Below are 51,140 nucleotides of genomic sequence, written 5' to 3'. Positions count from 1 at the left end.
GTTTCCCCGCCTCTCCAGAGTGGTTGAGCCTCAACGCACCCTTATCAATGGCCCGCTTTTCGCGGGCCATTGCCTTTAGCCCATAAACGCAGGCTGTTTTTTCTCGTACGCTGAGATGGCGTCTTCGTGCTGGAGCGTCAGACCAATACTGTCCAGACCGTTCAGCATGCAGTGACGGCGGAATGCATCAATGCTGAAGCTGTAGGTCTTCTCACCCGCTTTAACCACTTCCGCTTCCAGATCCACTTCAAACGCCATGCCCGGATTCGCCTTAACCAGCGCAAACAGCTCATCAACCTGTTCGTCACTCAGCGTCACCGGCAGCAACTGGTTGTTGAAGCTGTTACCGTAGAAGATATCCGCGAAGCTCGGGGCGATAACCACCTTAAAGCCGTAATCGGTGAGCGCCCAGGGAGCATGTTCACGCGAAGAACCGCAGCCAAAGTTTTCCCGCGCCAGCAGAATGGACGCGCCTGTGTATTCCGGGAAGTTCAGAACAAATTCTGGATTAGGCACTTCGCCTTTGTCATCCAGGAAACGCCAGTCGTTGAACAGGTGTGCACCAAAACCGGTGCGGGTCACTTTCTGCAAAAACTGCTTAGGAATGATGGCGTCAGTATCGACGTTAGCGGCATCCAGGGGGACAACCCGGCCTGTGTGTTGGGTAAATTTCTCTGCCATGATTGTCTCCTTATTTCAGGCTGCGAATGTCGGCGAAATGGCCGGTAACGGCTGCAGCGGCGGCCATTGCCGGGCTGACCAGATGGGTACGCCCACCGCGGCCCTGACGGCCTTCAAAGTTACGGTTGCTGGTGGAAGCACAACGTTCGCCTGGATTCAGACGGTCGTTGTTCATGGCCAGACACATGGAGCATCCCGGCAAACGCCACTCAAAACCTGCTTCGATAAAGATCTTATCCAGCCCTTCCGCTTCTGCCTGAGCCTTCACCGGACCGGAACCGGGAACCACCAGCGCCTGCACGCCCGGCGCAACTTTGCGGCCTTTAGCAATCTCTGCAGCAGCACGTAAATCTTCGATACGGGAGTTGGTACAGGATCCAATGAAGACTTTATCAATGGTCACGTCGGTCAACGGCACACCGGGCTTCAGTCCCATATAGGCCAGCGCTTTCTCCGCACTGGCACGCTCGACCGGATCGGCAAAGGAGGCCGGGTCAGGAATGCTGTCGTTAACGGAAATCACCTGACCCGGGTTGGTGCCCCAGGTCACCTGAGGCGCAATCTCTTCTGCCTGCAGCGTGACAACGGTGTCAAAGGTTGCCCCGTCGTCGGTTTTCAGGGTTTTCCAGTACGCGACCGCATCGTCAAAATCCTGGCCTTTTGGCGCGTGCAGACGACCTTTCACATAGTTGAAGGTCGTTTCGTCTGGTGCCACCAGGCCTGCTTTGGCGCCCATCTCAATGGCCATATTGCACAGGGTCATCCGACCTTCCATGCTCAGCGCCTGAATAGCGTCGCCGCAAAATTCCACTACGTGACCGGTACCGCCTGCGCTGCCGGTTTTGCCGATGATAGCCAGCACGATGTCTTTCGCCGTGATCCCCGGTGCGGCTTTACCTTTCACTTCAATCTTCATGGTTTTGGCGCGGCCCTGTTTCAGGGTCTGCGTCGCCAGAACGTGTTCCACTTCAGACGTACCGATACCAAACGCCAGCGCGCCAAACGCGCCGTGCGTTGCGGTATGAGAGTCACCGCAGACGATGGTCATGCCCGGCAGGGTAATCCCTTGCTCCGGCCCCATCACGTGGACGATGCCCTGATAAGGGTGGTTCAGATCGTACAACTCCACGCCAAATTCGTTGCAGTTCTTAATCAGTTCCTGCATCTGGATACGAGCCATCTCACCCGACGCATTGATGTCTTTGGTCTGAGTGGAAACGTTATGATCCATCGTCGCGAAGGTTTTTCCCGGCTGACGCACGGGACGCTTGTGCGCACGCAGGCCGTCAAATGCCTGCGGGGAGGTCACTTCGTGTACCAGATGACGGTCGATATACAGCAGTGGGGTTTCGTTTGGTGCTTCGTAGACAACGTGTGCATCAAACAACTTTTCATATAAGGTTTTGGCCATGATTACACCCCTTCAGCGACATAGCGGGCAATGATGTCGCCCATTTCATCAGTACTGACTGCTGCCGTGCCGCGTGCTAAATCACCGGTACGGACGCCTTCTTCTAACGCCCGGTTAATGGCGTTTTCAATTGCGGTTGCTGCATCACCTGCATCAAGGCTGTAGCGCAGCAGCAGAGCCAGGGAGAGGATCTGTGCAATCGGGTTGGCGATGTTTTTGCCTGCGATATCCGGTGCGGAGCCCCCGGCAGGTTCGTACAGCCCGAAGCCTTCTTCATTCAGGCTGGCGGATGGCAACATCCCCATGGAGCCGGTGATCATCGCGCACTCGTCAGACAGGATATCGCCGAACAGGTTAGAGCAGAGCAGCACGTCAAACTGGGAGGGATCCTTAATCAGCTGCATGGTCGCGTTATCAATGTACATATGCGACAGCTCAACGTCCGGATACTGCTTCGCGACTTCGCTGACGATCTCACGCCACAAAATGGACGACTGCAGCACGTTCGCTTTATCAATGGAGGTCACTTTATGACGGCGTTTACGCGCCGACTCAAAGGCGATATGGGCAATACGTTCAATTTCGAAACGGTGATATACCTCGGTATCGAATGCTTTTTCATGCTGGCCGCTGCCTTCGCGGCCCTTTGGCTGACCGAAGTAAATTCCGCCGGTCAGCTCGCGCACGCAGAGAATGTCGAAACCGTTGGCCGCGATATCCGCGCGCAGCGGGCAGAATTCTTCCAGCCCCTGATAGAGCTTCGCCGGACGCAGGTTGCTGAACAGCTTAAAGTGTTTACGCAGCGGCAGCAGCGCGCCGCGCTCTGGCTGCTCAGCCGGCGGCAGGTGTTCCCATTTTGGGCCACCGACGGAGCCAAACAGCACGGCGTCGGCATTTTCGCAGCCTTCAACGGTGGCTTTTGGCAGCGGCGTACCGTGGTTATCAATGGCAATACCGCCCACGTCGTAATGGCTGGTGGTGATTTTCATCGCAAAACGCGAGCGAACGGCTTCCAGTACTTTCAGCGCCTGTGCCATCACTTCCGGGCCAATACCATCACCCGGCAACACAGCAATATGGTAATTCTTCGACATTACACGGTTTCCTTGTTGTTCTCTTTATTCTGAGCCTTGCGTTGCAACTCTTTTTCGACTTCAGCGGCGCGCCAGATGTTGTTCAGGACATGCACCATTGCTTTCGCGGAGGATTCGACAATATCCGTCGCCAGACCCACTCCGTGGAAACGGCGACCGTTGTAATTGACGACGATATCCACCTGGCCTAAAGCGTCTTTACCATGCCCTTTCGCCGTAAGGTCATATTTCACCAGCTCAACGTCGTACTCGGTGACGCGGTTGATTGCCTGATAGATGGCGTCGACAGGGCCGTTACCGTTTGCCGCTTCGGCTTTAATCTCGTCACCACAGGCCAGTTTGACCGAGGCGGTGGCGATGTCGCTGGAGCCGGACTGCACGTTGAAGTAATCCAGACGGAAGTGCTCTGGCTCTTCCTGCTGTTTGTTAATAAAGGCCAGCGCTTCCAGGTCATAGTCGAACACCTGACCTTTTTTGTCGGCCAGCTTCAGGAATGCGTCGTACAGCTGATCCATGTTGTAATCGCTGTCCTGATAACCCATCTCTTCCATACGGTGTTTCACCGCGGCGCGGCCGGAACGGGAGGTCAGGTTCAACTGCACCTGGTTCAGACCGATAGATTCCGGGGTCATGATTTCGTAGTTTTCGCGGTTTTTCAGTACGCCGTCCTGGTGGATACCAGAGGAATGCGCGAACGCGCCCGTGCCGACAATCGCTTTGTTGGCCGGGATTGGCATGTTGCAAATCTGGCTGACGGTCTGGCTGGTGCGCCAGATTTCGTTGTGATTGATGCGGGTGTGCACGTTCATGATGTCTTTGCGCACTTTGATCGCCATGATCACTTCTTCCAGCGAACAGTTGCCCGCGCGTTCACCGATACCGTTCATCGCGCCTTCTACCTGGCGCGCACCAGCGTGGACAGCGGCGATGGCATTGCCCACCGCCAGCCCTAAATCATCGTGGGTGTGGACGGAGATAATTGCTTTATCAATATTCGGTACGCGGTCATACAGGCCGGTGATGATGTTTGAGAACTCAAACGGCATGGTGTAGCCGACGGTGTCCGGGATATTGATGGTTTTCGCGCCCGCGTTGATGGCGGCTTCCACAACGCGCGCCAGGTCTTCGATTGGCGTACGGCCCGCGTCTTCGCAAGAGAATTCAACGTCATCGGTATAGTTACGTGCGCGCTTAACCATATACACCGCGCGTTCAATCACCTCATCCAGCGTGCTGCGCAATTTGGTTGCTATATGCATTGGCGAGGTAGCAATGAAGGTGTGAATACGGAAGGCTTCGGCCACTTTCAGCGACTCGGCCGCAACGTCGATGTCTTTCTCTACACAGCGTGCCAGGCCACAGACGCGGCTATTTTTAATGGTGCGCGCAATGGTCTGTACGGATTCGAAATCACCCGGAGAAGAGACCGGGAACCCCACCTCCATGACGTCGACGCCCATTCGCTCGAGAGCCAGCGCAATCTGCAGTTTCTCTTTTACACTCAGGCTTGCCTGTAATGCCTGTTCACCGTCACGTAAAGTAGTATCGAAAATAATGACTTGCTGGCTCATGGGTTAGGTCCTTGTCAGTCTTAGGGCGCCTTGCTACGAGCATAAAAAAACCCGCGCAGTGGCGCGGGTTTTTAGTCTTACTGGTGACGATTCAACGCTGAATTTCGCCCGCCAGTCTACCGCGCACAGAAGATGCGTTTAGTAGTAGTAGACCGGTGAAACGATGGGTGCGTGTCATGAATCGTGCTCCGTTAAATTCAATATACTTTTAGTGGTACTGGATACGGCTGTTGATGTCAACCCCTGGCGGTAAAAACGGTTCCGACAGACTGAACAGACAGGTTATAGGCTTTAGCTTATTGTGCTGGATTTTGCTTTTCAGGCTATATGAATTGTCTAAAATTGGACTCAAAAAGCATTTGCAGAAATAAGTACATTTAGCAGATGTTTTGAAATATGTATTTTCCGTCGTGGATGTTTTCTTTTTAAAGTATTTAATATCATTGATTTACCATTCACATAGGCATTCTTTCTCTCTGGCCGTGAATGAATGGGAATAACAGATTATTAACGTAAGTATACGCAAAGTCGATAACAGTTTAATTATACTTAAGTCATCCTTAACCAGATGACCATTGTGTATTGACTTGGTTTATGGTTTCATTCTAACTATAAAGTCAAATATATCTGTTATGCCGGTTTTTATTTGTGTGTTATCGCGTGATCTTTATATATTCCGATTTTTAAACAATTCTCTTTTGTTGGACGTATTGGCATGGTAAATCATATTTTTCGGGATTATTACAATGCGTCGGCGAAGGACGTGCTGTGTAGCGTGACAGTGGAGTCAGAAGTGTCAGAAAATAATATTAAACAACCTCAAGTTACAGATGGGATTAAACCCCAGCTACGCACGGTGGATCTTAATCTACTGACGGTGTTTGATGCTGTCATGCAGGAGCAGAATATCACCCGGGCGGCGCAAGCGTTGGGGATGTCACAACCTGCCGTGAGTAATGCCGTTGCCAGGCTTAAGGTGATGTTCAACGACGAATTATTCGTTCGCTACGGACGAGGGATTCAGCCTACTGCGCGGGCATTCCAGCTCTTCGGCTCTATTCGCCAGGCTCTGCAACTGGTGCAAAATGAGCTGCCGGGCTCGGGTTTTGAACCGCTAAGCAGTGAACGCGTATTCCATCTCTGCGTCTGCAGTCCGTTAGATAATTATCTGACATCTATTATTTATAATAAGGTTGAAGAGATTGCGCCAAATATTAATCTGGTGTTCAAATCATCCTTAAATCAAAACACAGAACACCAGTTACGTTACCAGGAAACCGAATTTGTTCTGGGATACGAAGAGTTCCGTCGCCCTGAATTTTCGTGCGTGCCGTTGTTTAAAGATGAAATGGTATTGGTTGCCAGTAAAAAACATCCACGATTGAATGCTCCGCTACGTGAAAGTGATGTTTATAGCGAACAACATGCCGTGGTTGCGCTCGACAGATATGCCTCATTTAGTCTGCCGTGGTACGACACAGCAGATAAACAGGCGAGCGTGGCATATCAAGGAATGGCTATGGTCAGCGTATTAAACGTCGTTTCACAGACGCAGCTGGTGGCTATTGCCCCGCGCTGGCTGGCGGAAGAGTTCTCTGACGCGTTAAATCTGCAAATTTTGCCTCTGCCGCTTAAGCTTAATAGCCGTACCTGTTATCTCTCCTGGCATGAAGCTGCAGGGCGGGACAAAGGGCATCAGTGGATGGAAGAATTACTTATCAGCATCTGCCGCCGTTAATCAGGTCAGGATAAATTACATCTTTGCATGTGGTTTATCCTGGTTTTGTTTTGTTAACTGCTATTTTATTCTGTTCTGAATCTTTTCTGACGGTTGCCAGACCTGTAAAAATAGATGATTTCCTGAATCATCGCGCTTTTCAGCGATGATTTATCATCTCCTCCTCTAATTACAGATGAATTAACCATATCCTCTGGCAATGTCTGTTTTTTCTGCTTTCACTGCCTCTTCGCTCTCCGGGTTTGCTAATTGCCTGCCTCATAACGAGCGGTTAAGGTAAGTATCACTCAGCTAATAGAAGACGGGTTCATCCCGATCGCAAGACGGTGCAGAAATGAATTCGGCGGTCCGTCTATAACAAAATGCCTGGAGGCAAAGCATGGAGATGTTGTCTGGCGCGGAAATGGTCGTCCGATCGCTTATCGATCAGGGCGTGAAACAAGTGTTCGGCTATCCTGGCGGCGCGGTCCTTGATATTTATGATGCACTGCATACGGTAGGCGGCATTGACCATATCCTTGTACGTCATGAACAGGCGGCGGTGCATATGGCTGATGGCCTGGCGCGTGCGACGGGGGAAGTGGGCGTGGTGTTAGTCACGTCGGGACCCGGTGCGACAAACGCTATTACCGGCATTGCGACCGCGTACATGGACTCTATTCCGCTGGTGATCCTCTCCGGGCAGGTAGCAACCTCACTGATTGGCTACGACGCATTTCAGGAGTGCGACATGGTCGGGATATCGCGTCCCGTTGTGAAGCACAGCTTCCTGGTCAAGCAAACCGAAGACATTCCTGGCGTGCTGAAAAAAGCATTCTGGCTGGCGGCAAGCGGACGTCCGGGACCGGTGGTGGTCGATCTGCCTAAAGATATCCTGAATCCGGCAAACAAGCTGCCTTATGTCTGGCCGGAATCGGTAAGTATGCGTTCTTACAACCCCACCACGCAGGGCCACAAAGGCCAAATCAAACGTGCGCTGCAGACGCTGCTGGCCGCTAAAAAACCGGTGGTCTATGTCGGCGGTGGGGCAATTAATTCTGCGTGTGAGCCACAGCTTCGTGAACTGATCGAAAAGCTCAATCTTCCTGTTGCGTCGTCGCTGATGGGACTCGGGGCGTTTCCCGCCACCCACCGTCAGGCGCTGGGCATGCTGGGTATGCACGGTACCTATGAAGCCAACATGACGATGCATCATTCCGATGTGATCTTTGCCGTCGGCGTGCGCTTTGACGATCGTACGACCAACAATCTGGCGAAGTATTGCCCGAATGCCACGGTGCTGCACATTGATATCGACCCCACGTCGATTTCAAAAACGGTGTCAGCTGATGTGCCTATCGTCGGCGATGCCCGGCAGGTACTGGAGCAAATGCTGGATCTGCTGACCCAGGAGAGCACGACTCAACCGCTGGATGAGATCCGCGACTGGTGGCTGCAAATTGAGCATTGGCGCGCGCGCCAGTGTCTGAAATATGACACTCAAAGTGAGCATATTAAGCCTCAGGCCGTGATTGAAGCGGTCTGGCGACTGACGAAAGGCGACGCCTATGTCACTTCAGACGTGGGTCAGCATCAAATGTTCGCCGCCCTCTATTATCCCTTTGATAAACCGCGTCACTGGATCAATTCGGGGGGATTAGGAACGATGGGCTTTGGTTTGCCTGCCGCGCTGGGCGTGAAGCTGGCACTGCCAAATGAAACCGTCGTCTGCGTGACCGGGGACGGCAGTATCCAGATGAACATTCAGGAACTTTCTACCGCGCTGCAATATGAGTTGCCGGTACTGGTGCTTAACCTCAACAACGGCTATCTCGGTATGGTGAAGCAGTGGCAGGATATGATCTACTCTGGCCGTCACTCTCAGTCATACATGCAGTCGCTGCCGGATTTTGTTCGTCTTGCTGAAGCTTATGGCCACGTGGGGATGCGGGTGACCGATCCCGCTTTGCTGGAATCGTCGCTCGCACAAGCGCTTGAGCAGGTTAAAAACAACCGCCTCGTCTTTATGGATGTCATCGTTGATGGGACCGAGCACGTTTATCCGATGCATATTCGCGGCGGTGGTATGGATGAAATGTGGTTAAGCAAAACGGAGAGAACCTGATATGCGCCGGATATTATCTGTATTGCTGGAAAACGAGTCTGGCGCACTGTCGCGCGTCATTGGGCTTTTCGCGCAGCGCGGCTATAACATAGAAAGCCTGACCGTTGCCCCCACGGACGACCCGACGCTGTCGCGTATGACGATTCAGACCGTTGGTGATGCCAAAGTGCTTGAGCAGATTGAGAAGCAACTGCATAAACTGGTTGATGTCCTGCGCGTGAGCGAGCTGGGGCAGGGGGCTTATGTTGAGCGTGAGGTCATGCTGGTAAAAATTCAGGCCAGCGGCTACGGGCGTGAAGAGGTCAAACGCAATGCGGATATTTTCCGCGGGCAGATCATTGACGTCACGCCTTCTCTTTATACGGTTCAACTGGTCGGGACCAGTGACAAGCTGGACGCTTTTCTGGCGTCCGTGCGGGATGTAGCAAAAATTGTTGAAGTGGCCAGATCGGGCGTTGTGGGTCTGTCACGCGGCGAGAAAATCATGCGTTAGTTGTTAAAAAGGTTCGCCTCTTTCTGCCCGGTCACCAAAGCCGGGCTTTTTTTTGCGTAATCAGCCAATAACGCAGATAAAAGCGGTTGCCGCGAAGGCTTTTCTGCGTTTAGATGTTAAAAGATTTAACCATAACCTTGACAGGGCCATGGACTCTTTTCTTTTTTTAAGGGGCAATTGTGAAACTGGATGAAATCGCCCGGCTAGCCGGCGTGTCACGAACAACGGCCAGCTATGTGATTAACGGTAAAGCAAAGCAGTACCGTGTCAGCGATAAAACCGTTGAAAAAGTTATGGCGGTGGTTCGTGAGCATAACTACCATCCGAATGCTGTCGCTGCCGGCCTGCGCGCCGGGCGCACCCGATCGATTGGTCTGGTGATCCCCGATCTGGAAAATACCAGCTATACCCGTATCGCCAACTATCTTGAGCGTCAGGCTCGCCAGCGCGGCTACCAGTTGCTGATTGCCTGTTCTGAAGATCAGCCGGACAACGAGATGCGCTGCATTGAACATCTGCTCCAGCGCCAGGTGGATGCCATCATTGTATCGACCTCCTTACCGCCAGAGCATCCATTCTACCAGCGCTGGGCGAACGATCCTTTCCCTATCGTTGCGCTGGATCGTGCGCTCGATCGCGAGCATTTCACCAGCGTAGTGGGTGCCGACCAGGATGATGCGGAAATGCTTGCCGCGGAGCTGAGAACCTTCCCTGCTGAAACGGTACTCTATCTTGGCGCATTGCCTGAACTTTCAGTGAGCTTCCTGCGTGAACAGGGGTTCCGAACCGCCTGGAAAGACGATCCGCGTGAAGTCCACTATCTCTACGCCAATAGCTATGAACGTGAAGCCGCTGCGCAGCTCTTTGAGAAATGGCTGGAAACGCACCCGATGCCCCAGGCGCTGTTCACGACATCCTTTGCACTCTTGCAGGGGGTGATGGATGTGACCCTGCGCCGTGAAGGTAAGCTTCCCTCCGACCTGGCTATTGCCACTTTCGGGGATAACGAGCTGCTCGACTTCCTGCAGTGTCCGGTGCTGGCCGTGGCACAGCGTCACCGTGATGTGGCTGAACGCGTACTGGAGATTGTTCTGGCGAGCCTGGATGAGCCGAGAAAACCGAAGCCGGGTCTGACACGTATCAAACGTAATCTCTATCATCGCGGAATTCTTAGCCGCCATAAATGAAATGACGGGGCGGTGAAAACGGCCCCTTATTGCGGGAATAATTCGCTGAGTTAATTCCCGCAATGAAATTAGGATAATTCCTGCAGGATCATAATCTCCTCATTTTCTTAATTCATTTTGGCTTTTAAACTGCCCTTTAAGGAGCTTGAAAGCGATTTTAAACCGCTATCTTTGTATTATTTTGTTACAAACCGGCTTCGGTCGATGAATATTCAGACGTTTTTCCTGGACCCTGACCAGCCAGCGTGGCAACGGCCGCCTTAACCACGCGTCTGAATGAATCTGGCGCTGTTATCCCCTGAGAATCTGTCATAAAATGCTGCCCGCGTCGCAAACTGACACTTTATATTTATCTGCGATGATATTGAGTGAGCTTTAACGCTAGTGTGCATATTCGGTTTTTTTCTTACAAATATTCATAACGTTAATTTTGCCTCGCCAGTTGTTCAGTTATTAGTCAGGTCTGTTTATCTCTGTAAATAGAGGGCTTTCGGGTCCTTATAGGGAGAGTCCTGGCTTGACAAGCTTTTCCCTCGCTCCGTAAACTCCTTTAGGTGGGAATTTGTGGGTTAAAGTGGTGAGGAGGGGTGAGACTGGCATGTTCCGTGGAGCTACGTTAGTCAATCTCGACAGCAAAGGGCGTTTATCGGTGCCAACCCGATACCGCGACCAGCTGATTGAGAACGCTTCGGGTCAAATGGTTTGCACCATTGACATCAACTCCCCCTGCCTGCTGCTTTACCCCTTACCCGAATGGGAAATTATTGAGCAAAAGCTGTCGCGACTGTCGAGCATGAACCCGCAAGAGCGCCGCGTACAGCGGCTGTTATTGGGACATGCCAGTGAGTGTCAGATGGATAGCGCAGGGCGATTACTGATTGCGCCTGTGCTGCGGCAACATGCCGGTCTGACTAAAGAAGTGATGCTGGTCGGGCAGTTCAACAAGTTTGAACTGTGGGATGAAACGACCTGGTATCAACAGGTCAAGGAAGATATCGACGCTGAGCAGTCCGATTCCGCAACTTTATCGGAACGGCTGCAGGACTTGTCTCTATAAATATGATGGAAAATTATAAACACAAAACGGTGTTACTGGATGAGGCCGTGAACGGCCTGAATATTCGTCCGGATGGCATCTACATTGATGGTACGTTTGGTCGCGGTGGTCACTCGCGTTTGATTCTCTCCCAGCTTGGAGAGGAAGGACGTCTGCTGGCAATTGATCGCGATCCGCAGGCGATTGCCGTTGCACAGACCATCAATGACCCTCGCTTTTCCATCGTGCATGGACCTTTCTCTGCGCTCGCCGATTACGTTGCCGAGCGCGGCCTGACGGGCAAGATCGACGGGATTCTTCTCGATCTTGGCGTCTCTTCACCACAGCTTGATGATGCTGAACGCGGTTTCTCCTTTATGCGTGATGGTCCGCTGGATATGCGTATGGACCCGACGCGCGGCCAGTCTGCTGCCGAATGGCTGCAGACCGCTGACGAAGCGGATATTGCATGGGTGATCAAAACCTTTGGCGAAGAACGTTTTGGCAAGCGCATTGCGCGCGCCATCGTTGAGCGCAACCGCGTTGAGCCCATGACCCGTACCAAAGAGCTGGCCGAAGTGATCGCGGCGGCGACGCCGGTGAAGGATAAGCACAAACATCCCGCGACCCGTACCTTCCAGGCGGTGCGCATCTGGGTAAACAGTGAACTGGAGGAAATAGAGCTGGCGCTAAAAAGCTCGCTCGACGTACTGGCCCCGGGTGGGCGGTTATCCATCATCAGCTTCCATTCGCTGGAAGACCGCATTGTGAAGCGCTTTATGCGTGAGCAAAGCCGCGGTCCTCAGGTTCCTGCGGGGTTGCCGATGACGGAAGAACAACTCAGGAAGCTGGGTGGTCGTCAGTTGCGAGCATTAGGCAAGTTGATGCCGGGCGAAGAAGAGGTGGCAGAGAATCCACGCGCCCGTAGTTCAGTGCTGCGAGTTGCAGAGAGGACGAACGCATGATCAGCAGAGTGACAGAAACCCTAAGCAAAGTTAAGGGATCGTTAGGAAGCAACGAGCGCCATGCCTTGCCTGGCGTGATCGGCGACGATCTTTTGCGGTTCGGGAAACTGCCACTCTGCCTGTTCATTTGCATCATTGTTACGGCAGTCACGGTGGTCACCACAGCCCACCATACACGTTTATTGACTGCGCAACGCGAGCAGATGGTACTGGAACGCGATGCGCTGGATATTGAATGGCGAAATCTGATCCTTGAAGAAAACGCGCTCGGCGATCACAGCCGGGTTGAACGGATCGCAACGGAAAAGCTGCAACTGCAGCATGTTGATCCTTCCCAGGAAAATATCGTAGTACAAAAATAAGGGAAAACGCGACGCATGAAAGCAGCGGCAAAAACGCTAAAACCAAAACGTCAGGAAGAACAGGCCAACTTTGTCAGTTGGCGTTTTGCGTTGCTTTGCGGCTGCATTTTACTGGCGCTGGGTTTCCTGCTGGGACGTGTGGCGTGGTTGCAAATCATCGCCCCTGACATGCTGGTACGTCAGGGGGATATGCGCTCTCTGCGTGTGCAGGAAGTGTCGACATCACGTGGGATGATCACTGACCGTTCTGGTCGCCCGCTGGCCGTGAGTGTGCCGGTAAAAGCGATTTGGGCCGACCCGAAAGAGCTGCACGACGCTGGTGGCATTACGCTGGACAACCGCTGGAAAGCGCTGTCAGATGCCCTGAAAATGCCGCTGGATCAGCTGGCTTCCCGCGTTAACGCCAACCCGAAAGGGCGTTTTATCTATCTGGCGCGTCAGGTTAACCCTGACATGGCGGACTACATTCGTAAACTGAAGCTGCCGGGCATTCATCTGCGTGAGGAATCCCGTCGTTATTATCCGTCCGGCGAAGTAACCGCTCACCTCATCGGCTTCACTAACGTCGATAGTCAGGGGATTGAGGGCGTTGAAAAAAGCTTCGATAAGTGGCTCACCGGCCAGCCGGGCGAGCGCATTGTGCGTAAAGACCGCTATGGGCGCGTCATCGAAGATATTTCCTCTACGGACAGCCAGGCGGCACACAACCTGGCACTGAGTATCGACGAGCGCTTGCAGGCGCTGGTTTATCGCGAGCTGAACAACGCCGTAGCGTTCAACAAAGCGGAGTCTGGCAGTGCCGTGCTGGTTGATGTCAGCACCGGCGAAGTGCTGGCGATGGCTAACAGTCCGTCCTACAACCCGAATAACTTTACCGGTACCGCAAAAGATGCGATGCGTAACCGGGCAATTACCGACGTGTTCGAACCTGGCTCCACGGTGAAACCGATGGTGGTGATGACGGCGCTTCAGCGCGGCATCGTCAATGAAAACACGGTTCTGAACACGATCCCTTACCGTATCAACGGCCACGAGATTAAAGACGTGGCGCGCTACAGCGAATTGACCCTGACCGGGGTGTTACAGAAGTCGAGTAACGTCGGTGTTTCAAAGCTGGCGTTAGCGATGCCGTCCTCAGCGTTAGTAGAGACTTACTCACGTTTTGGACTGGGAAAGGCGACCAATTTGGGGTTGGTCGGAGAACGCAGTGGCTTATATCCTCAAAAACAACGGTGGTCTGACATAGAGAGGGCCACCTTCTCTTTCGGCTATGGGCTAATGGTAACTCCGTTACAGTTAGCGCGAGTCTACGCAACGATTGGCAGCTATGGCGTCTATCGCCCGCTGTCGATTACCAAAGTTGATCCCCCGGTTCCGGGCGAGCGTATCTTCCCGGAATCCATCGTTCGTACCGTTGTGCACATGATGGAAAGCGTGGCGCTGCCCGGCGGCGGCGGCGTGAAGGCGGCGATCAAAGGCTATCGCATTGCCATTAAAACCGGTACAGCGAAAAAGGTGGGGCCAGACGGCCGCTACATCAACAAATACATTGCCTATACCGCAGGCGTAGCGCCTGCAAGCAATCCGCGTTTTGCGCTGGTGGTCGTCATAAACGATCCACAGGCGGGTAAATACTACGGCGGCGCCGTCTCCGCGCCTGTGTTCGGGGCTATCATGGGCGGCGTGTTACGTACCATGAACATTGAACCGGATGCGCTGGCGACGGGCGAAAAAAGTGAATTTGTAATTAATCAAGGCGAGGGTACAGGTGGCAGATCGTAATTTGCGCGACCTTCTCGCTCCGTGGGTGCCAAATGCACCGGAGCGAGCACTGCGAGAGATGGTACTGGACAGCCGCGTTGCGGCTTCTGGCGATCTTTTTGTGGCGGTGGTCGGTCATCAGGCGGACGGGCGTCGTTATATCCCGCAGGCGATTGCGCAAGGTGTTGCTGCCATTATTGCTGAGGCCAAAGATGAGGCAACCGACGGTGAGATCCGTGAAATGCACGGTGTGCCGGTTATCTATCTCAGCCAGTTGAATGAACGTCTTTCTGCTCTGGCAGGACGTTTTTATCACGAACCTTCCGACCAGCTGCGTCTGGTTGGCGTGACGGGCACGAACGGAAAAACCACCACCACGCAGCTGATGGCGCAATGGGCCCAGTTGCTGGGTGAAACCGGCGCGGTAATGGGCACCGTGGGTAACGGCCTGCTGGGCAAAGTCAGCCCAACGGAAAACACCACCGGCTCGGCAGTTGACGTACAGCATGTTCTTGCCGGTCTGGCAGGGCAGGGGGCAACCTTTGCTGCGATGGAAGTTTCTTCGCACGGTCTGGTACAGCATCGTGTTGCGGCGCTGAAGTTTGCCGCCTCTGTGTTTACCAACCTGAGCCGCGATCATCTTGATTATCATGGTGATATGGAGCATTACGAAGCCGCGAAATGGCTGCTTTTCTCGACTCACCATTACGGACAAGCCATCATCAACGCCGACGACGAAGTGGGCCGCCGCTGGCTGGCGAAGCTGCCGGATGCGGTTGCGGTGTCGATGGAAGACCATATCAATCCGAACTGCCACGGCCGCTGGCTGAAGGCGGTTGAGGTGAATTATCACGACAGCGGGGCGACAATCCGCTTTGCCTCTTCCTGGGGTGAAGGTGAAATTGAAAGCCGCCTGATGGGCGCCTTTAACGTCAGCAACCTGCTGCTGGCCCTGGCAACGCTGCTGGCGCTGGGCTACCCGATGGCTGAACTGCTGAAAACCTCAGCGCGTCTGCAGCCTGTATGCGGCCGTATGGAAGTGTTCAGCGCGCCGGGCAAGCCGACCGTGGTTGTCGATTATGCCCACACGCCGGATGCGCTGGAAAAAGCACTGGAAGCGGCGCGCCTGCACTGCACAGGGAAGCTCTGGTGCGTGTTTGGCTGCGGCGGCGATCGCGATAAAGGCAAACGCCCGCTGATGGGCGCGATTGCGGAACAGTTCGCGGATATTCCGGTAGTAACCGATGACAACCCGCGCACGGAAGAGCCGCGCGCCATCATCAACGACATTCTGGCGGGCATGCTGGACGCCGGTCGCGCCCGCGTAGTGGAGGGCCGTGCGGAAGCCGTGACCAACACCATCATGCAGGCCAAAGAAAATGATGTGGTTCTGCTGGCAGGTAAAGGCCACGAAGATTATCAGATTGTTGGCAATCGTCGTCTGGACTACTCCGACCGCGTAACGGCAGCGCGTCTGCTGGGAGTCGTCGCATGATTAGCATCACCTTAAGCCGGGCGGCTGCGGTACTGCACGGCGAACTGTTGGGTCCAGATCTGACCATTGACGCGGTAACCACCGACACCCGCAAAGTGACCGCGGGTTGTCTGTTTGTGGCGCTGAAAGGCGAGCGTTTTGACGCGCATGATTTTGCCGGGCAGGCTAAAGAAAACGGCGCTGGCGCGCTGCTGGTCAGCCGTAAACTCGATATCGAACTGCCGCAAATTGTAGTGAAAGATACGCGTCTCGCCTTCGGTGAACTGGCCGCCTGGGTTCGTCAGCAGGTGCCAGCTCGCGTTGTCGCGCTAACCGGATCATCAGGCAAAACGTCAGTGAAAGAGATGACGGCGGCGATCCTCAGCCAGTGCGGCAATACACTTTATACCGCGGGCAACCTCAATAATGACATCGGCGTGCCGATGACATTACTTCGCCTGACCAACGAACATGAATTTGCGGTGATCGAGTTAGGAGCAAACCACCAGGGGGAAATCGCCTGGACCGTGAGCCTGACGCGCCCGGAAGCGGCGCTGGTGAATAACCTGGCGGCGGCACATCTGGAAGGCTTTGGCTCGCTGGAAGGCGTGGCGAAAGCGAAAGGCGAGATCTACACCGGTCTGCCCGCTGACGGTATTGCCATTCTCAATGCCGACAACAACGACTGGCTGAACTGGCAGAACATCATTGGCTCGCGTAAAACCTGGCGCTTCTCGCCGAATGCGGCCAACAGTGATTTTACCGCGACCAATATTCATGTGACGTCGCACGGTACAGAGTTCACGCTCACGACCCCAACGGGTGACGTAGACGTGCTGTTACCGCTGCCGGGTCGCCATAACATCGCCAATGCGCTTGCGGCTGCGGCGTTGTCGACGGCCGTGGGCGCGTCGCATGAGGCGATTAAAACCGGGCTGGCAACGTTAAAAGCCGTGCCGGGACGCCTGTTCCCGATCCCGCTTGCGGAAAACAAGCTGCTGCTGGATGACTCTTATAACGCGAACGTTGGCTCAATGACGGCGGCGGTGCAGGTGTTATCTGAAATGCCGGGCTACCGCGTCATGGTGGTCGGCGATATGGCCGAGCTGGGCGACGAAAGCGAAGCCTGTCATATCCAGGTCGGGGAAGCGGCGAAAGCGTCAGGGCTGGACTGTGTGCTGAGCGCAGGAAAACTGAGCGAGGCGATTAGCCGTGCCAGCGGCGTTGGCGAACATTTTGCCGATAAAGCTGCGTTGATTGAGCGCCTGAAGGCGTTGATTACAGAAAAACAAATTGTGACTGTGTTAGTGAAAGGTTCACGTAGTGCCGCCATGGAAGAGGTTGTGCACGCATTACAGGAGAACGGGACATGTTAGTTTGGCTGGCCGAACACTTGGTCAAATATTATTCAGGCTTTAACGTCTTTTCCTATCTGACGTTTCGTGCCATCGTCAGCCTGCTGACTGCGCTGTTCATCTCATTGTGGATGGGCCCGCGCATGATTGCCCGTCTGCAAAAACTCTCTTTCGGCCAGGTGGTGCGTAACGACGGTCCTGAGTCGCACTTCAGTAAACGCGGTACGCCGACCATGGGCGGGATTATGATCCTGACTGCGATCGTTGTCTCCGTGCTGCTGTGGGCGTATCCGTCTAACCCATACGTCTGGTGCGTGCTTACCGTGCTGGTGGGCTATGGGATCATTGGTTTTGTGGATGATTACCGCAAAGTCGTTCGCAAAGACACTAAAGGCCTGATTGCCCGCTGGAAGTACTTCTGGATGTCGGTGATCGCGCTTGGTGTGGCCTTCGCGCTCTATCTGGCAGGAAAAGACACGCCCGCGACCGAGCTGGTGGTGCCGTTCTTTAAAGACGTCATGCCGCAGCTGGGGCTGTTCTATATCCTGCTGGCCTACTTTGTGATCGTCGGAACCGGCAACGCCGTCAACCTGACCGATGGCCTGGATGGTCTGGCCATTATGCCAACCGTCTTTGTGGCGGCCGGTTTTGCACTGGTGGCGTGGGCGACCGGTAACATGAACTTTGCTAACTACCTGCACATCCCTTATCTGCGACACGCGGGTGAGCTGGTGATCGTCTGTACGGCGATTGTCGGCGCGGGGCTGGGCTTCCTGTGGTTCAACACCTATCCGGCGCAGGTCTTTATGGGCGACGTCGGTTCTCTGGCGCTGGGCGGCGCACTGGGCATCATCGCCGTGCTGCTGCGTCAGGAGTTCCTGCTGGTGATCATGGGCGGTGTGTTTGTGGTCGAGACCCTGTCGGTGATTTTGCAGGTCGGCTCCTTCAAGCTGCGCGGTCAGCGCATCTTCCGTATGGCGCCGATTCACCACCACTATGAACTGAAAGGCTGGCCGGAGCCGCGCGTGATTGTGCGCTTCTGGATTATTTCGCTGATGCTGGTGCTGATTGGCCTGGCAACGCTGAAGGTACGTTAATCATGGCAGATTACCAGGGTAAAAAAGTCGTTATCATCGGGTTGGGCCTTACCGGCCTTTCCTGCGTGGACTTTTTCCTTGCGCGTGGCGTGACGCCGCGCGTGATGGATACGCGTGTCTCTCCGCCGGGTCTGGACAAGCTGCCGGAACAGGTTGAACGCCACCTTGGTGGTCTGAATGATGACTGGCTGCTGGCCGCCGATCTGATTGTCGCCAGCCCGGGGATGGCGCTGGCGCACCCTTCACTCAGCGCTGCGGCTGATGCGGGGGTGGAGATTGTCGGTGATATCGAGCTGTTCTGCCGTGAAGTGCAGGCGCCCGTTATTGCGATTACCGGTTCTAATGGTAAAAGCACCGTCACCACTCTGGTGGGCGAAATGGCGAAAGCCGCAGGCATGAACGTCGGCGTGGGCGGTAATATCGGTCTGCCCGCACTGATGCTGCTGGACAAAGGCTGCGAGCTGTATGTCCTTGAGCTTTCCAGCTTCCAGCTGGAAACCACCTCCAGCCTGCGCGCAGCTGCCGCGACGATCCTTAACGTGACCGAAGATCATATGGACAGGTACCCATTTGGTCTTCAGCAGTACCGCGCCGCCAAGCTGCGCGTGTATGAAAATGCCAAAGTCTGCGTGGTTAACGCCGATGATGCGCTGACCATGCCGGTGCGCGGCGCGGACGATCGCTGCATTAGCTTCGGTATCACCATGGGGGATTATCATCTGAACCGTCAGTTGGGTGAAACCTGGCTGCGCGTGAAAGGTGAGAAAGTGCTGAACGTGAAAGAGATGAAGCTCTCCGGCCAGCATAACTACACAAATGCTCTGGCAGCACTGGCGCTGGCGGATGCTGTTGGCCTGCCGCGCTCTTCCAGCCTGAAAGCGTTAACCACGTTTTCCGGTCTGGCGCACCGTTTCCAGCTGGCGCTGGAGCACAACGGCGTGCGCTGGATTAACGACTCCAAAGCCACCAACGTGGGAAGTACGGAGGCCGCGCTGAACGGTCTGCATGTTGACGGTACCCTGCATCTGCTGTTGGGCGGTGACGGCAAATCCGCTGATTTCTCCACCCTGAAGCCGTATCTTTCAGGCGATAACATCCGCCTGTACTGTTTCGGTCGTGACGGCAGCGAGCTGGCTGAATTACGCCCGGAGATTGCCGAGCAAACTGAAACGATGGAACAGGCGATGCGGCTGATCGCCCCGCGCGTGAAGCCGGGGGATATGGTGCTGCTCTCTCCAGCGTGCGCGAGTCTCGATCAGTTTAAGAATTTCGAACAGCGTGGCGATATCTTTACTCGCCTGGCGAAGGAGTTAGGCTGATGCGTTTATCTCTCCCTCGCCTGAAAATGCCGCGCCTGCCAGGATTTGGAATTCTGGTGTGGCTGTTTGCGGCACTGAAAGGCTGGGTGATGGCTTCGCGGGAAAAAGACTCCGATAGCCTGATTATGTACGACCGCACCCTGTTCTGGCTTACGCTGGGGCTGGCGGCGATCGGCTTTATCATGGTGACCTCGGCCTCGATGCCCGTCGGACAGCGTCTGGCTAACGATCCTTTCCTGTTCGCCAAGCGTGACGGGCTGTACATCATTCTGGCGTTCTGTCTGGCGCTGGTGACGCTTCGTCTGCCGATGGCATTCTGGCAGCGGCACAGTACGGCGATGCTGATTGCGTCAATTATCATGCTGCTGATCGTACTGGTTGTCGGGAGCTCCGTTAACGGGGCATCGCGCTGGATTGCGTTTGGCCCGCTGCGTATTCAGCCGGCCGAATTCACCAAGCTTTCGCTGTTCTGCTACCTGGCGAACTACCTGGTGCGTAAGGTCGACGAAGTGCGTAATAACCTTCGCGGCTTCTTAAAACCGATGGGCGTAATTCTGGTGCTCGCGATCCTGCTGCTGGCGCAGCCTGACCTCGGTACCGTGGTGGTGCTGTTTGTCACGACGCTGGCGATGCTTTTCCTGGCAGGGGCCAAGCTGTGGCAGTTCATCGCCATCATCGGAATGGGGATTTCAGCGGTAGTGCTGCTGATCCTCGCCGAGCCTTACCGTATCCGCCGTGTGACCTCGTTCTGGAACCCATGGGAAGATCCGTTCGGCAGTGGTTATCAGCTGACGCAGTCGCTGATGGCGTTTGGTCGCGGTGAGGTTTGGGGGCAAGGGCTGGGTAACTCGGTACAGAAACTGGAGTATTTACCGGAAGCGCACACTGACTTCATCTTCTCCATTATTGGGGAAGAACTGGGTTATATCGGTGTGGTATTGGCGCTATTAATGGTATTCTTCGTCGCTTTCCGCGCCATGTCGATTGGCCGAAAAGCGCTGGAGATCGATCACCGCTTCTCAGGTTTCTTAGCCTGTTCAATTGGGATCTGGTTTAGCTTCCAGGCACTGGTTAACGTCGGCGCCGCAGCGGGTATGCTGCCGACCAAAGGTCTGACGTTGCCGTTGATCAGTTATGGTGGTTCGAGCCTGTTGATCATGTCGACGGCCATTATGTTTTTGTTACGCATAGATTATGAGACGCGTCTGGAGAAAGCCCAGGCGTTTACACGAGGTTCACGATGAATCAACCGAAGCGGTTAATGGTGATGGCAGGCGGTACCGGCGGACATGTGTTCCCGGGGCTGGCGGTTGCGCACCATTTAATGGAGCAGGGCTGGCAGGTACGCTGGCTGGGAACCGCAGACCGCATGGAAGCCGACCTGGTACCGAAGCACGGTATTGAGATCGACTTTATTCGTATTTCCGGCCTTCGTGGCAAAGGTCTTAAGGCGCTGCTGCTGGCTCCGGTGCGAATTTTTAACGCCTGGCGTCAGGCACGCACCATCATGAAGCGTTTTAAGCCTGATGTGGTTCTGGGCATGGGGGGCTACGTCTCTGGCCCAGGCGGGTTGGCTGCGTGGTCGCTAGGTATTCCCGTCGTACTGCATGAGCAGAACGGTATTGCCGGTCTGACCAACAAGTGGCTGGCGAAAATCGCCACCAAAGTTATGCAGGCGTTTCCAGGTGCGTTCCCGAAAGCGGACGTGGTGGGTAACCCGGTGCGTGTGGATGTACTGGCGCTGCCGCTGCCGGACACCCGCCTGACGGGGCGTGAAGGACCGGTACGCGTTCTGGTTGTGGGCGGCTCTCAAGGGGCACGCATTTTAAACCAGACGATGCCGCAGGTGGCTGCAAAGCTGGGTGATGCCGTGACCATTTGGCATCAAAGCGGGAAAGGCGCGCAACAGACCGTTGAGCAGGCTTACGCCGCTGAAGGCCAGCCGCAGCACAAAGTGACCGAATTTATTGACGATATGGCTGCAGCCTATGCCTGGGCCGATGTCGTGGTTTGCCGCTCTGGCGCACTGACGGTAAGCGAAATCGCTGCCGCCGGTTTGCCCGCGGTGTTTGTCCCGTTCCAGCATAAAGACCGACAGCAGTACTGGAACGCGCTGCCGCTTGAGAAAGCCGGTGCGGCGAAGATATTTGAACAGCCACAATTTACCGCCGACGCGGTCGCCACTACCCTGGCGGGCTGGAACAGAGATGCATTGCTGGAGATGGCACAACGCGCGCGCGCGGTGGCAATCCCGGATGCGACTGAACGGGTGGCAAAAGAAGTGAGCCTGGCAGCCCAGGCTTAACCCTCGCAGCGCGTGTTGCGCTGCACGAATTTTAAGTAGTCGATGGCGTTTAGAGAATGAATACACAACAACTGGCAAAACTGCGTTCAATCGTGCCCGAGATGCGTCGCGTCCGGCACATTCACTTTGTTGGCATCGGTGGTGCTGGCATGGGCGGTATTGCCGAAGTGTTAGCTAACGAAGGTTATCAGATCAGCGGGTCTGACCTGGCGCCAAACCCTGTTACGCAGCAACTGGCGTCGCTTGGGGCGACTATCTATTTCAACCATCGCCCTGAAAACGTGCGCGATGCAAGCGTGGTGGTGGTATCGAGCGCTATCTCCTCTGACAACCCGGAAATCGTTGCCGCGCATGAAGCGCGCATTCCGGTGATCCGCCGTGCTGAAATGTTGGCGGAACTGATGCGTTTTCGTCACGGCATCGCGATTGCCGGGACCCACGGTAAAACCACGACGACTGCGATGGTTTCCAGTATTTATGCCGAAGCGGGTCTCGACCCGACGTTCGTCAATGGCGGTCTGGTCAAAGCCGCAGGCGTGCACGCGCGTCTGGGTCACAGCCGTTACCTGATTGCGGAAGCAGATGAGAGCGATGCGTCGTTCCTGCATCTGCAGCCGATGGTGGCGATTGTCACCAATATCGAAGCCGACCATATGGATACCTACCAGGGCGACTTTGAGAATTTAAAGCAGACCTTTATCAACTTCCTGCACAACCTGCCGTTTTATGGCCGCGCGGTGATGTGTGTGGATGACCCGGTCATCCGCGAACTGCTGCCGCGAGTGGGGCGTCAAATCACCACTTACGGCTTCAGTGAGGATGCTGACGTTCGCGTGGAAGAGTACAAACAGGTTGGTGCGCAGGGGCACTTCACGCTGGCGCGTCAGGACAAAGAGCTGCTGCACGTTACGCTGAATGCGCCAGGGCGTCATAACGCCCTCAACGCCGCAGCGGCGGTGGCGGTGGCGACAGAAGAAGGCATCGATGATGAAGCGATCCTGCGCGCGCTGGAAAGCTTCCAGGGCACTGGACGTCGTTTCGATTTCCTCGGTGAATTCCCGCTGGAGGCAGTAAACGGTAAAGCCGGCACCGCTATGCTGGTGGATGACTACGGCCACCATCCAACCGAAGTGGACGCGACCATCAAAGCTGCACGCGCTGGCTGGCCTGAAAAAAATCTGGTCATGATCTTCCAGCCGCACCGCTATACGCGCACCCGCGATCTGTATGACGATTTCGCCAGCGTACTGTCGCAGGTGGATACGCTGCTGATGCTGGATGTTTATGCAGCGGGCGAAACTCCGATTCCGGGGGCTGACAGTCGTTCTTTGTGTCGCACGATTCGCGGACGCGGTAAAGTTGACCCTATTTTGGTTTCTGACCCGGTACAGGTGGCGGAAATTCTGGCACCGGTGCTGACCGGTAACGATCTGATTCTGATCCAGGGTGCGGGAAATATCGGCAAAATCGCCCGTACCTTAGCTGAAATCAAACTGAAGCCGCAAACTCAGGAGGATGAGCATCATGGCTGATAAGATTGCTGTCCTGTCTGGCGGCACGTCCGCCGAGCGCGAGGTTTCTCTGAATTCCGGCGCTGCCGTACTGGCGGGTCTGCGTGAAGGGGGCGTCAATGCGCACCTGGTCGATCCAAAAGAGGTCGACGTGACGCAGTTAAAAGCAATGGGCTTCGATAAAGTCTTTATCGCATTACATGGCCGTGGCGGAGAAGATGGAACCCTGCAGGGGCTTCTGGAGTTGATCGGCATGCCGTACACCGGCAGCGGCGTGATGGCGTCTGCCATCTCTATGGATAAACTGCGCAGTAAGTTACTGTGGCAGGGCGCGGGGCTACCGGTTGCACCGTGGGTGGCGCTGACGCGTCGCGAATTTGAATTGGGCCCGTCTGACAGCGTTAATACACGCATTGCGGCACTGGGCTTACCGGTTATTGTAAAGCCGAGCCGGGAAGGGTCGAGCGTAGGAATGTCAAAAGTCGATAAAGCTGAAGATTTAGCGTCGGCTTTAGCATTGGCATTTCAACACGATGAAGAAGTTCTGATTGAAAAATGGCTCAGCGGGCCGGAATTTACCGTCGCGATGCTTGGCGAAGAAATTTTACCGTCAATTCGCATCCAACCCGCCGGAGTCTTCTATGATTATGAGGCGAAGTATCTCTCTGATGAGACGCAATATTTCTGCCCTTGTGGTCTGGAAGCTGAGCGTGAAGCAGATTTACAGTCCCTGGTGCTTAAAGCCTGGAATATTCTTGGGTGTCGCGGCTGGGGACGCATTGATGTGATGCAGGACAGTGACGGGCAATTTTACCTGCTGGAAGCCAATACCTCTCCGGGAATGACCAGCCATAGCCTTGTGCCGATGGCTGCGCGTCAGGCAGGAATGAGCTTCTCTCAGTTAGTCGTACGTATTCTGGACCAGGCGGGCTGATATGTCTCAGGCTGCATTGAACACGCGCAACCGCGATGACGAAGAAGAATATGCTTCTTCACGCCGGAGTAATGGAACGCGTCTTGCAGGGATTATTTTCCTGCTCGGGGTGCTGTGCACCGTGTTTATCAGCGGCTGGATGGTGCTGGGCTGGATGGAAGATGCGCAGCGGTTGCCTCTGTCAAAGCTGGTGGTGACCGGCGAGCGTCACTACACGCGTAACGATGATATTCGCCAGTCAATTCTGGCGCTGGGATCGCCCGGCACCTTTATGACTCAGGACGTCAATATTATTCAGAGTCAGATTGAACGTCTGCCCTGGATAAAACAGGCGAGTGTCAGAAAGCAATGGCCTGATGAATTGAAGATTCATCTGGTTGAATATGTGCCCATTGCGCGTTGGAATGATCAGCACATGGTTGACGTAGACGGAAATTCCTTCAGCGTCCCATCCGATCGTGTCAACAAGCAAAATTTACCGATGTTGTATGGCCCTGAAGGTAGCGAAAACGAAGTCTTGCAGGGTTTTCGTGAAATGGGTCAGGTGCTGGCGAAGGACAGGTTTACGTTAAAAGATGCTGCAATGACGGCGCGCCGCTCCTGGCAGCTTACGTTGACGAACGGCATTAAGCTCAACCTGGGGCGCGGCGACACAATGAAACGTCTGGCGCGTTTTGTAGAACTTTACCCGGTTTTACAGCAGCAGGCGCAGACGGACGGCAAACGGATAAGCTACGTTGATTTGCGCTATGACTCAGGCGCAGCAGTCGGTTGGGAGCCGGCTCCGGTCGAGGAACCTAATCAGCAACAGAATCAGGCACAGGTACAGGCAGAACAACAATGATCAAGGCGACGGACAGAAAACTGGTAGTTGGACTGGAGATTGGCACCGCTAAGGTTGCCGCTTTAGTAGGGGAAGTTCTGCCCGACGGTATGGTCAATATCATTGGCGTGGGCAGTTGCCCGTCCCGTGGTATGGATAAAGGTGGGGTAAATGACCTTGAGTCGGTGGTGAAATGCGTGCAGCGCGCCATCGATCAGGCTGAATTAATGGCGGATTGCCAGATTTCTTCTGTCTATCTGGCCCTTTCTGGCAAGCACATCAGCTGCCAGAACGAAATCGGTATGGTGCCGATTTCCGAAGAAGAAGTGACGCAGGAAGACGTTGAAAACGTGGTGCATACGGCGAAGTCCGTGCGCGTGCGCGATGAACATCGTGTACTGCACGTGATCCCGCAGGAATATGCGATCGACTATCAGGAAGGGATCAAAAACCCGGTCGGTCTGTCTGGCGTGCGTATGCAGGCAAAAGTGCACCTGATCACATGTCACAACGATATGGCGAAGAACATTGTAAAAGCCGTTGAACGTTGTGGCCTGAAAGTTGACCAACTTATTTTCGCCGGTCTGGCGGCAAGTTATTCCGTGCTGACCGAAGACGAACGTGAACTCGGTGTCTGTGTGGTCGATATTGGTGGTGGTACAATGGACATGGCTGTCTATACAGGCGGTGCGCTGCGCCACACCAAAGTGATCCCTTATGCCGGGAACGTTGTGACCAGCGATATCGCATACGCTTTTGGTACGCCACCGAGCGATGCAGAAGCGATTAAAGTGCGCCACGGCTGTGCGCTGGGTTCAATTGTTGGCAAAGATGAGAGCGTTGAAGTGCCGAGCGTGGGCGGTCGTCCGCCGCGCAGCCTGCAACGTCAGACGCTGGCAGAGGTGATTGAGCCGCGTTATACCGAGCTGCTCAACCTGGTCAACGAAGAGATTTTACAGTTACAGGAACAGCTTCGTCAGCAAGGTGTGAAACATCATCTCGCGGCGGGGATTGTATTAACCGGCGGGGCAGCGCAAATTGAAGGTCTTGCGGCCTGCGCTCAGCGCGTGTTCCATACGCAGGTGCGTATTGGTGCGCCGCTGAATATTACCGGTTTAACGGATTATGCTCAGGAGCCGTACTATTCGACGGCTGTGGGCCTGCTCCACTACGGGAAGGAATCTCATCTCAGTGGTGAAGCAGAAGTGGAAAAACGCGTTTCAGTGGGGTCGTGGGTCAAACGACTGAACAACTGGCTGCGAAAAGAGTTTTAATTTTTTTAAGAGACCGGAGAGAATTAGCGGTCTCGGGCGACAGGCACAACGGAGAGAGAAATTATGTTTGAACCTATGGAACTGACCAACGACGCGGTGATTAAAGTCATCGGCGTCGGTGGCGGCGGCGGTAACGCCGTAGAGCATATGGTGCGTGAACGCATTGAAGGTGTTGAATTCTTTGCGGTTAACACCGATGCGCAGGCACTGCGTAAAACAGCAGTTGGCCAGACTATCCAGATCGGCGGTGGCATCACCAAAGGGCTGGGCGCTGGGGCAAACCCGGAAGTCGGTCGCAACGCGGCTGAAGAAGATCGTGAAGCCCTGCGTGCTGCACTGGAAGGTGCGGACATGGTCTTCATCGCAGCAGGTATGGGCGGCGGTACGGGTACCGGTGCAGCACCTGTTGTCGCAGAAGTCGCTAAAGATTTAGGTATCCTGACCGTTGCTGTCGTGACCAAGCCTTTCAACTTTGAAGGCAAGAAGCGTATGGCTTTCGCGGAGCAGGGTATTACCGAACTGTCCAAGCATGTGGACTCACTGATCACCATCCCGAACGACAAACTGTTGAAAGTTCTGGGTCGCGGTATCTCCCTGCTGGACGCCTTCGGCGCGGCAAACGACGTGCTGAAAGGCGCGGTTCAGGGTATCGCCGAACTGATTACCCGTCCTGGCCTGATGAACGTTGACTTTGCAGACGTTCGTACCGTGATGTCCGAAATGGGCTACGCGATGATGGGCTCTGGCGTGGCAAGCGGTGAAGACCGTGCAGAAGAAGCGGCTGAAATGGCTATCTCTTCTCCACTGCTGGAAGATATCGACCTGTCTGGTGCGCGCGGCGTGCTGGTCAACATTACCGCTGGCTTTGACCTGCGTCTGGATGAGTTCGAAACCGTGGGTAACACTATCCGTGCGTTCGCCTCTGACAATGCCACCGTGGTAATTGGTACGTCTCTCGACCCGGAAATGAACGACGAGCTGCGTGTAACTGTTGTTGCCACCGGTATCGGTATGGACAAGCGTCCTGAGATCACCCTGGTGACCAACAAACAGACTCAGCAACCGGTAATGGATCGTTACCAGCAGCACGGTATGTCTCCTCTGACTCAAGAGCAGAAACCGGCCGCGAAAGTGGTCAACGACCCAACGCCGCAAACGGCGAAAGAGCCAGATTATCTGGATATCCCGGCGTTCCTGCGTAAGCAAGCTGACTAAGAATTGGCTGGAATTTGGGGATTTGCGCTCTTTGTGCTAAACTGGCCCACCGTTAGTGATATACACTTTCGGTTGGATAGTTAATTTGGCGAGATTATACGATGATCAAACAAAGGACACTTAAACGTATCGTTCAGGCGACGGGTGTCGGTTTACATACCGGCAAGAAAGTCACACTGACGTTACGCCCTGCGCCGGCCAATACCGGGGTCATCTATCGTCGCACCGACTTGAATCCACCGGTAGATTTTCCGGCCGATGCCAAATCTGTGCGTGATACTATGCTCTGTACTTGTCTGGTGAACGAGCATGACGTGCGGATTTCTACCGTAGAGCACTTGAACGCCGCCCTGGCGGGTCTGGGTATCGACAACATTATGGTTGAAGTCGATGCGCCAGAAATCCCGATTATGGATGGCAGTGCTGCTCCGTTCGTTTATCTGTTGCTGGATGCCGGCATCGAAGAACTGAACTGCGCGAAGAAATTTGTTCGCATCAAAGAGACCGTTCGTGTCGAAGATGGCGACAAGTGGGCTGAATTCAAACCGTACAATGGTTTCTCGTTGGACTTTACCATCGACTTTAACCATCCGGCGATTGATGCAAGCACCCAACGCTATGCGATGAACTTCTCTGCTGATGCGTTTATGCGCCAGATTAGCCGCGCACGTACGTTTGGCTTCATGCGTGATATCGAATATCTGCAGTCCCGCGGCTTGTGCCTGGGCGGCAGCTTCGATTGTGCCATCGTTGTTGACGATTATCGCGTACTGAACGAAGACGGCCTGCGTTTTGAAGACGAATTCGTGCGTCACAAAATGCTGGATGCGATCGGCGACCTGTTTATGTGTGGTCATAACATCATTGGTGCATTCACCGCGTTTAAATCCGGTCATGCACTGAACAACAAACTGTTGCAGGCAGTCCTGGCAAAACAGGAAGCCTGGGAATATGTGACCTTTGAAGACGAAGCGGAACTGCCGCTGGCCTTCAAAGCACCAAGCACGGTTCTGGCTTAACGGTTCACACCGTTTCGTAAAAAATCGACTGGTTAACCTGGTACTCTCTCCGACCAGGAAGACCAGTCGTTTTTATTTTTACCCGTCTTCGTTTGCCTCAGCATTCTCTCTTGTTTGTCTTGCGCAGAAAATGTGTGCGTTAGCTGCATTCTTGACCGTTTTTCCCTGCAACGATGCCTCATTCCTGCTGTTGTGTAGCGGCATTAGTGGTAATATCTGGGCGCTTAAAAAAAATAACTGAATTTAGCCTGTAACTGGCAGGCTTATGTGGTGGAGCAAGTGAGCGGAATACTGACGCGCTGGCGACAATTTGGCAGACGATACTTCTGGCCGCATCTCTTATTGGGGATGGTCGCGGCAAGTCTCGGCTTGCCTGCGCTCAGCAACAGTGCCGAAGCGGCGACGCCAGCGAAAACCTCCACAACCAAACACGATCTCAACACGCGGGTTAACTTTACTAACCTCGCGTGGCTTGAAGCCAGTCGTCGCCCGAATTTCTCCGTTGATTACTGGCACCAGCACGCTATCCGCACGGTCATTCGTCATCTGTCATTTGCGATGGCGCCGCAGACAATGCCTGTTGCCGAAGAGACGTTGCCGGTACAGGCACAGCACCTTGCCCTGCTGGATACGCTCAACGCGTTGCTCACGCAGGACGGCCAGCCGCCGGTCATGGTTCGCCAGACGGCGCAAACTGTGCTCACTCCGTCAGTCTCATTCTCTGTATCAACCTGGATTAGCCAGGCCCACGGCATCCGCGCCGGGCCGCAACGCCTCAGCTAAATTAACTTTTTCAATACCTTAATTTATCTGCCCACGATGGGGCGTTTGAGAATTTATTATGCTAATCAAATTATTAACTAAAGTTTTTGGTAGTCGTAACGATCGTACACTGCGCCGTATGCGCAAAGCTGTCGCTGTCATCAACGGTATGGAACCGGCGATGGAGAAGCTCTCCGATGACGAGCTGAAAGCAAAAACCGTGGAATTCCGCGCGCGTCTGGAAAAAGGGGAAACCTTAGAAAGCCTGATCCCGGAAGCCTTCGCCGTAGTGCGTGAAGCGAGTAAACGTGTGTTTGGCATGCGTCACTTCGACGTTCAGCTGCTGGGTGGTATGGTGCTTAACGAGCGCTGCATCGCGGAAATGCGTACTGGTGAAGGTAAAACACTGACCGCAACGCTGCCGGCTTACCTGAACGCGCTGACTGGTAAAGGCGTTCACGTGGTTACCGTCAACGACTATCTGGCCCAGCGTGACGCCGAAAACAACCGTCCACTGTTCGAATTCCTCGGCATGACGGTCGGCATCAACATGTCCGGCCTGCCTGCGCCAGCCAAGCGTGAAGCGTATAACGCGGACATCACCTACGGCACCAACAACGAATACGGCTTCGACTACCTGCGTGACAACATGGCCTTCAGCCCTGAAGAGCGCGTCCAGCGTAAACTGCACTACGCGCTGGTGGATGAGGTGGACTCCATCCTGATCGATGAAGCGCGTACCCCGCTGATCATCTCCGGCCCTGCCGAAGACAGCTCTGAGATGTACCGCAAAGTCGACAAAATCATTCCGCACCTGCTGCGTCAGGAGAAAGAAGACTCCGACACCTTCCAGGGTGAAGGTCACTTCTCCGTTGATGAAAAAGCGCGCCAGGTGAACCTGACCGAGCGCGGTCTGGTGAAAATTGAAGAGCTGCTGGTCGCTGAAGGCATTATGGAAGAGGGCGAGTCCCTGTACTCTCCGAGCAACATCATGCTGATGCACCACGTAACGGCTGCACTGCGCGCCCACGCGCTGTTCACCCGTGACGTCGACTACATTGTGAAAGACGGCGAAGTCATCATCGTCGATGAACACACCGGCCGTACCATGCAGGGACGTCGCTGGTCTGACGGTCTGCACCAGGCTGTGGAAGCCAAAGAAGGTGTGGATATTCAGAATGAAAACCAGACCCTGGCGTCCATCACCTTCCAGAACTACTTCCGTCTGTACGAGAAGCTGGCGGGCATGACCGGTACTGCTGATACCGAAGCGTTTGAATTCAGCTCCATCTACAAGCTGGATACCGTTGTCGTTCCAACCAACCGTCCAATGATCCGTAAGGATATGCCGGACCTGGTGTACATGACCGAAGCGGAAAAAATTCAGGCAATCATCGAAGATATTCGCGACCGTACTGCCAATGGGCAGCCGGTTCTGGTGGGGACTATCTCCATCGAGAAATCCGAAGTGGTTTCCAATGAGCTGACGAAAGCAGGCATTAAACACAACGTTCTGAACGCCAAGTTCCACGCTAAAGAAGCGGATATCGTTGCTCAGGCGGGTTATCCGGCTGCCGTGACCATCGCTACCAACATGGCGGGTCGTGGTACCGATATTATGCTGGGCGGTAGCTGGCAGGCTGAGGTTGCTGAGCTGGAAAACCCAACGCCAGAACAGATTGCACAAATCAAAGCCGACTGGCAGGTACGTCACGACGCGGTTCTGGCTTCCGGTGGTTTGCACATTATTGGTACCGAGCGTCACGAATCTCGTCGTATCGACAACCAGCTGCGTGGCCGTGCGGGCCGTCAGGGGGATGCCGGTTCTTCTCGCTTCTACCTGTCTATGGAAGATGCGCTGATGCGTATTTTCGCCTCCGACCGCGTGTCCGGCATGATGCGTAAACTGGGCATGAAACCAGGCGAAGCCATCGAGCACCCGTGGGTCACTAAAGCGATTGCCAACGCGCAGCGTAAAGTGGAAAGCCGCAACTTTGATATTCGTAAGCAGCTGCTGGAGTATGATGACGTCGCGAACGATCAGCGTCGTGCGATCTACACCCAGCGTAACGAACTGCTGGACGTGTCCGACGTGAGCGAAACCATCAACAGCATTCGCGAAGATGTGTTCAAAGCGACCATTGACGGGCATATTCCACCGCAGTCTCTGGAAGAGATGTGGGATATAGAAGGCCTGCAGGAACGTCTGAAGAACGACTTTGACCTCGATCTGCCTATCAAAGAGTGGCTGGACAAAGAGCCTGAACTGCACGAAGAGACGCTGCGCGAACGTATCTTTGAAACCGCGCTGGACGTTTATAAGCGTAAGGAAGAAGTGGTTGGCGCTGAGATGATGCGTCACTTCGAAAAAGGTGTGATGCTGCAGACGCTGGACTCCCTGTGGAAAGAGCACCTGGCGGCAATGGACTACCTGCGTCAGGGTATTCACCTGCGTGGCTATGCGCAGAAAGATCCGAAGCAGGAGTACAAGCGTGAATCCTTCTCCATGTTTGCGTCTATGCTGGAGTCGCTGAAGTATGAAGTGATCAGCACCCTGAGCAAAGTTCAGGTACGTATGCCGGAAGAAGTGGAAGCGATGGAACAACAGCGTCGTGAAGAAGCTGAGCGTCTGGCGCAGATGCAACAGCTGAGCCACCAGACTGACGAGAGCGAAGCTGCAGCGGCGATCGCCGCGCAGACTGGCGATCGTAAAGTGGGTCGTAACGATCCGTGCCCGTGTGGTTCCGGTAAAAAATATAAGGCCTGCCACGGCCGTCTGAGCTAAGTTCATAAGACAATGAAAAGGCGCAGATATCTGCGCCTTTTTTATGGAAGTGATAATATGAAAATACTGCAAATTGCCGTCGGGATTATTCGCAACCCGCAAAACCAAATCTTCATTACTCAGCGCGCTGCCGATGCCCATATGGCGAACAAATGGGAGTTTCCCGGTGGGAAAATCGAATCAGGGGAGACGCCGGAAGAGGCGCTGGTACGTGAGCTTCAGGAAGAGGTAGGGATTACGCCAGTTGGCGCAACGCTGTTCGATAAGCTCGAATATCAGTTTCCGGACAGGCACATCACGCTTTGGTTCTGGCTGGTCGAAAACTGGGAAGGCGACCCCTGGGGAAAAGAGGGGCAACCCGGTAACTGGGTGGAGCTTCAGGCCAGTGATGCCGATAAATTCCCACCGGCAAATGCGCCCGTCATATCCCGACTGACGGACGACCTGTAGGCCTGCTAAGCGAAGCGCCAGCAGGCTTTAAAGCTATTGCTGCTCTTCGCTCCAGTCATCGCTGTCCGAGAGATCGCCTTTGCTCGGAATACGTTTCTCTTCCGCCGCCCATTCTCCAAGGTCAATTAACTGACAGCGCTTGCAGCAGAATGGACGGAACGGACTCATTTCGCCCCATACAACGGTTTTACCGCAGGTGGGGCAGTTTACGGTGGTCACTTCAGACATCGGCACTCCTTAACAACAGGCCAGTTCAAAATCGAGGCGTTCCGGCACGGTGCCATTCTCGCTGTCCAGAGGCATAAAGCGGATCGCAAAACGACTCTTATGCCCGGAAATCTGTGGATAAAGCTGCTCGCCGAGCGATAAATTCAGACGCAGAAGATCGGCATCATCGCCGTTATCCTGATAGAAACCGTTCAGGCTGGTTTGCTTGCGGAACGGCGCCGAGTTACGGATGAGGTCGAGAATGAGCGACAGCGTCTGGTGCATGGGGGCGAGACTTTCCAGCCAGCTGTTCACCTGCGCATCACGCTGTGCTTGCGGCATATGCAGCCACATATGCAGCGTTGGCAGGTCGAAACTACAGCAGCCACCAGGAATACTCAGGCGCTGGCGCACCAGGCCGATCAGGCGATCTTCTCGCAAAAATTGCCCGACACGAGGTGCGGCCATCAGCGTACTGCTGCTGTTTTTAAGCTGCTGACGAAGTGAATCAATGCGGCTCTGATCCACGCCCGGCACTTCGGCCCAGGCCTGTAATTTACGCTGCTGGCGCTCCAGTTCTTTCAGAAGCTCTGTGCGGACGTCGCCCCGCTCAATGACATCCAGCAGATCCCCCACGTTGCGGAAGAAGTGCAACGCAGTGGCATGATCGCTGACGGGCAAATGTTGTGAAAGTTGTTGAATCAGAAATTCGATACGCAGCCAGGTACGCATTTTTTCGTTGAGCGGATGCTCAAAAAGGATGTGGGTCGACATTATGGTTTTTCCTGTGCAACGGCCTGCGCGGCGAACGTCAAATACTGCGCATGCAGGCGGGCAACATCCGATGCAATGGCATCTGGTGCGCCGTTATTATCAATAACATCATCCGCAACGGCAAGGCGCTGAGCGCGCGTGGCCTGAGCGGCAAGAATTTGTTCAGCCTGTTCGCGCGAGACACGATCGCGCGTCACGGTGCGCTGGATTTGCGTTTCAGGCGAGACATCAATGACCAGCACCCGATCGGCTTTATTGTGCAGCTGATTCTCTACCAGAAGCGGAACCACCCACAGAACATACGGCGAGCGGGCTGCGGCAATTTGACGCTGAGTTTCCTGGTGGATAATGGGGTGGAGCAGGGCATTAAGCCAGAGTTTTTCCGCAGAATCGGAAAAAATGCATTCGCGTAGCTTGCGGCGATTTAGCGTGCCATCTGCACTGATAATTGCCGGACCAAAATGGTTTTCGATGGCTTTTAGCGCGGGTGTATTGGGCTCTACCACCTGACGGGCAATGATATCGGCATCAATAATCGTGATACCCAGACGAGAAAATGCGTCCGCAACGGTACTTTTGCCACTACCGATGCCGCCGGTTAATGCGACGATATACCCCATTAAATCAAATCCTGGGAATTATTCATTATTAAAATCAGTTGGTTAAATTTCAAACGTGCGTCAGCCACTGTTTAGCCCTGTTTACCGGCTTTTTACCAGGTAAATTTATAGGATTGTAGCGTAAAAAAAGAGAATTTCGCAGTCTTGCGGAGCAGGTATTAGTGCGTATGATAGCGTCACTGGAGTTGTGCTTTTAACATATTTGCCTCTAACCCCAGGAATCCGCACATGCGTATCGAAGAAGATCTGAAGTTAGGTTTCAAAGACGTTCTTATCCGCCCTAAACGCTCTACACTGAAAAGTCGCTCAGACGTTGAACTCGAACGTCAATTCACCTTTAAACATTCCGGTCAGACCTGGTCTGGCGTGCCGATTATCGCCGCCAATATGGATACGGTGGGCACCTTCGGGATGGCAACCGCCCTGGCGCAGTTCGATATTCTCACCGCAGTGCACAAACACTACAGCCCGGAAGAGTGGAATGCGTTTGTTGCATCCGCCTCTGCGGATGTGGTGAAGCATGTGATGGTCTCCACCGGCACCTCTGATGCCGATTTCGAGAAGACCAAACAGATCCTGAATGCGAACCCGGCGCTCAATTTTGTGTGTATTGATGTGGCGAACGGTTACTCCGAGCATTTCGTGCAGTTCGTCAGCAAGGCGCGTGAGGCCTGGCCAACGAAAACCATCATCGCGGGCAACGTGGTGACCGGTGAAATGTGTGAGGAGCTGATCCTCTCCGGTGCCGACATCGTGAAAGTGGGCATTGGGCCTGGCTCCGTATGCACCACGCGCGTCAAAACCGGCGTTGGGTATCCGCAGCTGTCCGCCGTTATCGAATGTGCCGATGCGGCGCATGGCCTGGGCGGCCAGATCATCAGTGACGGCGGTTGCACCATGCCGGGCGATGTGGCGAAGGCGTTTGGCGGTGGCGCAGACTTCGTGATGCTCGGCGGTATGCTGGCCGGTCATGAAGAGAGCGGCGGCACCGTGGTGGAAGAAAACGGCGAGAAATTCATGCTGTTCTACGGTATGAGCTCTGAGTCTGCAATGACCCGTCACGTTGGTGGTGTGGCAAAATACCGTGCGGCAGAAGGCAAAACCGTGAAGCTGCCTCTGCGTGGCCCGGTTGAAAACACCGCGCGCGACATCCTGGGCGGCCTGCGCTCAGCCTGTACCTACGTGGGTGCCTCCCGTCTGAAAGAGCTGACGAAACGTACGACGTTTATTCGCGTTCAGGAGCAGGAAAACCGCGTTTTCAATAGCCTGTAATGGTTTTCGCTGGCGCATGTCCGTGCGCCAGCACTATTGGCTATCCCGCGCTCATCGCATCCCCCAAATGGAAAATGGGCAAATACATTGCCACCACTAGCGTGCCGATGATGATCCCCGTGACAACCAGTAGTAACGGCTCCAGGAGTGCTGCCAGATTGTCGGCCAACTGAAAAGTTTGCTCCGTATGATGACGAGCAAGGTTTGCCAGCATGATGTCCAGTGAACCTGACATTTCGCCCGTTCGTAAAAGCTGAATACAGAGCGGGGTAAACATTGCCGCTTTCTGAAAGGATGACCAGACGGGAAGCCCTTTTTCAATATCTTCGCGTATTCTGCGAAGGATCCCTTGCCAGTAGCGGCTTTCGACTGTCTCTTCTGCGCTCTCAAGCCCCTGTAAAAAGGCAATGCCTGCCTGCTGTGTGAGCGACAGTACGGTAAAGATCTGCCCCAGCTTTTGCCCTTTCGCCAGCGCCCCCATTACAGGTAGATGCAGAAGAAATCGCTGCCAGCGAGGCGTGTGACGCAGAGTCCAGGCGGCGGCTACCGGAACAAGCAGCACCGCGAACAGTGCGAGGGCGTAGGACTGCATAAAAGCGGATATACCCATCACCATCCGCGTCAGCGCCGGAAGGGGGGTGTTAAACGTTTTGTAGATTGCGGCGAACTCGGGCAACACCAAAGTAACCATGGCGAGTACGACGAGTACCGCCAGCGTCAGGATGATCGCCGGGTAGCGCAGCGCTTTTTTCACTTTCTGACCGAGCTGCTGCTGCGCTTTTTGTTGCCGGGCGAGCTGGCGACAGCACTCTTCCAGCTTCCCTGTCAGCTCACCGGTTTTTACCATTGAGATATGCAATGGGGTAAAGACCGCGGGCCACCGCCTGAGCGCCTCAGAAAAAGGGCACCCTTCACTGAGTTCATCGGCAACGCTTTGCAGCAGTGCCCGCCACGGTTCTGATGGATGCTGGTCTGCCAGCATTTGCAGGCTATGCGCAAGCGTTAGTCCGGCCTGCAGCAGCGTGGCGAGCTGGCGAAACATCTCGTAGCAGTGATGAGGACGCCAGCGGTGTCTCTGAGGGTATCGAGAGAGGGCCAGAGGATGCAGGTTGTTCCGCATTAGCCTGGTGAAGGCCGCGTTGCGGTCTGTGGCCCAGAGTGTTCCGCTTCGGGGTTCTCCTTCTGTGGAGAGGGCTCGCCAGCGCCAGAGGTGATTAGTGGCCATCGGGCATACCCAAAACACGCAATAACTCTTCGAGCGTGGTTAGCCCTTGCTCAATGGCCATACAGCCGTGTTCAAACAGCGAGATTAACCCTGCCTGCCGGGCACTGGCTTCTATCACCTCGGTGCCTGCCCCGCTGGCAATTGCCTGGCGCAGAGGGTTGTCGATTGCCAGTACTTCAAAAATCGCTACCCGGCCGTAAAAACCGTGGTAGCAACGATCGCAGCCTGTGGGTTGCCAGCGGGGAAGTGGTCGCGGCCAAACCGGGCGGGGTAAGCCCGAATGCTCCCCGTTTTGCTGTCGGCAATGTGGACAAAGACGCCGAACCAGCCGTTGGGCAATCACCATAGAGAGTGCGGAAGAGATCATCCAGCGCGCGACGCCCATCTGCTCCAGGCGAATCAGGGTTTCCGTTGTCGAGTTGGTATGCAGCGTCGACAATACCAGGTGCCCGGTCTGCGCGGCATTAATAGCGATCTCTGCCGTTTCGCCATCACGAATTTCGCCGACCATAATGATATCCGGATCCTGACGCAGCAGCGCCCTTAGCACGCTCTGAAATGTCAGGCCCGCTCGCGGGTTAATCTGCGTCTGATTCAATCCCGCAAGCGGGATTTCAATGGGATCCTCTACGCTGCAGATGTTGACGTCAGGGGTGTTAAGCGCCTGTAACGCGCTATAGAGGGTGACGGTTTTGCCGCTGCCTGTGGGGCCGGTAACCAGAATCAGCCCCTGAGGCTGGTGCAGTGACGCAGTAAAACAGGCCAGCTGCTCAGCACTCATGCCGAGTGCTTTCGGTTCAAGAGCCTGCTGAACCTGATGCAGCAGTCGCAGCACAATTTTCTCACCGCCGTTGCAGGGAAGCGTGGCGATACGAAACGAGACCGGCTCGTTTGTCAGCTCAATGGTAAACTGACCATCCTGCGGTAAGCGGCGTTCAGCAATATCCAGATTACCCAGCACTTTTAACCGGGCGCTGAGCATCGTTGCCAGCGCGGCGGAAAGCGGAGGTTGCGGGCAAAGTACGCCATCGATACGTAAGCGAATCTGGCACGCGTGCTCCATCGGTTCAATATGGATGTCGGAGGCGCGCTGGTTTATCGCCTGTTGCAGCGTGTGGTTGAGGATATCCACCGCGGAATGTGCCTGCGAAACGTTAGGCAGATGTGATTGCGCGCTTAACTGCCGATGCTTTTCCATGCGTTCAGCGCTCCAGCACTCGATATCAATCCGTTTCTGCGTTGCGAAGCGCAGGGCTTCCATCAGTTCAGGTGCGGGGCTTCCCACGACGGCGATGCTGACCATGTCACTGTCGCTGGTGAGCAGCAGAGCATGATGGCGAAGGCAAAGTGCCACGAGTTGATCGGTGTTCATTGTCCGCCCCTCAGTTATTGTCGAAGCGGAAGACGTCTTCACAGGCCTGCTTAAGCTCGCTGTCAGCACTGATGTTGCAGTCACGCGTCCAGCCTGTCATACCGTTGCCGTTATTCCACTGTGGCGTCATGGTCACCGTCAGTCCGTTGAGACTCTCCTGACCCGTCAAGGTCACGATCCCTTTTGCCACGTTCATTGCTGAGACGTAACGCGTCGTGGTCGGGGAAGGGATGCCGTTACTGCCTGCGTCACAGCTCTCCACGCCACCGTGATCGAGCGCGCAAAGCTCAATGGCAGTGCGATAGGGAATGAAGGTTTGCAGCATATCGGTGAGGGCGGCTTTACGCAGGTAGTTCTGATAGGCGGGAACGCCGATGGCGCTCAGAATCGCAATAATGCCAATGACCACCATCAGCTCAATGAGTGTGAATCCTTGTTGTCTGTCCATATCTGCTCCTTATGCAAAGTGGCGCTACTCTGGCAGCGGGAAAGGAGAGAAACGAGGGGCAAAAAAGGGAACGGGAAAGGGGCTTCAGAGAATTCATGCAGTGTTGCAGGGAAGAACAACGGATTTGCGAGCAAGACTGAAATTCCCCTCTCCGGGCGGAGAGGGAAAGCGTCTTATTTAAAGCGCATGGAGAGGTCAAGGGCGCGAACGTGTTTGGTCAGCGCGCCGACGGAGATGTAGTCCACACCGGTTTCGGCGAATTCACGGATCGTGTCGAACGTGACGTTCCCGGAAACTTCAAGCTGGGCGCGGCCGTTAGTCAGTTTTACCGCCTCGCGCATCTGCTCAGTTTCGAAGTTGTCGAGCATGATGATATCGGCCCCGGCCTTAATGGCCTGCTCCAGCTCTTCCAGGCTTTCGACTTCCACTTCAACAGGGACATCCGGGTGCAGCCAGAAGGCTTTCTCAACGGCCTGGCGCACGGAACCCGACGCAATAATGTGGTTCTCTTTGATCAGGAAGGCATCGGATAAGCCCAGTCGATGGTTGGCGCCGCCGCCACAGAGCACCGCGTACTTCAGCGCAGTGCGCAGGCCTGGCAGCGTTTTGCGGGTATCCAGCAACTGAGTGTGGGTGCCGGCCAGGAGGTCAACATAGCGACGCACTTCGCTGGCGACGCCAGAGAGCGTTTGTACAAAATTGAGCGCGGTGCGTTCGCCGGTCAGCAAGACGCGCGAGGGACCGTCCAGCTCGAACAGCGGCTGATTGGCTGTAATCGCATCACCATCTTCAACGTGCCAGGTCACCTGCACATCATCGCCCGCCAGTTGAGTAAATACCTCTTCAACCCAACGCTTGCCGCAAAAAACGCCCTCTTCACGGGTAATAATGACCGCGTGGGAACGTGTCTCTTTTGGCAATAATTGTGCGGTAATGTCTTTATCGGCATTCACGTCACCCCCAAGGTCTTCTTTTAACGCATGGGCAACGCTTGCCGGAATATCCATATTAATACGTTCCAGAAGTGCTTCACGTCGGTGGTCGGGGTTATAGCGGCGAGGCGGCATGATAAAACTCCAAATTGGTAACGAATCATAATATTGAAACATGCTACTCTGAACCGAGTCATTGCACCATACAGAAGGAGTTCCAGCATGTTGTTAGAAAACGGATGGCTGGTGGATGCGCGGCGTGTACCCTCGCCGCACCACGATTGCCGCCCGGAGGATGAAAAGCCCACACTGCTGGTGGTTCATAATATTAGTCTCCCGCCGGGTGAATTTGGCGGCCCGTGGATCGATGCGTTATTCACGGGAACGATAGATCCCAATGCCCATCCTTTCTTCGCTGAGATTGCGCATTTGCGCGTGTCGGCTCACTGTCTGATTCGTCGTGATGGTGAGGTGGTTCAGTATGTTCCTTTTGATAAGCGCGCCTGGCATGCCGGGGTGTCGATGTATCACGGGCGCGAACGGTGCAACGATTTCTCCATTGGGATCGAGCTGGAAGGCACGGATACTACGCCCTACACCGACTCACAGTATCAACAGTTAGCGGCTGTGACCCGTACGCTTATCGGACTCTACCCGGCAATCGCCGATAACATTACCGGACACAGTGATATCGCTCCGGCGAGAAAAACCGATCCTGGCCCGGCATTTGACTGGCCCCGCTTTCGCGCCATGCTCACCGCGTCGTCAGAATAAGGAGATACCATGACGTTGTTTACCATGCTGCTGGTTATCATCGCTGAACGTCTGTTCAAGCTCGGTGAGCACTGGCATCTGGATCACCGGCTGGAGGTGTTATTCCGCCGCATCAGGCACTTTTCCATGCTGCGCACGCTGCTGATGATGGCGGGTGTGATGGTGATTACCTTCCTGCTGCTGCGCGCGCTGTACGGACTCTTTTTCAATGTGCCGCTGCTGGTGGTGTGGATCCTGCTTGGCGTGCTGTGCATTGGTGCGGGCAAGGTGCGTTTGCACTACCACGCTTATCTTAAAGCGGCCTCCCGCGATGATGCCCACGCGCGCGGTGCCATGGCGAGCGAACTGACGATGATCCACGGCGTGCCGCCGGATTGCGACGAGCGCGAGTTCCTGCGCGAGCTGCAAAATGCGCTGCTGTGGATTAACTTCCGTTACTACCTCGCGCCGCTGTTCTGGTTTGTGGTGGGGGGCCCGGTGGGACCCGTCTTGCTGATGGGGTATGCGTTCCTGCGTGCCTGGCAGACCTGGCTTGCCCGTTATCTGACACCGCATGAACGTTTGCTCTCCGGCATTGATGCCATCCTGCATGTGCTCGACTGGCTGCCGGTGCGTCTGGTGGGAGTGGTGTACGCGCTCATTGGCCACGGTGAAAAAGCATTGCCAGCGTGGTTTGCGTCTCTGGGCGACCGACACACCTCGCAGTATCAGGTGTTAACCCGTCTGGCGCAGTTTTCCCTGGCGCGAGAGCCGCATACCGACAAGGTTGAAACGCCAAAAGCGGCGGTTTCAATGGCAAAGAAAACGTCGTTTGTGGTGGTGGTGGTTGTGGCGCTACTGACTATTTACGGCACGCTGGTGTAAGCCAGCGCGCCGCAAACGCTATAGCGTATCCGCAGGCGGGATGCCGAAATCAGGCATCCCGTTTTCGTCCCAACGAACACGCTTCAGGCGGGTATGACGATTGGGATCGTAAAGCGGGTCGCCCTCAATTTCGGTGTAATTCCGCGCGTGATACACCAGCACATCTTCCCCTTCCGGCGTTTGCGTAAAGCTGTTGTGACCCGGGCCGTACTGACGATTTTCGTAGCTGGTAACGAACACCGGACGCGCAGATTTGTGCCAGTTCGCCGGCTGTTGCGGATCGGCATTCAGGTCTATCCACAATAACCCCATGCAGTAGTTCTCATCGGTGGCGCTAGCGGAGTAGCTGATAAACAGCTTGTCGCCGTGAACCAGCACCGCCGGACCTTCGTTAACCAGAAATCCACGGCATTCCCAGTCATATTCAGGTTTACTGAGCATCACCGGCTCGCCTTTCAGCGTCCACGGATTTTCCATTTCACACAGATAAAGGTTGGAGTTTCCGGCGATATCCGGCGCTTTTTGCGCCCACAGATACCAGCGTTTCCCCTGATGGACAAAGGTGGTGGCATCGAGGGCGAAAGTGTCGAATGGCGTTTTTATTTGCCCCTTCTCGACCCACTTACCGGCGAGCGGATCGCTGTCGGTACACTCCAGCGCAAACATTCGGTGCTGGAACATGCCGAGGCTATCAAGCGCCTGGGTGTGCGTCGCGGCAAAATAGATGTACCACTTCCCGTCGATGTGATGCAGTTCTGGGGCCCAAATCAACTGGCTCATTGGACCGGTGTCGGGTTTGCGCCAGACCACCACCTCTTCGGCGCTGCGCAAGCCCTCCAGCGAGTCAGCACGGCGGATAGCCAGCCTGTCGTACTCCGGCACGGAGGCAATAAAATAGTATTGCCCCTCATGATGTAAAATGTACGGGTCGGCGCGTTGTTCAATAAACGGGTTTGGCCAGGTTTGCATGCAACTTTCCTTATTTTGTCTCTGCGGCTTTGAGTTCCTGATAAGCGTTCAGCTCGCGGTAGTTGGCGCGGCGCTTTTCCAGATCGGACTGGATCATCTTCATGGTTTCGCGGTCCACTTTCAGCAGGCGTACTACGCCCGCGGTAACTAAGTATCCAACGCCAGGAATAACGGTAAACAGCAGTACGATACCGTTAATGGCCTCCGCGCTTTGCGCTTTTGCGCCTGCGTCGTAACCGTACCAGGAGAGCAGAAAACCGACCATTGCCCCGGCAATCGCCAGACCCAGTTTCAGGAAGAAAATGTTGCCGGAGAAGCTGATCCCGGTGATGCGTTTCCCGGTTTTCCACTCGCCGTAGTCGTCCACGTCAGCCATCAGCGACCAGTGCAGCGGAGACGGGATCTGGTGCAGGATGTTCAGCAGAACGTAGAGCACCACGATGGTGACGGTGGCTTTCGGGTCGAAGAAATAGAAGGCGCAGGAAAATATCGCCAGCACGATATTGGTCCAGAAGAAGACCTTCAGTTTACACCAGCGGTCGGTCAGCACTTTTGCCAGCACGCTGCCAAGCATCATGCCGATAACCCCCAGGCTGATAAACACGGTGGCGAAGTGGGTGCTCTGGCCCATCACCCAGGTGACGTAATACATGGTGGCCGCCATGCGAATAAAGCCCGGGCAGACGTTGCAGAGCGTCAGGAGCAGAATGCGCACCCACTGGTCGTTTTTCCACACGTCTTTCAGGTCGTTTTTCAGCTCGTCGTGGGTCTGCACCGCCGGGCGTACGCGCTCGCGCACGGTGGCGAAGCAGAACAGGAACATGCAGGTGCCAATCAGCGCCAGTACGGTCATTGCCATCTGGTAGCCTTTGGCTTTGTTATCCCCGCCAAACCAGTCGGCCATCGGCAGCAGCGTCAATGACAGCAGCAACGTGGCGATGCCGACCAGCACGAAGCGGTAGGACTGGCAGGCCACACGCTCTTTCGGATCGTTGGTGATCACCCCTCCTAACGAGCAGTAAGGGATGTTGATGGCGGTATAGGTTAATGAGAGCAGGAAGTAGGTGACAAACGCATAGATAACTTTGCTGTTATAGCTCCACTCCGGTGTGGTGAACATCAGAATACTGAACAGCGCGTAGGGGAAGGCAATCCACAGCAGCCATGGACGAAAACGGCCATATTTACTGCGGGTGCGGTCGGCAATTGCCCCCATGATAGGGTCGGTGACGGCGTCAATCACACGGACCGACAGCAGTAAGACCCCCACCAGCGCAGGCGCGAGGCCAAATATGTCGGTATAAAAATAGTTAACAAACAGCATGATGGCGCCAAAGATGATGTTGCAACCTGCATCGCCCATCCCATAGCCGATCTTTTCTTTTACTGACAGTTTAGCGTTATCCATAGACTGCTCTCCGGGTTTCGGTATGGAGAGAATTATTTGCTGGCAAACGAATATATGCGTTGCAGTATCAGGGCGGTGATATGGATAAAAACGCTGTAGGGATGAAAGTGTGAGGGAGGTAACAACGCGCGGTACCCGCAAAAGCAGGTACCGCGGAGGAGGCTTAGTGTGCCTTCATGGCCTTGCGGCTTTTCTGGCTGAAGAGATAGCCAACGCCCAGCACGGCAATCCAGACCGGGATCAGGTAGACGGAGATTGCCATACCCGGCGTGATCAGCATGATCACCAGCACGGCCGCCATAAACAGCAGGCAGATCCAGTTACCCAGCGGATAGAGCAGGGCAGGGAAGCGCGTCGTCACGCCCTGCTGCTGTTTCGCGCGGCGGAACTTGATGTGCGCCAGGCTGATCATCGCCCAGTTGATGACCAGGGCAGAGACCACCAGCGCCATTAGCAGGCCAAATGCGGATTCCGGCGCCATGTAGTTAATCAGCACGCACAGCGCCGTCACGATGGCTGAAACAATGATGGTGTTTACCGGCACGCCGCGTTTATCAACGTTGAGCAGCATCTTCGGCGCATTGCCCTGCTGGGCCAGGCCGAACAGCATACGGCTGTTGCAGTATACGCAGCTGTTGTACACGGAAAGCGCCGCGGTCAGCACCACGACATTGAGCGCGTTCGCCACGACGGTATCACCCAGTTCGTGGAAAATCAGCACAAACGGACTGGTGTCGGCAGTGACGCGCGTCCACGGCAGCAGGGAGAGCAGGACCGCCAGCGAGCCCACATAGAAGATCAGAATTCGGTAGATAACCTGATTCGTCGCTTTCGGGATGCTCTGCTCAGGGTTGTCGGCTTCTGCGGCGGTGATACCCACCAGTTCCAGACCGCCGAAAGAGAACATAATGATGGCCATCATCATCACCAGACCGGTCATGCCGTGAGGCAGGAAGCCGCCCTGTTCCCAGAGGTTACGCACGGTTGCCTGTGGGCCACCGTTGCCGCTGAACAGCAGCCAGCCGCCAAAGATAATCATCGCCACGACGGCGATCACTTTGATGATGGCAAACCAGAACTCCATCTCACCGAACACTTTTACGTTGGTGAGGTTAATGGCGTTGATAATGACGAAGAAAGCTGCAGCAGAAGCCCAGGTTGGGATGTCGGGATACCAGAACTGAATATACTTCCCGACGGCAGTCAGCTCGGCCATGGCAACCAGAACGTACAGTACCCAGTAGTTCCAGCCGGAAGCGAAACCGGCAAAGCTGCCCCAGTACTTATAGGCAAAGTGGCTGAAGGAGCCAGCGACCGGCTCCTCGACAACCATTTCACCTAACTGGCGCATGATCAGAAAAGCAATGAAACCCGCAATCGCGTAACCCAAAATAATGCCCGGACCGGCAGACTGGATAACGGATGCGCTGCCCAGAAACAGGCCGGTACCAATAGCACCGCCCAGTGCGATGAGCTGAATATGGCGGTTTTTTAGCCCGCGCTTTAGCTGATCGCCGTGCTGTTGAGCTTCCATTTGAAACCTCGTGTGTGGTTGTTATGTCACGCTGTGCGTGTGTAATTATGAAAATCCATATTCTGTATTTATTTCTTTACGGTTAAACGAACCGAAAAAAGCGGAGATGACTTCCGTAAGCGCCAGAATAGTGGTAAGTGCCTGTGAATGCACCTGCTTTATGAAGGGCTGATGACGAGTTGAATAAAAAGAAAGCATTTGTAAATCACTCCGCTCTCGCTTCTTACCCCAACCTATAGAATAGAAATGCGCCTTAAGTGGGCGAATTTTCATAATTTGCCTTGTTGAATCGCTTCAGATTGCAAAAACCCTCGTTTCATTATGGTTAAAACTCCCGCTTTAGGAGTAATCAACTCATTTGTGCAAAGTTACATTTCTGAAACGTTATTTCTGTAAGGTTGTTAAAATGTGCAGGGTTTACTGATTTCAATCAAAACCAATATGGACAGAAGGTGAATACTTTGTTACTTTAGCGATACGAAATATAAATTGGTAAGACCAATTGACTCCGGGCAAAAAGGCGTAAGACAGGGAATATGGCCTACAGCAAAATTCGCCAACCAAAACTATCTGATGTGATTGAGCAGCAGCTGGAGTTTTTAATCCTCGAAGGGACTCTGCGCCCGGGTGAGAAACTTCCGCCAGAACGCGAACTGGCAAAACAGTTCGACGTTTCACGTCCCTCTCTGCGTGAGGCGATTCAACGCCTCGAAGCAAAGGGCTTGCTGCTTCGTCGCCAGGGCGGCGGAACCTTTGTGCAAAACAGCCTGTGGCAGAGCTTCAGCGATCCGCTGGTAGAACTTCTCTCTGACCACCCAGAATCCCAGTTTGACCTGCTTGAGACCCGTCACGCGCTGGAAGGTATTGCGGCCTATTACGCCGCCCTTCGCAGCACTGATGAAGATCGCGTGCGTATCCGCGAGCTGCATCAGGCCATTGAACGGGCACAGCAGTCCGGCGATTTAGACGCCGAGTCCAGCGCCGTCGTCCAGTATCAAATCGCCGTCACCGAAGCGGCACACAATGTGGTGCTCCTCCATCTGCTACGCTGCATGGAGCCGATGCTGGCCCAGAACGTTCGTCAGAATTTTGAATTGTTGTATGCCCGTCGGGAGATGCTCCCACTGGTAAGCAACCATCGCACCCGAATATTCGAGGCGATAATGGCCGGGGAACCGGAGCAGGCGCGCGAAGCGTCGCACCGTCACCTGGCTTTCATTGAGGAAATCTTGCTGGACCGCAGCCGTGAACAATCGCGTCGCGAACGTTCATTACGCCGCATACAGCAACGAAAGGATTAAGCGCCAGGTACTTTTAGAGCGCGGCAACTAAACGCAGAACCTGTCTTATTGTGTTCTTGCTGAAGAGCACAATGGGACAGGTTCCAGACAAATCAACGTATTAGATAGATAAGGAATACCCCCATGTCAGAACGTCTCCAAAATGACGTGGATCCGATCGAAACTCGCGACTGGCTACAGGCGATCGAATCGGTCATCCGTGAAGAAGGTGTTGAGCGCGCTCAGTATCTGATTGATCAGCTGCTTTCTGAAGCCCGCAAAGGCGGCGTGAAGGTTGCTTCAGGTGCAGGGGCTAGCAACTACGTAAACACGATTGCCGTTGAAGACGAACCGGAATACCCGGGCAATCTGGATCTGGAACGTCGTATCCGTTCAGCTATCCGCTGGAACGCCATCATGACTGTTCTGCGCGCGTCCAAGAAAGATCTGGAGCTGGGTGGCCACATGGCGTCCTTCCAGTCTTCTGCGACCGTTTACGAAGTGTGCTTTAACCACTTCTTCCGTGCAGCGAACGAGAAAGACGGCGGCGATCTGGTGTACTTCCAGGGCCACATCTCTCCGGGCATCTATGCACGTGCATTCCTGGAAGGTCGTCTGACTGAAGAGCAGATGAACAACTTCCGTCAGGAAGTTCACGGTAAAGGTCTGTCTTCTTACCCGCACCCTAAACTGATGCCTGAATTCTGGCAGTTCCCGACCGTATCCATGGGTCTGGGTCCAATCGGTGCGATCTATCAGGCTAAATTCCTGAAATATCTGGAACACCGTGGTCTGAAAGACACCTCTGAGCAGACCGTTTACGCCTTCCTGGGCGACGGCGAAATGGATGAGCCAGAATCTAAAGGTGCGATCACCATCGCAACCCGTGAGAAGCTGGACAACCTGTGCTTCATCATCAACTGTAACCTGCAGCGTCTGGATGGTCCGGTAACCGGTAACGGCAAGATCATCAACGAACTGGAAGGCATCTTCGCGGGTGCTGGCTGGAACGTAATCAAAGTCATGTGGGGTTCCCGTTGGGACGAACTGCTGCGTAAAGACACCAGCGGTAAACTGATCCAGCTGATGAACGAAACCGTTGACGGTGACTACCAGACCTTCAAATCCAAAGACGGTGCCTACGTGCGTGAGCACTTCTTCGGTAAATATCCTGAAACCGCCGCACTGGTTGCAGACTGGACTGATGAGCAGATCTGGGCGCTGAACCGTGGTGGTCACGATCCGAAGAAAATCTACGCGGCACTGAAAAAAGCGCGTGAGACCAAAGGTAAAGCGACTGTTATCCTGGCCCATACCATCAAAGGTTACGGCATGGGTGATACCGCAGAAGGTAAAAACATCGCTCACCAGGTTAAGAAAATGAACATGGACGGCGTGCGTTATATCCGCGACCGTTTCAACGTTCCAGTGACCGATGAGCAGGTAGAAAACCTGTCTTACATCACCTTCCCGGAAGGTTCTGAAGAGCACAAGTACCTGCACGAACGTCGTCAGGCGCTGAAAGGCTACCTGCCAGCTCGTCAGCCTAACTTCACCGAGAAGCTGGAACTGCCAGCGCTGGAAGACTTCTCTCAGCTGCTCGAAGAGCAGAACAAAGAGATCTCTACCACTATCGCTTTCGTTCGTGCCCTGAACGTGATGCTGAAGAACAAGTCGATCAAAGATCGTCTGGTGCCAATCATCGCCGACGAAGCGCGTACTTTCGGTATGGAAGGTCTGTTCCGTCAGATCGGTATCTACAGCCCGAACGGCCAGCAGTACACCCCGCAGGACCGTGAGCAGGTTGCTTACTATAAAGAAGACGAGAAAGGTCAGATCCTGCAGGAAGGTATCAACGAGCTGGGCGCAGGCGCATCCTGGCTGGCTGCTGCGACCTCTTACAGCACCAACAACCTGCCGATGATCCCGTTCTACATTTACTACTCCATGTTCGGGTTCCAGCGTATCGGTGACCTGTGCTGGCAGGCAGGCGACCAGCAGGCTCGCGGCTTCCTGATCGGTGGTACTTCTGGTCGTACGACCCTGAACGGTGAAGGTCTGCAGCACGAAGATGGTCACAGCCACATTCAGTCTCTGACTATCCCTAACTGTATCTCTTACGACCCGTCTTACGCGTACGAAGTGGCAGTCATCATGCATGACGGTCTGCAGCGCATGTACGGTGAAGCGCAAGAGAACATTTACTACTACATCACCACCCTGAACGAAAACTACCACATGCCGGCAATGCCAGCAGGTGCCGAGGAAGGTATCCGTAAAGGTATCTACAAACTCGAAACTGTTGAAGGTAGCAAAGGTAAAGTTCAGCTGCTGGGCTCCGGCTCTATCCTGCGTCACGTGCGTGAAGCCGCACAGATCCTGGCGAAGGACTACGGTGTCGGTTCCGACGTGTACAGCGTGACCTCCTTCACTGAACTGGCTCGTGATGGCCAGGATTGTGAGCGCTGGAACATGCTGCACCCAATGGAAACTCCACGCGTTCCGTACATCGCTCAGGTGATGAATGACGCGCCAGCGGTGGCGTCTACTGACTATATGAAACTGTTCGCTGAGCAGGTTCGTACTTACGTTCCAGCTGATGATTATCGCGTACTGGGTACTGACGGCTTCGGTCGTTCAGACAGCCGCGAAAACCTGCGTCACCACTTCGAAGTTGATGCTTCTTACGTGGTTGTAGCAGCACTGGGCGAACTGGCTAAACGTGGCGAAATCGATAAGAAAGTGGTTGCGGACGCAATTACCAAATTCAACATCGATGCAGATAAAGTTAACCCGCGTCTGGCGTAAGAGGTAAAAGAATAATGGCTATCGAAATCAATGTACCGGACATCGGGGCTGATGAAGTTGAAATCACCGAGATCCTGGTCAAAGTGGGCGACAAAGTTGAAGCTGAACAGTCGCTGATCACCGTAGAAGGCGACAAAGCCTCTATGGAAGTCCCGTCTCCTCAGGCTGGCATCGTTAAAGAGATTAAAGTCTCTGTTGGCGATAAAACCGAGACCGGCAAACTGATCATGATTTTCGATTCCGCCGACGGTGCAGCAGCTGCTGCACCTGCGCAGGAAGAGAAGAAAGAAGCTGCTCCGGCTGCTGCTCCAGCAGCTGACGCCGCAGCAAAAGAAGTGAACGTGCCTGACATCGGCGGTGACGAAGTTGAAGTCACCGAAATCCTGGTGAAAGTGGGCGACACCGTTGCGGCTGAGCAATCACTGATCACCGTAGAAGGTGACAAAGCCTCTATGGAAGTCCCTGCGCCGTTCGCGGGTACCGTTAAAGAGATCAAGATCAACACCGGTGACAAAGTGTCTACTGGCTCCCTGATCATGGTCTTCGAAGTGGCGGGTGCTGCACCAGCTTCCGCGCCTGCTCAGGCTGCTGCACCGGCTCCGGCCGCTGCACCGGCTGCTGCTGGCGGCGCGAAAGACGTTAACGTACCGGACATCGGCGGTGACGAAGTTGAAGTGACGGAAGTGATGGTGAAAGTGGGCGACAAAGTTGCCGCTGAACAGTCACTGATCACCGTTGAAGGCGACAAAGCTTCCATGGAAGTTCCTGCGCCGTTCGCGGGTACCGTTAAAGAGATCAAAATCAGCACTGGCGACAAAGTGTCTACCGGCTCTCTGATCATGGTCTTCGAAGTGGAAGGCGCTGCGCCTGCCGCCGCTCCGGCAGCCGCTGCTGCTCCAGCACCGGCTGCTGCACCGGCTCAGGCTGCTAAACCTGCTGCTGCACCTGCTGCGAAAGCAGAAAAATCTGAGTTCGCTGAAAACGACGCGTATGTCCACGCCACCCCGCTCATTCGTCGCCTGGCGCGCGAGTTCGGTGTGAACCTGGCGAAAGTGAAAGGGACTGGCCGTAAGGGTCGTATCCTGCGCGAAGACGTTCAGACCTACGTGAAAGACGCGGTGAAACGTGCCGAAGCTGCACCTGCTGCAGCCGCTGGCGGCGGTATCCCGGGCATGCTGCCATGGCCGAAAGTGGACTTCAGCAAGTTCGGCGAAATCGAAGAAGTGGAACTGGGCCGTATCCAGAAAATCTCTGGTGCTAACCTGAGCCGTAACTGGGTGATGATCCCGCACGTTACGCACTTCGACAAAACCGATATCACCGATCTGGAAGCGTTCCGTAAACAGCAGAACGCCGAAGCTGAGAAGCGTAAACTGGACGTGAAATTCACCCCAGTGGTCTTCATCATGAAAGCCGTTGCCGCTGCACTTGAGCAGATGCCACGCTTCAACAGCTCCCTGTCTGAAGACGGCCAGAAGCTGACGCTGAAGAAATACATCAACATCGGTGTTGCGGTTGATACGCCAAATGGTCTGGTTGTTCCGGTCTTCAAGGACGTGAACAAGAAGAGCATCACTGAGCTGTCCCGTGAACTGACCACCATCTCCAAAAAAGCGCGTGATGGTAAGCTGACTGCCGGCGAAATGCAGGGCGGCTGCTTCACTATCTCCAGCATTGGCGGCCTGGGCACTACCCACTTCGCGCCGATTGTGAACGCGCCGGAAGTGGCTATCCTCGGTGTGTCCAAGTCCGCGATGGAGCCGGTGTGGAATGGTAAAGAGTTTGTGCCGCGTCTGATGATGCCAATCTCTCTGTCCTTCGACCACCGCGTGATCGACGGTGCTGATGGTGCGCGTTTCATCACCATCATCAACAACATGCTGAGCGACATTCGCCGCCTGGTGATGTAATCGAAAAGCCGGCCAGT

General features: G+C 54.7%; 45 protein-coding genes. 29 read left to right on the top strand and 16 right to left on the bottom strand.

Annotated features, from left to right (window positions below):
- Window positions 1-75: 75 nt before the first annotated feature.
- The 5 genes from leuD to leuL form a co-directional block, all read right to left on the bottom strand.
- Window positions 76-681 (bottom strand): 3-isopropylmalate dehydratase small subunit, encoded by a 606-nt coding sequence (gene leuD, locus L977_RS07715; protein WP_014882531.1) that lies wholly within the window; start codon window positions 679-681, stop codon window positions 76-78.
- Between the two features lie 10 nt (window positions 682-691).
- A complete protein-coding gene (gene leuC, locus L977_RS07710; RefSeq protein WP_014882532.1) occupies window positions 692-2,092 on the bottom strand; it encodes a 3-isopropylmalate dehydratase large subunit in 1,401 nt (466 codons plus the stop codon).
- Window positions 2,093-2,094: 2 nt separating this feature from the next.
- Window positions 2,095-3,186: a 3-isopropylmalate dehydrogenase gene (gene leuB / locus L977_RS07705; protein WP_014882533.1), complete on the bottom strand. Its 1,092-nt coding sequence runs from the start codon at window positions 3,184-3,186 to the stop codon at window positions 2,095-2,097.
- On the bottom strand, window positions 3,186-4,757 hold the full coding sequence (leuA, locus tag L977_RS07700) for a 2-isopropylmalate synthase (protein ID WP_014882534.1): 1,572 nt from the start codon (window positions 4,755-4,757) through the stop codon (window positions 3,186-3,188). Before leuA ends, leuB begins: the two co-directional genes overlap by 1 nt.
- A 91-nt stretch (window positions 4,758-4,848) precedes the next feature.
- A complete protein-coding gene (gene leuL / locus L977_RS25215; protein ID WP_099458923.1) occupies window positions 4,849-4,935 on the bottom strand; it encodes a leu operon leader peptide in 87 nt (28 codons plus the stop codon).
- A 615-nt stretch (window positions 4,936-5,550) separates the two neighbouring features.
- Here leuL and leuO point away from each other — a divergent pair.
- The 23 genes from leuO (at window position 5,551) to mutT (ending at window position 32,726) form a co-directional block, all read left to right on the top strand.
- A complete protein-coding gene (leuO, locus tag L977_RS07695) occupies window positions 5,551-6,495 on the top strand; it encodes a transcriptional regulator LeuO (RefSeq protein ID WP_032629721.1) in 945 nt (314 codons plus the stop codon).
- 379 nt (window positions 6,496-6,874) lie between these two features.
- Entirely contained in the window at window positions 6,875-8,599 is a 1,725-nt protein-coding gene (gene ilvI / locus L977_RS07690; protein WP_047625534.1) for an acetolactate synthase 3 large subunit, read from the top strand.
- Window position 8,600: 1 nt separating this feature from the next.
- A complete protein-coding gene (ilvN, locus tag L977_RS07685) occupies window positions 8,601-9,092 on the top strand; it encodes an acetolactate synthase small subunit (RefSeq protein WP_014882536.1) in 492 nt (163 codons plus the stop codon).
- 179 nt (window positions 9,093-9,271) lie between these two features.
- Window positions 9,272-10,279, top strand: a complete 1,008-nt coding sequence (gene cra, locus L977_RS07680) for a catabolite repressor/activator (RefSeq protein ID WP_014168621.1) — start codon at window positions 9,272-9,274, stop codon at window positions 10,277-10,279.
- Between the two features lie 598 nt (window positions 10,280-10,877).
- Window positions 10,878-11,336, top strand: a complete 459-nt coding sequence (gene mraZ / locus L977_RS07675; RefSeq protein WP_014882537.1) for a division/cell wall cluster transcriptional repressor MraZ — start codon at window positions 10,878-10,880, stop codon at window positions 11,334-11,336.
- Window positions 11,337-11,338: 2 nt separating this feature from the next.
- Window positions 11,339-12,280, top strand: coding sequence for a 16S rRNA (cytosine(1402)-N(4))-methyltransferase RsmH (gene rsmH / locus L977_RS07670; RefSeq protein WP_014882538.1), 942 nt, complete (start codon window positions 11,339-11,341; stop codon window positions 12,278-12,280).
- Window positions 12,277-12,642: a cell division protein FtsL gene (gene ftsL / locus L977_RS07665; RefSeq protein ID WP_014068894.1), complete on the top strand. Its 366-nt coding sequence runs from the start codon at window positions 12,277-12,279 to the stop codon at window positions 12,640-12,642. Before rsmH ends, ftsL begins: the two co-directional genes overlap by 4 nt.
- A 15-nt stretch (window positions 12,643-12,657) precedes the next feature.
- The gene (locus tag L977_RS07660) at window positions 12,658-14,424 is read left to right on the top strand and encodes a peptidoglycan glycosyltransferase FtsI (RefSeq protein ID WP_014882539.1); all 1,767 of its coding nucleotides are present in this window, start codon (window positions 12,658-12,660) and stop codon (window positions 14,422-14,424) included.
- A complete protein-coding gene (gene murE, locus L977_RS07655) occupies window positions 14,411-15,898 on the top strand; it encodes a UDP-N-acetylmuramoyl-L-alanyl-D-glutamate--2,6-diaminopimelate ligase (protein ID WP_052192611.1) in 1,488 nt (495 codons plus the stop codon). The genes L977_RS07660 and murE overlap by 14 nt, the downstream gene beginning before the upstream one ends.
- Window positions 15,895-17,253, top strand: a complete 1,359-nt coding sequence (gene murF, locus L977_RS07650) for a UDP-N-acetylmuramoyl-tripeptide--D-alanyl-D-alanine ligase (RefSeq protein ID WP_045134570.1) — start codon at window positions 15,895-15,897, stop codon at window positions 17,251-17,253. The genes murE and murF overlap by 4 nt, the downstream gene beginning before the upstream one ends.
- Window positions 17,247-18,329 carry a phospho-N-acetylmuramoyl-pentapeptide-transferase gene (gene mraY / locus L977_RS07645; protein ID WP_008501985.1) on the top strand — a complete coding sequence of 361 codons (1,083 nt, stop codon included), beginning with the start codon at window positions 17,247-17,249 and terminating at the stop codon, window positions 18,327-18,329. Before murF ends, mraY begins: the two co-directional genes overlap by 7 nt.
- 2 nt (window positions 18,330-18,331) lie before the next feature.
- Entirely contained in the window at window positions 18,332-19,648 is a 1,317-nt protein-coding gene (gene murD, locus L977_RS07640) for a UDP-N-acetylmuramoyl-L-alanine--D-glutamate ligase (RefSeq protein WP_045134571.1), read from the top strand.
- The gene (ftsW, locus tag L977_RS07635) at window positions 19,648-20,892 is read left to right on the top strand and encodes a cell division protein FtsW (RefSeq protein ID WP_014882543.1); all 1,245 of its coding nucleotides are present in this window, start codon (window positions 19,648-19,650) and stop codon (window positions 20,890-20,892) included. Before murD ends, ftsW begins: the two co-directional genes overlap by 1 nt.
- Window positions 20,889-21,953 carry an undecaprenyldiphospho-muramoylpentapeptide beta-N-acetylglucosaminyltransferase gene (gene murG, locus L977_RS07630; protein WP_047625532.1) on the top strand — a complete coding sequence of 355 codons (1,065 nt, stop codon included), beginning with the start codon at window positions 20,889-20,891 and terminating at the stop codon, window positions 21,951-21,953. Before ftsW ends, murG begins: the two co-directional genes overlap by 4 nt.
- A 56-nt stretch (window positions 21,954-22,009) precedes the next feature.
- On the top strand, window positions 22,010-23,485 hold the full coding sequence (gene murC, locus L977_RS07625) for a UDP-N-acetylmuramate--L-alanine ligase (RefSeq protein WP_014882545.1): 1,476 nt from the start codon (window positions 22,010-22,012) through the stop codon (window positions 23,483-23,485).
- Entirely contained in the window at window positions 23,478-24,398 is a 921-nt protein-coding gene (locus L977_RS07620) for a D-alanine--D-alanine ligase (protein ID WP_047625531.1), read from the top strand. The genes murC and L977_RS07620 overlap by 8 nt, the downstream gene beginning before the upstream one ends.
- A 1-nt stretch (window position 24,399) precedes the next feature.
- Window positions 24,400-25,242, top strand: coding sequence for a cell division protein FtsQ (ftsQ, locus tag L977_RS07615; RefSeq protein ID WP_014882547.1), 843 nt, complete (start codon window positions 24,400-24,402; stop codon window positions 25,240-25,242).
- Window positions 25,239-26,495 carry a cell division protein FtsA gene (gene ftsA, locus L977_RS07610; protein ID WP_006173845.1) on the top strand — a complete coding sequence of 419 codons (1,257 nt, stop codon included), beginning with the start codon at window positions 25,239-25,241 and terminating at the stop codon, window positions 26,493-26,495. Before ftsQ ends, ftsA begins: the two co-directional genes overlap by 4 nt.
- A gap of 63 nt (window positions 26,496-26,558) precedes the next feature.
- The gene (gene ftsZ, locus L977_RS07605; protein WP_008501978.1) at window positions 26,559-27,710 is read left to right on the top strand and encodes a cell division protein FtsZ; all 1,152 of its coding nucleotides are present in this window, start codon (window positions 26,559-26,561) and stop codon (window positions 27,708-27,710) included.
- A 101-nt stretch (window positions 27,711-27,811) separates the two neighbouring features.
- A complete protein-coding gene (gene lpxC, locus L977_RS07600; RefSeq protein WP_014882548.1) occupies window positions 27,812-28,729 on the top strand; it encodes a UDP-3-O-acyl-N-acetylglucosamine deacetylase in 918 nt (305 codons plus the stop codon).
- Window positions 28,730-29,008: 279 nt separating this feature from the next.
- On the top strand, window positions 29,009-29,512 hold the full coding sequence (secM, locus tag L977_RS07595; RefSeq protein WP_014882549.1) for a secA translation cis-regulator SecM: 504 nt from the start codon (window positions 29,009-29,011) through the stop codon (window positions 29,510-29,512).
- A gap of 58 nt (window positions 29,513-29,570) precedes the next feature.
- On the top strand, window positions 29,571-32,276 hold the full coding sequence (secA, locus tag L977_RS07590; RefSeq protein ID WP_014882550.1) for a preprotein translocase subunit SecA: 2,706 nt from the start codon (window positions 29,571-29,573) through the stop codon (window positions 32,274-32,276).
- A 57-nt stretch (window positions 32,277-32,333) separates the two neighbouring features.
- A complete protein-coding gene (gene mutT, locus L977_RS07585) occupies window positions 32,334-32,726 on the top strand; it encodes an 8-oxo-dGTP diphosphatase MutT (protein ID WP_014882551.1) in 393 nt (130 codons plus the stop codon).
- Window positions 32,727-32,759: 33 nt separating this feature from the next.
- Here the strand turns inward: mutT and yacG are convergent, their stop codons facing one another.
- From yacG to coaE, 3 genes are read right to left on the bottom strand one after another with little or no spacing between them, the layout of a single operon-like run.
- Window positions 32,760-32,954, bottom strand: a complete 195-nt coding sequence (gene yacG / locus L977_RS07580; RefSeq protein ID WP_014882552.1) for a DNA gyrase inhibitor YacG — start codon at window positions 32,952-32,954, stop codon at window positions 32,760-32,762.
- A 9-nt stretch (window positions 32,955-32,963) separates the two neighbouring features.
- Window positions 32,964-33,707 carry a cell division protein ZapD gene (gene zapD, locus L977_RS07575; RefSeq protein WP_014882553.1) on the bottom strand — a complete coding sequence of 248 codons (744 nt, stop codon included), beginning with the start codon at window positions 33,705-33,707 and terminating at the stop codon, window positions 32,964-32,966.
- The gene (coaE, locus tag L977_RS07570) at window positions 33,707-34,327 is read right to left on the bottom strand and encodes a dephospho-CoA kinase (RefSeq protein WP_045269084.1); all 621 of its coding nucleotides are present in this window, start codon (window positions 34,325-34,327) and stop codon (window positions 33,707-33,709) included. Before coaE ends, zapD begins: the two co-directional genes overlap by 1 nt.
- A 228-nt stretch (window positions 34,328-34,555) precedes the next feature.
- Between coaE and L977_RS07565 the strand changes: the two genes are divergently transcribed.
- Complete coding sequence (locus tag L977_RS07565) at window positions 34,556-35,599, top strand: GMP reductase (protein WP_014882555.1); 1,044 nt, start codon at window positions 34,556-34,558, stop codon at window positions 35,597-35,599.
- A gap of 40 nt (window positions 35,600-35,639) precedes the next feature.
- Here the strand turns inward: L977_RS07565 and hofC are convergent, their stop codons facing one another.
- The 4 genes from hofC to nadC all read right to left on the bottom strand — a co-directional run bounded on the left by hofC (window position 35,640) and on the right by nadC (window position 39,711).
- Entirely contained in the window at window positions 35,640-36,824 is a 1,185-nt protein-coding gene (gene hofC, locus L977_RS07560; protein ID WP_047625529.1) for a protein transport protein HofC, read from the bottom strand.
- On the bottom strand, window positions 36,814-38,196 hold the full coding sequence (gene gspE / locus L977_RS07555) for a type II secretion system protein GspE (protein WP_045281047.1): 1,383 nt from the start codon (window positions 38,194-38,196) through the stop codon (window positions 36,814-36,816). The genes hofC and gspE overlap by 11 nt, the downstream gene beginning before the upstream one ends.
- Window positions 38,197-38,206: 10 nt before the next feature.
- Window positions 38,207-38,644 (bottom strand): prepilin peptidase-dependent pilin, encoded by a 438-nt coding sequence (ppdD, locus tag L977_RS07550; protein ID WP_014882558.1) that lies wholly within the window; start codon window positions 38,642-38,644, stop codon window positions 38,207-38,209.
- A 173-nt stretch (window positions 38,645-38,817) separates the two neighbouring features.
- Window positions 38,818-39,711, bottom strand: coding sequence for a carboxylating nicotinate-nucleotide diphosphorylase (gene nadC, locus L977_RS07545; protein ID WP_047625528.1), 894 nt, complete (start codon window positions 39,709-39,711; stop codon window positions 38,818-38,820).
- Window positions 39,712-39,798: 87 nt separating this feature from the next.
- Between nadC and ampD the strand changes: the two genes are divergently transcribed.
- Both ampD and ampE read left to right on the top strand, forming a co-directional pair.
- The gene (gene ampD, locus L977_RS07540) at window positions 39,799-40,350 is read left to right on the top strand and encodes a 1,6-anhydro-N-acetylmuramyl-L-alanine amidase AmpD (RefSeq protein ID WP_023332089.1); all 552 of its coding nucleotides are present in this window, start codon (window positions 39,799-39,801) and stop codon (window positions 40,348-40,350) included.
- A gap of 9 nt (window positions 40,351-40,359) precedes the next feature.
- A complete protein-coding gene (ampE, locus tag L977_RS07535) occupies window positions 40,360-41,214 on the top strand; it encodes a beta-lactamase regulator AmpE (protein ID WP_047625527.1) in 855 nt (284 codons plus the stop codon).
- Between the two features lie 18 nt (window positions 41,215-41,232).
- On the opposite strand, the gene L977_RS07530 is transcribed toward ampE, so the two are convergent.
- The 4 genes from L977_RS07530 to L977_RS23130 all read right to left on the bottom strand — a co-directional run bounded on the left by L977_RS07530 (window position 41,233) and on the right by L977_RS23130 (window position 45,398).
- Window positions 41,233-42,183 (bottom strand): glycoside hydrolase family 43 protein, encoded by a 951-nt coding sequence (locus L977_RS07530; protein WP_047625526.1) that lies wholly within the window; start codon window positions 42,181-42,183, stop codon window positions 41,233-41,235.
- A 10-nt stretch (window positions 42,184-42,193) separates the two neighbouring features.
- Entirely contained in the window at window positions 42,194-43,591 is a 1,398-nt protein-coding gene (locus L977_RS07525; RefSeq protein WP_047625525.1) for a glycoside-pentoside-hexuronide (GPH):cation symporter, read from the bottom strand.
- A gap of 163 nt (window positions 43,592-43,754) precedes the next feature.
- A complete protein-coding gene (gene aroP, locus L977_RS07520) occupies window positions 43,755-45,125 on the bottom strand; it encodes an aromatic amino acid transporter AroP (RefSeq protein ID WP_047625524.1) in 1,371 nt (456 codons plus the stop codon).
- 45 nt (window positions 45,126-45,170) lie between these two features.
- Complete coding sequence (locus L977_RS23130) at window positions 45,171-45,398, bottom strand: hypothetical protein (RefSeq protein WP_078309342.1); 228 nt, start codon at window positions 45,396-45,398, stop codon at window positions 45,171-45,173.
- 263 nt (window positions 45,399-45,661) lie between these two features.
- On the opposite strand from L977_RS23130, the gene pdhR reads away from it, so the two are divergent.
- The 3 genes from pdhR to aceF all read left to right on the top strand — a co-directional run bounded on the left by pdhR (window position 45,662) and on the right by aceF (window position 51,123).
- Window positions 45,662-46,426 (top strand): pyruvate dehydrogenase complex transcriptional repressor PdhR, encoded by a 765-nt coding sequence (gene pdhR / locus L977_RS07515; RefSeq protein ID WP_014882565.1) that lies wholly within the window; start codon window positions 45,662-45,664, stop codon window positions 46,424-46,426.
- 123 nt (window positions 46,427-46,549) lie between these two features.
- The gene (gene aceE, locus L977_RS07510) at window positions 46,550-49,213 is read left to right on the top strand and encodes a pyruvate dehydrogenase (acetyl-transferring), homodimeric type (protein WP_014882566.1); all 2,664 of its coding nucleotides are present in this window, start codon (window positions 46,550-46,552) and stop codon (window positions 49,211-49,213) included.
- A 14-nt stretch (window positions 49,214-49,227) separates the two neighbouring features.
- Window positions 49,228-51,123 (top strand): pyruvate dehydrogenase complex dihydrolipoyllysine-residue acetyltransferase, encoded by a 1,896-nt coding sequence (gene aceF / locus L977_RS07505; protein WP_047625522.1) that lies wholly within the window; start codon window positions 49,228-49,230, stop codon window positions 51,121-51,123.
- Window positions 51,124-51,140 lie beyond the last annotated feature (17 nt).

The sequence above is a fragment of the Enterobacter sp. ZOR0014 genome (genome assembly GCF_000798855.1).
Lineage (GTDB): Bacteria > Pseudomonadota > Gammaproteobacteria > Enterobacterales > Enterobacteriaceae > Enterobacter > Enterobacter kobei.
Note: the sequence above shows the minus strand (reverse complement) of the source record. Positions and strands in the feature narration are given on the sequence as shown.

Coding starts and splice junctions, on each gene's coding strand:
- aroP (WP_047625524.1), bottom strand. CDS start 45,125: ATGGAAGCTCAACAGCACGGCGATCAGCTAAAGCGCGGGCTAAAAAAC.
- zapD (WP_014882553.1), bottom strand. CDS start 33,707: ATGTCGACCCACATCCTTTTTGAGCATCCGCTCAACGAAAAAATGCGT.
- hofC (WP_047625529.1), bottom strand. CDS start 36,824: ATGGCCACTAATCACCTCTGGCGCTGGCGAGCCCTCTCCACAGAAGGA.
- aceE (WP_014882566.1), top strand. CDS start 46,550: ATGTCAGAACGTCTCCAAAATGACGTGGATCCGATCGAAACTCGCGAC.
- leuC (WP_014882532.1), bottom strand. CDS start 2,092: ATGGCCAAAACCTTATATGAAAAGTTGTTTGATGCACACGTTGTCTAC.
- murF (WP_045134570.1), top strand. CDS start 15,895: ATGATTAGCATCACCTTAAGCCGGGCGGCTGCGGTACTGCACGGCGAA.
- leuD (WP_014882531.1), bottom strand. CDS start 681: ATGGCAGAGAAATTTACCCAACACACAGGCCGGGTTGTCCCCCTGGAT.
- mutT (WP_014882551.1), top strand. CDS start 32,334: ATGAAAATACTGCAAATTGCCGTCGGGATTATTCGCAACCCGCAAAAC.
- secA (WP_014882550.1), top strand. CDS start 29,571: ATGCTAATCAAATTATTAACTAAAGTTTTTGGTAGTCGTAACGATCGT.
- L977_RS07660 (WP_014882539.1), top strand. CDS start 12,658: ATGAAAGCAGCGGCAAAAACGCTAAAACCAAAACGTCAGGAAGAACAG.
- murD (WP_045134571.1), top strand. CDS start 18,332: ATGGCAGATTACCAGGGTAAAAAAGTCGTTATCATCGGGTTGGGCCTT.
- ftsZ (WP_008501978.1), top strand. CDS start 26,559: ATGTTTGAACCTATGGAACTGACCAACGACGCGGTGATTAAAGTCATC.
- murG (WP_047625532.1), top strand. CDS start 20,889: ATGAATCAACCGAAGCGGTTAATGGTGATGGCAGGCGGTACCGGCGGA.
- yacG (WP_014882552.1), bottom strand. CDS start 32,954: ATGTCTGAAGTGACCACCGTAAACTGCCCCACCTGCGGTAAAACCGTT.
- L977_RS07530 (WP_047625526.1), bottom strand. CDS start 42,183: ATGCAAACCTGGCCAAACCCGTTTATTGAACAACGCGCCGACCCGTAC.
- leuB (WP_014882533.1), bottom strand. CDS start 3,186: ATGTCGAAGAATTACCATATTGCTGTGTTGCCGGGTGATGGTATTGGC.
- L977_RS07525 (WP_047625525.1), bottom strand. CDS start 43,591: ATGGATAACGCTAAACTGTCAGTAAAAGAAAAGATCGGCTATGGGATG.
- L977_RS23130 (WP_078309342.1), bottom strand. CDS start 45,398: ATGAAAATTCGCCCACTTAAGGCGCATTTCTATTCTATAGGTTGGGGT.
- coaE (WP_045269084.1), bottom strand. CDS start 34,327: ATGGGGTATATCGTCGCATTAACCGGCGGCATCGGTAGTGGCAAAAGT.
- pdhR (WP_014882565.1), top strand. CDS start 45,662: ATGGCCTACAGCAAAATTCGCCAACCAAAACTATCTGATGTGATTGAG.
- ftsA (WP_006173845.1), top strand. CDS start 25,239: ATGATCAAGGCGACGGACAGAAAACTGGTAGTTGGACTGGAGATTGGC.
- ampD (WP_023332089.1), top strand. CDS start 39,799: ATGTTGTTAGAAAACGGATGGCTGGTGGATGCGCGGCGTGTACCCTCG.
- aceF (WP_047625522.1), top strand. CDS start 49,228: ATGGCTATCGAAATCAATGTACCGGACATCGGGGCTGATGAAGTTGAA.
- murC (WP_014882545.1), top strand. CDS start 22,010: ATGAATACACAACAACTGGCAAAACTGCGTTCAATCGTGCCCGAGATG.
- leuL (WP_099458923.1), bottom strand. CDS start 4,935: ATGACACGCACCCATCGTTTCACCGGTCTACTACTACTAAACGCATCT.
- lpxC (WP_014882548.1), top strand. CDS start 27,812: ATGATCAAACAAAGGACACTTAAACGTATCGTTCAGGCGACGGGTGTC.
- ftsQ (WP_014882547.1), top strand. CDS start 24,400: ATGTCTCAGGCTGCATTGAACACGCGCAACCGCGATGACGAAGAAGAA.
- ilvI (WP_047625534.1), top strand. CDS start 6,875: ATGGAGATGTTGTCTGGCGCGGAAATGGTCGTCCGATCGCTTATCGAT.
- L977_RS07620 (WP_047625531.1), top strand. CDS start 23,478: ATGGCTGATAAGATTGCTGTCCTGTCTGGCGGCACGTCCGCCGAGCGC.
- gspE (WP_045281047.1), bottom strand. CDS start 38,196: ATGAACACCGATCAACTCGTGGCACTTTGCCTTCGCCATCATGCTCTG.
- ftsL (WP_014068894.1), top strand. CDS start 12,277: ATGATCAGCAGAGTGACAGAAACCCTAAGCAAAGTTAAGGGATCGTTA.
- ppdD (WP_014882558.1), bottom strand. CDS start 38,644: ATGGACAGACAACAAGGATTCACACTCATTGAGCTGATGGTGGTCATT.
- ilvN (WP_014882536.1), top strand. CDS start 8,601: ATGCGCCGGATATTATCTGTATTGCTGGAAAACGAGTCTGGCGCACTG.
- ampE (WP_047625527.1), top strand. CDS start 40,360: ATGACGTTGTTTACCATGCTGCTGGTTATCATCGCTGAACGTCTGTTC.
- mraY (WP_008501985.1), top strand. CDS start 17,247: ATGTTAGTTTGGCTGGCCGAACACTTGGTCAAATATTATTCAGGCTTT.
- nadC (WP_047625528.1), bottom strand. CDS start 39,711: ATGCCGCCTCGCCGCTATAACCCCGACCACCGACGTGAAGCACTTCTG.
- rsmH (WP_014882538.1), top strand. CDS start 11,339: ATGATGGAAAATTATAAACACAAAACGGTGTTACTGGATGAGGCCGTG.
- L977_RS07565 (WP_014882555.1), top strand. CDS start 34,556: ATGCGTATCGAAGAAGATCTGAAGTTAGGTTTCAAAGACGTTCTTATC.
- ftsW (WP_014882543.1), top strand. CDS start 19,648: ATGCGTTTATCTCTCCCTCGCCTGAAAATGCCGCGCCTGCCAGGATTT.
- mraZ (WP_014882537.1), top strand. CDS start 10,878: ATGTTCCGTGGAGCTACGTTAGTCAATCTCGACAGCAAAGGGCGTTTA.
- leuA (WP_014882534.1), bottom strand. CDS start 4,757: ATGAGCCAGCAAGTCATTATTTTCGATACTACTTTACGTGACGGTGAA.